Annotated in this window: 49 protein-coding genes and 2 rRNA genes (1 of these 51 cut by a window edge); 31 read left to right on the top strand and 20 right to left on the bottom strand. The window is 63.0% G+C overall.

Translation table 11 applies throughout. The features are described from left to right. Positions 1–112, top strand: a 5S ribosomal RNA gene (gene rrf / locus CSQ92_RS25370). A 179-nt stretch (positions 113–291) separates the two neighbouring features. Then, positions 292–404 (top strand): 5S ribosomal RNA (gene rrf, locus CSQ92_RS25365). 60 nt (positions 405–464) lie between these two features. Here rrf (CSQ92_RS25365) and CSQ92_RS25360 read toward each other — a convergent pair. The 4 genes from CSQ92_RS25360 to CSQ92_RS25345 form a co-directional block, all read right to left on the bottom strand. Then, positions 465–809 (bottom strand): DUF1840 domain-containing protein, encoded by a 345-nt coding sequence (locus tag CSQ92_RS25360; RefSeq protein WP_034749443.1) that lies wholly within the window; start codon positions 807–809, stop codon positions 465–467. A gap of 180 nt (positions 810–989) precedes the next feature. Then, positions 990–1535, bottom strand: a complete 546-nt coding sequence (locus CSQ92_RS25355) for a hypothetical protein (protein WP_099395711.1) — start codon at positions 1533–1535, stop codon at positions 990–992. 64 nt (positions 1536–1599) lie between these two features. Beyond that, positions 1600–3120, bottom strand: a complete 1521-nt coding sequence (locus CSQ92_RS25350) for a YifB family Mg chelatase-like AAA ATPase (protein ID WP_099395710.1) — start codon at positions 3118–3120, stop codon at positions 1600–1602. A 110-nt stretch (positions 3121–3230) separates the two neighbouring features. Next, complete coding sequence (locus CSQ92_RS25345) at positions 3231–3479, bottom strand: accessory factor UbiK family protein (RefSeq protein ID WP_034749434.1); 249 nt, start codon at positions 3477–3479, stop codon at positions 3231–3233. A 270-nt stretch (positions 3480–3749) separates the two neighbouring features. Between CSQ92_RS25345 and CSQ92_RS25340 the strand changes: the two genes are divergently transcribed. The 13 genes from CSQ92_RS25340 to CSQ92_RS25280 all read left to right on the top strand — a co-directional run bounded on the left by CSQ92_RS25340 (position 3750) and on the right by CSQ92_RS25280 (position 16528). Further along, positions 3750–4517: a TorF family putative porin gene (locus tag CSQ92_RS25340; protein ID WP_099395709.1), complete on the top strand. Its 768-nt coding sequence runs from the start codon at positions 3750–3752 to the stop codon at positions 4515–4517. A gap of 11 nt (positions 4518–4528) precedes the next feature. Beyond that, positions 4529–4867 (top strand): P-II family nitrogen regulator, encoded by a 339-nt coding sequence (locus tag CSQ92_RS25335; protein ID WP_010393464.1) that lies wholly within the window; start codon positions 4529–4531, stop codon positions 4865–4867. A gap of 11 nt (positions 4868–4878) precedes the next feature. Then, complete coding sequence (locus tag CSQ92_RS25330; protein ID WP_034784678.1) at positions 4879–6414, top strand: ammonium transporter; 1536 nt, start codon at positions 4879–4881, stop codon at positions 6412–6414. A gap of 204 nt (positions 6415–6618) precedes the next feature. Beyond that, positions 6619–7917, top strand: coding sequence for a glutamate--cysteine ligase (gene gshA / locus CSQ92_RS25325; protein WP_070254361.1), 1299 nt, complete (start codon positions 6619–6621; stop codon positions 7915–7917). Positions 7918–8014: 97 nt separating this feature from the next. After that, positions 8015–8971 (top strand): glutathione synthase, encoded by a 957-nt coding sequence (gene gshB / locus CSQ92_RS25320; protein ID WP_092612705.1) that lies wholly within the window; start codon positions 8015–8017, stop codon positions 8969–8971. A 14-nt stretch (positions 8972–8985) separates the two neighbouring features. Then, positions 8986–9390, top strand: coding sequence for a PTS sugar transporter subunit IIA (locus CSQ92_RS25315; RefSeq protein ID WP_035824452.1), 405 nt, complete (start codon positions 8986–8988; stop codon positions 9388–9390). 92 nt (positions 9391–9482) lie between these two features. Then, positions 9483–9752: an HPr family phosphocarrier protein gene (locus tag CSQ92_RS25310; RefSeq protein WP_070254359.1), complete on the top strand. Its 270-nt coding sequence runs from the start codon at positions 9483–9485 to the stop codon at positions 9750–9752. 44 nt (positions 9753–9796) lie between these two features. Then, positions 9797–11539: a phosphoenolpyruvate--protein phosphotransferase gene (gene ptsP / locus CSQ92_RS25305; protein WP_034785303.1), complete on the top strand. Its 1743-nt coding sequence runs from the start codon at positions 9797–9799 to the stop codon at positions 11537–11539. 135 nt (positions 11540–11674) lie between these two features. Then, positions 11675–12874: a homoserine O-succinyltransferase MetX gene (gene metX / locus CSQ92_RS25300; protein ID WP_080753580.1), complete on the top strand. Its 1200-nt coding sequence runs from the start codon at positions 11675–11677 to the stop codon at positions 12872–12874. Then, the gene (gene metW / locus CSQ92_RS25295) at positions 12871–13482 is read left to right on the top strand and encodes a methionine biosynthesis protein MetW (RefSeq protein ID WP_034784683.1); all 612 of its coding nucleotides are present in this window, start codon (positions 12871–12873) and stop codon (positions 13480–13482) included. The genes metX and metW overlap by 4 nt, the downstream gene beginning before the upstream one ends. Further along, positions 13482–14741 (top strand): AmpG family muropeptide MFS transporter, encoded by a 1260-nt coding sequence (locus CSQ92_RS25290; RefSeq protein WP_070278331.1) that lies wholly within the window; start codon positions 13482–13484, stop codon positions 14739–14741. Before metW ends, CSQ92_RS25290 begins: the two co-directional genes overlap by 1 nt. Further along, positions 14722–15624 (top strand): M48 family metallopeptidase, encoded by a 903-nt coding sequence (locus CSQ92_RS25285; RefSeq protein ID WP_099395708.1) that lies wholly within the window; start codon positions 14722–14724, stop codon positions 15622–15624. Before CSQ92_RS25290 ends, CSQ92_RS25285 begins: the two co-directional genes overlap by 20 nt. A 1-nt stretch (position 15625) precedes the next feature. Then, positions 15626–16528, top strand: coding sequence for a pseudouridine synthase (locus CSQ92_RS25280; RefSeq protein ID WP_099395707.1), 903 nt, complete (start codon positions 15626–15628; stop codon positions 16526–16528). Between the two features lie 112 nt (positions 16529–16640). On the opposite strand, the gene CSQ92_RS25275 is transcribed toward CSQ92_RS25280, so the two are convergent. Further along, complete coding sequence (locus CSQ92_RS25275) at positions 16641–17417, bottom strand: exodeoxyribonuclease III (RefSeq protein WP_034784687.1); 777 nt, start codon at positions 17415–17417, stop codon at positions 16641–16643. Positions 17418–17526: 109 nt separating this feature from the next. Here CSQ92_RS25275 and pyrE point away from each other — a divergent pair, with 109 nt between their 5' ends. Next, positions 17527–18189, top strand: a complete 663-nt coding sequence (gene pyrE / locus CSQ92_RS25270; RefSeq protein WP_034784688.1) for an orotate phosphoribosyltransferase — start codon at positions 17527–17529, stop codon at positions 18187–18189. On the opposite strand, the gene CSQ92_RS25265 is transcribed toward pyrE, so the two are convergent. Both CSQ92_RS25265 and CSQ92_RS25260 read right to left on the bottom strand, forming a co-directional pair. Further along, positions 18186–18428, bottom strand: a complete 243-nt coding sequence (locus tag CSQ92_RS25265) for a GNAT family N-acetyltransferase (protein WP_170846496.1) — start codon at positions 18426–18428, stop codon at positions 18186–18188. The genes pyrE and CSQ92_RS25265 overlap by 4 nt on opposite strands. After that, positions 18428–19174, bottom strand: a complete 747-nt coding sequence (locus tag CSQ92_RS25260; RefSeq protein WP_099395706.1) for a sulfite exporter TauE/SafE family protein — start codon at positions 19172–19174, stop codon at positions 18428–18430. The genes CSQ92_RS25265 and CSQ92_RS25260 overlap by 1 nt, the downstream gene beginning before the upstream one ends. 125 nt (positions 19175–19299) lie before the next feature. On the opposite strand from CSQ92_RS25260, the gene CSQ92_RS25255 reads away from it, so the two are divergent. The 5 genes from CSQ92_RS25255 to CSQ92_RS25235 all read left to right on the top strand — a co-directional run bounded on the left by CSQ92_RS25255 (position 19300) and on the right by CSQ92_RS25235 (position 22221). Further along, complete coding sequence (locus CSQ92_RS25255; protein ID WP_034749390.1) at positions 19300–20193, top strand: LysR substrate-binding domain-containing protein; 894 nt, start codon at positions 19300–19302, stop codon at positions 20191–20193. Between the two features lie 21 nt (positions 20194–20214). Then, complete coding sequence (locus tag CSQ92_RS25250; RefSeq protein ID WP_099395705.1) at positions 20215–21081, top strand: alpha/beta fold hydrolase; 867 nt, start codon at positions 20215–20217, stop codon at positions 21079–21081. Between the two features lie 95 nt (positions 21082–21176). Beyond that, positions 21177–21368 carry a YqaE/Pmp3 family membrane protein gene (locus tag CSQ92_RS25245; RefSeq protein ID WP_034749384.1) on the top strand — a complete coding sequence of 64 codons (192 nt, stop codon included), beginning with the start codon at positions 21177–21179 and terminating at the stop codon, positions 21366–21368. Between the two features lie 59 nt (positions 21369–21427). After that, the gene (locus tag CSQ92_RS25240; RefSeq protein WP_143450430.1) at positions 21428–21892 is read left to right on the top strand and encodes a carboxypeptidase-like regulatory domain-containing protein; all 465 of its coding nucleotides are present in this window, start codon (positions 21428–21430) and stop codon (positions 21890–21892) included. Then, entirely contained in the window at positions 21892–22221 is a 330-nt protein-coding gene (locus CSQ92_RS25235; RefSeq protein WP_052140357.1) for a hypothetical protein, read from the top strand. The genes CSQ92_RS25240 and CSQ92_RS25235 overlap by 1 nt, the downstream gene beginning before the upstream one ends. Here the strand turns inward: CSQ92_RS25235 and CSQ92_RS25230 are convergent. From CSQ92_RS25230 to gatC, 6 genes are all read right to left on the bottom strand, one after another. Beyond that, entirely contained in the window at positions 22214–23251 is a 1038-nt protein-coding gene (locus CSQ92_RS25230) for an oxidoreductase (RefSeq protein ID WP_099395703.1), read from the bottom strand. The two genes, CSQ92_RS25235 and CSQ92_RS25230, sit on opposite strands and share 8 nt — an antisense overlap. Positions 23252–23345: 94 nt before the next feature. Next, positions 23346–24593 carry a M56 family metallopeptidase gene (locus tag CSQ92_RS25225; RefSeq protein ID WP_099395702.1) on the bottom strand — a complete coding sequence of 416 codons (1248 nt, stop codon included), beginning with the start codon at positions 24591–24593 and terminating at the stop codon, positions 23346–23348. Continuing rightward, a complete protein-coding gene (locus CSQ92_RS25220) occupies positions 24590–24973 on the bottom strand; it encodes a BlaI/MecI/CopY family transcriptional regulator (RefSeq protein ID WP_099395701.1) in 384 nt (127 codons plus the stop codon). The genes CSQ92_RS25225 and CSQ92_RS25220 overlap by 4 nt, the downstream gene beginning before the upstream one ends. A gap of 190 nt (positions 24974–25163) precedes the next feature. Continuing rightward, positions 25164–26639 carry an Asp-tRNA(Asn)/Glu-tRNA(Gln) amidotransferase subunit GatB gene (gene gatB / locus CSQ92_RS25215; RefSeq protein ID WP_257219350.1) on the bottom strand — a complete coding sequence of 492 codons (1476 nt, stop codon included), beginning with the start codon at positions 26637–26639 and terminating at the stop codon, positions 25164–25166. Between the two features lie 37 nt (positions 26640–26676). Further along, positions 26677–28161 (bottom strand): Asp-tRNA(Asn)/Glu-tRNA(Gln) amidotransferase subunit GatA, encoded by a 1485-nt coding sequence (gatA, locus tag CSQ92_RS25210; protein WP_099395699.1) that lies wholly within the window; start codon positions 28159–28161, stop codon positions 26677–26679. A 178-nt stretch (positions 28162–28339) separates the two neighbouring features. Further along, positions 28340–28642: an Asp-tRNA(Asn)/Glu-tRNA(Gln) amidotransferase subunit GatC gene (gene gatC / locus CSQ92_RS25205; protein ID WP_034784699.1), complete on the bottom strand. Its 303-nt coding sequence runs from the start codon at positions 28640–28642 to the stop codon at positions 28340–28342. A gap of 350 nt (positions 28643–28992) precedes the next feature. Here gatC and CSQ92_RS25200 point away from each other — a divergent pair, with 350 nt between their 5' ends. The 6 genes from CSQ92_RS25200 to CSQ92_RS25175 all read left to right on the top strand — a co-directional run bounded on the left by CSQ92_RS25200 (position 28993) and on the right by CSQ92_RS25175 (position 35878). Then, positions 28993–30036 carry a rod shape-determining protein gene (locus tag CSQ92_RS25200; RefSeq protein WP_010393186.1) on the top strand — a complete coding sequence of 348 codons (1044 nt, stop codon included), beginning with the start codon at positions 28993–28995 and terminating at the stop codon, positions 30034–30036. A gap of 109 nt (positions 30037–30145) precedes the next feature. Further along, on the top strand, positions 30146–31219 hold the full coding sequence (gene mreC / locus CSQ92_RS25195) for a rod shape-determining protein MreC (protein WP_034784701.1): 1074 nt from the start codon (positions 30146–30148) through the stop codon (positions 31217–31219). Beyond that, positions 31216–31728 carry a rod shape-determining protein MreD gene (gene mreD, locus CSQ92_RS25190; protein ID WP_034749354.1) on the top strand — a complete coding sequence of 171 codons (513 nt, stop codon included), beginning with the start codon at positions 31216–31218 and terminating at the stop codon, positions 31726–31728. Before mreC ends, mreD begins: the two co-directional genes overlap by 4 nt. 12 nt (positions 31729–31740) lie before the next feature. Continuing rightward, complete coding sequence (mrdA, locus tag CSQ92_RS25185; RefSeq protein WP_034784702.1) at positions 31741–33711, top strand: penicillin-binding protein 2; 1971 nt, start codon at positions 31741–31743, stop codon at positions 33709–33711. A gap of 8 nt (positions 33712–33719) precedes the next feature. After that, positions 33720–34835, top strand: a complete 1116-nt coding sequence (rodA, locus tag CSQ92_RS25180; RefSeq protein ID WP_034784703.1) for a rod shape-determining protein RodA — start codon at positions 33720–33722, stop codon at positions 34833–34835. Beyond that, a complete protein-coding gene (locus tag CSQ92_RS25175; protein WP_099395698.1) occupies positions 34835–35878 on the top strand; it encodes a septal ring lytic transglycosylase RlpA family protein in 1044 nt (347 codons plus the stop codon). Before rodA ends, CSQ92_RS25175 begins: the two co-directional genes overlap by 1 nt. Positions 35879–35997: 119 nt before the next feature. Here the strand turns inward: CSQ92_RS25175 and CSQ92_RS25170 are convergent, their stop codons facing one another. From CSQ92_RS25170 to argS, 7 genes are read right to left on the bottom strand one after another with little or no spacing between them, the layout of a single operon-like run. Next, complete coding sequence (locus CSQ92_RS25170) at positions 35998–36684, bottom strand: SPOR domain-containing protein (protein WP_099395697.1); 687 nt, start codon at positions 36682–36684, stop codon at positions 35998–36000. Further along, the gene (locus CSQ92_RS25165) at positions 36678–37436 is read right to left on the bottom strand and encodes a type III pantothenate kinase (protein WP_099390067.1); all 759 of its coding nucleotides are present in this window, start codon (positions 37434–37436) and stop codon (positions 36678–36680) included. The genes CSQ92_RS25170 and CSQ92_RS25165 overlap by 7 nt, the downstream gene beginning before the upstream one ends. 4 nt (positions 37437–37440) lie before the next feature. Next, positions 37441–38235 (bottom strand): biotin--[acetyl-CoA-carboxylase] ligase, encoded by a 795-nt coding sequence (locus CSQ92_RS25160; protein ID WP_099395696.1) that lies wholly within the window; start codon positions 38233–38235, stop codon positions 37441–37443. A 15-nt stretch (positions 38236–38250) separates the two neighbouring features. Then, positions 38251–39033: an SDR family oxidoreductase gene (locus CSQ92_RS25155; protein ID WP_070278298.1), complete on the bottom strand. Its 783-nt coding sequence runs from the start codon at positions 39031–39033 to the stop codon at positions 38251–38253. Positions 39034–39070: 37 nt separating this feature from the next. Further along, entirely contained in the window at positions 39071–39742 is a 672-nt protein-coding gene (locus CSQ92_RS25150) for a thiol:disulfide interchange protein DsbA/DsbL (RefSeq protein WP_070253845.1), read from the bottom strand. 9 nt (positions 39743–39751) lie between these two features. Continuing rightward, on the bottom strand, positions 39752–40462 hold the full coding sequence (locus tag CSQ92_RS25145) for an SPOR domain-containing protein (RefSeq protein WP_099395695.1): 711 nt from the start codon (positions 40460–40462) through the stop codon (positions 39752–39754). A 22-nt stretch (positions 40463–40484) separates the two neighbouring features. Then, entirely contained in the window at positions 40485–42194 is a 1710-nt protein-coding gene (argS, locus tag CSQ92_RS25140; protein ID WP_034784713.1) for an arginine--tRNA ligase, read from the bottom strand. A gap of 376 nt (positions 42195–42570) precedes the next feature. On the opposite strand from argS, the gene rsmB reads away from it, so the two are divergent. From rsmB to CSQ92_RS25120, 4 genes are all read left to right on the top strand, one after another. Further along, positions 42571–43992, top strand: coding sequence for a 16S rRNA (cytosine(967)-C(5))-methyltransferase RsmB (gene rsmB / locus CSQ92_RS25135; protein WP_034784714.1), 1422 nt, complete (start codon positions 42571–42573; stop codon positions 43990–43992). A 97-nt stretch (positions 43993–44089) separates the two neighbouring features. After that, positions 44090–44596, top strand: a complete 507-nt coding sequence (locus CSQ92_RS25130) for a DUF4390 domain-containing protein (protein ID WP_225317180.1) — start codon at positions 44090–44092, stop codon at positions 44594–44596. After that, positions 44596–46893: a sensor histidine kinase gene (locus tag CSQ92_RS25125; protein WP_070253843.1), complete on the top strand. Its 2298-nt coding sequence runs from the start codon at positions 44596–44598 to the stop codon at positions 46891–46893. The genes CSQ92_RS25130 and CSQ92_RS25125 overlap by 1 nt, the downstream gene beginning before the upstream one ends. Positions 46894–46991: 98 nt before the next feature. Then, positions 46992–47442 carry the 5' portion of a response regulator gene (locus CSQ92_RS25120; protein WP_099395694.1) on the top strand. The gene runs 269 nt beyond the window's last position, so 451 of the gene's 720 nt are visible here — the first part of the coding sequence; it begins with the start codon at positions 46992–46994; the stop codon falls past the right edge of the window.

Here is a 47442-nt window from a genome sequence, read left to right as displayed (position 1 = left end):
CTGATGACCATAGCAAGTTGGTCCCACCCCTTCCCATCCCGAACAGGACCGTGAAACAACTTTGCGCCGATGATAGTGCTGCAACCAGTGTGAAAGTAGGTTATCGTCAGGCTTGTTATTCGCAGTAGAGAAAAACCCGATCAGCAATGGTCGGGTTTTTTTTCGTTTGACGCTTTTATCGCTATAAAAGCCCACATTTAGTCCCATCTTCAGGCAAATTGCTATATAATTCGCCTCCTCAGATCAGATGGTTTGCTGCCCCGTTGGGAGCAGGCTGTTGAAAAAGTTATGCCTGATGACCATAGCAAGTTGGTCCCACCCCTTCCCATCCCGAACAGGACCGTGAAACAACTTTGCGCCGATGATAGTGCTGCAACCAGTGTGAAAGTAGGTTATCGTCAGGCTTGTGATATAAAAAAACCCCGCGTGTGCGGGGTTTTTTTTCGTCTGCAGCATTCATCGGATCAGATGCCCCAGGTGATGCTTTCATTTTCCGCCTTGGCCGAGCGCAGCATTTCCATCAACGGATAGGCGCGCTGCGAAAAATGCACTTTTTGCGCGCGCGCATGGGCGCCCGTTTCGCCATCTTCCAGGGTTTCCGGGGTATGTGCATCGTGTTCGATGTCGTTTTCCGGATGCAATTTGCTTTCCGCGACTTCTTTTTCCAGCAGGGCCAGGGCATCGCCCGCTTCAGCTGGCGTGATGACGCCGCGCGTGGGGTTCTTGTGCAGGATGTCGAGGATGCGTTGGGCATGTTCCTGGTACATCAGCACTTCTGGGGAGGATTTGGATTTGAATGAGATCAACATAAGCGCTTTCTGAAACTTGTTGTTAGTGTCGAAACAATATCACGACTTGAAATGTCGCACAGGCCGTCCGATTGCCCGGATTGCACATTTGCAAGCCGGATAGGGCCATCTGTTGGACACCGCACGCATTTACAAGAGCTTGTTTATCGTGAAAACACCCGTTTAAGCGATCGTTAAGTCTCAATCCAGTTTCACGGAGTCCATGAAGGTGTCGATGGTGTCACGCGACAGCTTGCTTTCTTCACCGAGAATGATGACCTGGAAGATGCGTTTGTCCTGCGCCACAAAACGGCCGACCAGCAGGACGGGCTTGCCCTGCTGCGTTCCCGTCGCTTCGATGCTCAGCGAACTGCGTTGATGGTTGCCGGCCGCCGTGCTGCTGGCCGCCGACGCCGATTTTTCGCTGCGCACGGTACCGTTGATATTTTTCAACAGGGCCGTCTGCATGGCGGGCAGGGCCGTTTGTGCCTGTTCCACACTGTCGAGCACGGCGCTGCCAATGGCGAAGGTATTGCCATCGACCTCGCTGGCCGTCATGGTCAGGCTGACTTTCTTGCCATCGAGATCGATCTCGCGCGTCAGCACGGCCGGCTTGCCTGGAAACAGGGCCGTGAACTGGGCATCGGGGCTGCGATAGTCGCGCCAGTCGAATTTCGGACTACAGGCAGACAGGACGCCGGCGGCCGCGAGCGTCGCCAGAAAGAGGGCAATTGATGTTTTTTTCATCAGCAGATGGTAGCAGCGCCGTCCATCACGCGCAATCGCGCACGCGTGGGGCTCATTGGGCGCCTTATATTTCACGCAGTACGCGCCGGTACTGGATCGCTTCGGCAACATGCGGCTGCGCGATGGCCGGGCTGTCCGCCAGGTCCGCGATGCTGCGCGCCACGCGCAGTACCCGGTGGTAGGTGCGCGCGGACCAGTGCAGGCGCGTCATGGCGCCATGCAGCAACTGTTCTCCATGCGTTTCAAGGCGACAATGCTGCTCGATTTCCGTGTTGCTCAGCCGCTGGTTCGATTTTCCCTGGCGCGCCAGCTGCAAGGCATAGGCTGCCGCTACCCGCGTGGCGATCCGCTGCGTGCATTCTCCGGCACCGGCCTGCCGGCCCAGCGCGGCCGGCGGCATGGCGGCCACTTCAATCTGCAGGTCGATACGGTCGAGCAGCGGGCCGGACAGGCGATTGTGATAGCGCAGCACGGCGTCTGGCGTACAGCGGCAACGGCCGGAAGCGTGCCCCAGATAGCCGCACGGGCAGGGATTCATGGCGGCGATCAGTTGAAAGCGGGCAGGAAACTCGGCCTGGCGGGCCGCGCGTGAAATGCTGATCACGCCCGACTCCATGGGCTGGCGCAGCACATCGAGTATCCGGCGCTGGAATTCGGCAATTTCATCGAGAAACAGCACGCCGCAGTGGGCCAGCGAGATTTCTCCCGGGCGCGGCACGTTGCCGCCACCCACCAGTGCCACGCCGGATGCTGTCTGGTGCGGGGAGCGATAGGGCCGCCGTTTCCAGTGTTCCACCTTGAAGTGGCCGCCCAGCGAATGCACGGCAGCCGATTCCAGCGCTTCTTCATCGCTCATGGGCGGCAGCACGCCGGGAAAGCGGCTGGCCAGCATGGTCTTGCCTGCGCCTGGCGGCCCCACCATCAAGACGTTGTGACCGCCCGCTGCCGCCACTTCCAGTGCCCGCCGCGCCTGCTGCTGCCCCTGCACGTCGGCAAAGTCGGGATACGGAAAAGCGTGCGCTGCCAGCACGGGCTGGTGGCGTTGCAGGGCGGTCTGGCTGGTATGCGCGGCAAAATGCGCGCAGACCTCGAGCAGGCTGTGGGCGGGATAGATGCAGGCATCGCCGACGAGAGCGGCCTCGTCCGCGTTTGCCTGCGGCAGGATGAAGGCGCGTGGCGCGCCCGACTGGCTGCGCTGCATGGCAAAGGTCATGGCCAGGGCGCCGCGGATGGGGCGCAACTGGCCTGAGAGCGACAGTTCGCCCGCGAATTCATAGTGATGTAATTGATCGCCCGGCAACTGGCCGGAGGCGGCCAGGATGCCCAGTGCAATGGGCAAGTCGAAGCGGCCCGATTCCTTGGGCAAGTCTGCTGGCGCCAGATTGGCCGTGATGCGCCGGGCCGGCATTTCAAAGCCGCAGTTTTGCAACGCGGCACGAACACGGTCGCGCGACTCCTTCACTTCCGTATCCGGCAAGCCGACAATCGTAAACGAAGGCAAGCCGTTGGCAAGGTGGACTTCGACACTTACCTCGGGCGCCTCCATGCCGGCCAGGGCGCGGCTTTTCAGGACGGCCAGGCTCATCAGACTCCCCTGTAGCGCGGGCGCGGGCAGGATCAGTCTAGCGCTTGAAACGCCGCCAGGCTTGAGGTATGCCAGCAAGGCCGTCAATAACGGGCCCTGCCGGCCGCACTTTACGCCTTGGTGTCGTTCAGGCGCGTTTCCAGTTCGATCAGGCGCAATTCCAGTGCGTCCAGTTTGGCGCGGGTCTTGGCCAGTACTTGCGCCTGGATATCGAATTCCTCGCGCGTGACGAGATCGAGGCGGGCGAAGCCCTGGGTCATCATCGACTTCACGTTTTTCTCGATATCCTTGGCCGGCGAGTTTTCGATGGCTTGATGGATCTTGCCTTGCAAATCGTTAAAGAAGGTATTCATGTCCATGGTCAGTCCTTTTATGGTGCGGCCTGTGCATCGCACCATTGCGGTGCACAGCGGCGTTAATCTGGTGCGAATCTGGGCAAATTCACAATGCTTTAGCAGCCCGTACCCGCATGCCCAGAGGCTTGCAGGGTATGTATGGCCGGAAACGCACCTGTCAAGGTGGCAATGGAGCTGGCACGTATTCTGCTAAAGAAGGTATGAACGCTTTGTGATCTCCAGCCAAGATTTTAAACCTCAACCGCTTTAAAAGTTCAATAAAAGGGAATCGCCATGAAGAATCTGTCCAAGAACATGACTTTAGCTGCAGCGTTGACGCTGGCCATGACCGCCATGTGCGGTAGCGCCATAGCCCAGGATGCAGTGGCGGCGCCTGCTGCGGCCAAAGCCGTGCCTGATAACGTGGTGAGCTATAACGTGGCGCTGACCAGCGACTACCGTTACCGCGGCCTGTCGCAAAGCCGCTTGAAACCGGCCATCAGCGGCGGCGCCGACTATACCCATAACCCGACGGGCCTGTATGTGGGCACCTGGTTGTCGAGTATCAAATGGATCAAGGATGGCGGCGGCGACACCAATCTGGAATGGGATATCTACGGCGGCAAGCGGGGCGAGATCAGCAAGGATTTTACCTATGACGTGGGCGGCCTGTACTATTTCTATCCCTCGAATGGACTGAGCACCAATGCCAACACCTTCGAGCTGTACGGCCAACTCGGCTATGGCCCGATATATGTCAAATACTCGCATTCGACGACGAATCTGTTCGGTGTCGCCGACAGCAAGAACAGCGGCTACCTCGACGTGGGTGCCAACGTCGAGGTGCATGATGGCTACATGCTGAACCTGCATGTCGGACGTCAGAAGGTCGAGCACAACGATTCTCTCAGCTACAGCGATTACAAGATTGGCGTGACCAAGGACTTCGGCGTGGCGACCGTTTCCCTGGCAGCCGTCAAGGCCAATAACGTATCGCTGGCTCCGAACGGCAAGAATCTGGCGAAATCCGGTCTCGTGCTGACCGTGTCCAAAACCTTTTAAGCGAGACTGCCATGAAAATGATTACTGCAATCATTAAACCGTTCAAACTGGACGAAGTACGCGAAGCTTTGTCGGCTATCAATGTGCAAGGCATTACCGTCACGGAAGTCAAGGGCTTCGGCCGCCAGAAAGGCCACACGGAACTCTACCGTGGCGCCGAGTATGTCGTTGATTTCTTGCCAAAGACCAAGATTGAAGCGGCCGTCGATGACGCCATTGTCGACCAGGCCATCGAAGCGATCGAAGGTGCCGCGCGTACCGGTAAAATCGGTGATGGCAAGATTTTCGTCTACAACCTGGAACAGGTCATCCGCATCCGTACCGGTGAAACCGGCAACGAAGCGCTCTAAGGGGAATATTGATGCATAAAAATATAACAAAATTGCTAGCTGGGATAGCCTGCCTGTGTGCGTTTGGCATTGCCACGCCAAGCTTTGCCGATGCGCCCGCCAAGACGGAGGCGGCCACAACCACGGCCGTCGCCGCTCCCGCCGTCACGCCGGTTCCTGACGCAGCGCCTGCCGCCGCCGCTCCGGCCCCGGCGGCTGCCGCGCCAGCCGCCGCGCCTGTCGCCAACAAGGGCGACACCAGTTTCATGATGATCAGCACCTTGCTGGTGATCTTGATGACGATCCCCGGCCTGGCCCTGTTCTACGGCGGGCTGGTGCGCTCGAAAAACATGCTGTCGGTGCTGATGCAGGTGTTCATGGTGTTCGCGCTGGTCATCGTGCTGTGGTGTATCTACGGCTACTCGATCGCCTTCACGGAAAAAACCGCCTTCTTCGGTGGCTTCGACCGCCTGTTCCTGAATGGTATCTGGGATCCGGCCAAGGGTACGTTTGCCGCCGCCGCCACCTTCAGCAAGGGCGTCGTCATTCCCGAGTTCGTCTTCGTTGCTTTCCAGGGCACGTTTGCCGCCATCACCTGCGCACTGATCGTTGGCGCCTTTGCCGAGCGTGCCAAGTTTTCCGCCGTGCTGGCCTTCGTCGTGCTGTGGTTCACGTTCGCCTACCTGCCAGCGGCCCACATGGTGTGGTTCTGGACCGGGCCTGACCTGATCACCAGCGCCGCCACCTCGGCCAGCGAAGCCCTGAAAGCGGGCTGGATCTGGCAAAAAGGCGCGCTGGACTTCGCCGGCGGCACCGTGGTGCACATCAATGCCGCTGTCGCCGGCCTGGTGGGCGCCATCATGATCGGTAAACGCGTCGGCTACGGCCGCGAATCGATGGCACCGCACTCGCTGACGATGACCATGATCGGCGCGTCGCTGCTGTGGGTGGGCTGGTTCGGTTTCAATGCCGGCTCCTCGATGGAAGCGGGCGACGTGGCTGCCCTGGCCTTCGTCAACACCTTGCTGGCAACGGCTGCCGCCACCCTGTCGTGGGTGTTTGGCGAGTGGATCAGCAAAGGCAAGCCTTCCATGCTCGGTGGCGCGTCCGGCGCCGTGGCCGGCCTGGTGGCGATCACCCCGGCGGCCGGCTTTGTCGGCCCGATGGGCGGCCTGGTCATCGGCTTGCTGGCCGGTGTCGTCTGCCTGTGGGGCGTGAATGGCCTGAAACGCCTGATCGGCGCCGACGATTCGCTCGACGTGTTCGGCGTGCATGGCGTGGGCGGTATCCTCGGTGCCTTGCTGACGGGTGTGTTTGCTGCGCCACAACTGGGCGGCCAGGGCGTATTCGACTATGTCACCAACAAGATGTCGGCGGATCCGTACTCGATCGGCCACCAGGTGTGGGTGCAGGCGCAAGCGGTCGGCACCACCATCCTCTGGTCGGCCATCGTCTCCGTCATTGCCTATAAACTGGTCGACATCGTCATCGGCCTGCGCGTACCGGAAGAAGAAGAGCGCGAAGGCCTCGATATCACCAGCCACGGCGAGCAAGCGTATCATGGCTAAATAGTCATTATCTGGCACGCCAGCGCCCCGGCGCGGCATGTCCAGCTGGAAAAGGCACCTCATTGAGGTGCCTTTTTTTCGTTGTGGGAATGTAAAAGGTCTTTAAAACAAGGCTTTTGCCCCGATTTGGGGTACTTACACGGTAATATAGTCGGCAGTTCTGTGTGCTTTTTTGAATACTGCACATAATTTAAGGATGTAACTATGGTTCCCCATCTCGTCACGGCCCTGACCGGACCGCTGCTCGACCTCGAAAAAAAGATTCTGGCCGCGACGCCGGCCATTGAGCGCTGGTTTCGCATGGAGTGGCAAGAACACACGCCGCCCTTCTATTGCTCGGTAGACTTGCGTAACGCCGGCTACAAGCTGGCGCCCGTCGATACCAATCTGTTCCCAGGCGGTTTCCATAACCTGGCCACGGAAATGCTGCCCTTGTCCGTGCAGGCGGCCATGGCCGCCATCGACAAGTATTGCCCGGACGCCCGCAACCTGCTGATCGTGCCGGAATTGCACAACACTACGCCGCAGTACCTGCAAAACGTGGCGCGCCTGATGCAGATCTTCCGCCAGACGGGGCTGCACGTGCGTTTCGGCTCCTGGTCGCCCGACATCACCCAGCCGACACCCTTGGCGTTGCCAGATGGCAACATGCTCGTCATCGAGCCGCTCGTGCGTCTGAACAATGGCCGCCGCCTGGGCTTGAAGGATTTCGACCCGTGCACGATTCTGCTGAATAACGACTTGTCGGACGGCATCCCCGATATCTTGCAAAATATTCATGAGCAAAGCCTGCTGCCGCCCTTGCACGCGGGCTGGGCCTTGCGCCGCAAGAGCAACCACTACACGGCTTACGATGAAGTGGTGAAAAAATTCGGCAAGATGATCGATGTCGATCCGTGGATGCTCAACCCCTTCCACGCCAAGTGCAGCGACGTCAACTTCCAGGAAGGCGAGGGCGAAGATGCGCTGGCCGCCAGCGTCGACGTGCTGCTGGCCAAGATCCGCAAGAAATACAAGGAATACGGCATCAAGGAAAAGCCTTTCGTCATCGTCAAGCCCGATGCGGGCACGTATGGCACGGGCATCATGACGGTGCGCGACGCCAGCGAAGTGCGCGACCTGTCGCGCAAGCAGCGCGACAAGATGTCCATCGTCAAGGATGGCAAAGTCGTCACCGACGTGATCATCCAGGAAGGCGTGCCGACCTTTGAAAGCATCAAGGATGCCGTGGCCGAACCGGTCGTCTACATGATCGACCGCTACGTGGTGGGCGGTTTCTACCGCGTACATGCTGAGCGTGGCGTGGACCAGAACCTGAACGCGCCCGGTTCGCAGTACGTGCCGCTGGCATTTGCCCAGCAGCATGCCGTGCCGGACTTGAAGGCCAAGCCGGGCACGGCCGCGCCGAACCGCTTCTATGTGTATGGCGTGGTGGCGCGCCTGGCCTTGCTGGCCGCGTCGCTGGAAATGGAGCGCACGGACCCGAATCCCGAGGTGTATTGATCCACCAATGAGGCTTGCCGGGCGCGCCGACTACCGCGCCTGGCGATCTCGGCTAGAATCAAGCATTCCTTATCCAGGCTCCCCGATTGGACGCACCATGAAAATTGCATTCCTTGCCGACCCGCTGGCAGGCTTCAAGACTTACAAAGATTCCACTTTCGCCATGATGCGCGAGGCGGCCAAACGCGGCCACGCCGTGTACGCCTTCGAACAGAAAGACATGGCGCTGGAAGAGGGCATCGTCACGGCACGGGTACAGCACATCGAGCTGACGGGCGACGAACACGACTGGTACAAGGTGGTCTCCACCGAGGAAGTACGCCTGTCGGCCCTGGATGCCATCATCGAGCGCAAGGATCCGCCGTTCGACATGGAATACGTGTACGGCACGTATCTGCTGGAGCTGGCGGAAAAGCAGGGCGCTTGCGTCTTCAACAAGCCGTCCGCCATCCGCGACAACAATGAAAAACTGGCCATCGCCCAGTTTTCCGAATTCACCTCGCCGACCCTGGTGACGTCGAACGAAGCGCGCCTGCGCGCCTTCCACGCCAAGCACCAGGACGTCATCTTCAAGCCGCTCGACGGCATGGGCGGCACGGGCATCTTCCGCGTCAAGGCCGATGGCCTGAACCTGGGCGCCATCATCGAGACCCTTAGCGAGAACGGCGCGCAAACCATCATGGCGCAGCGGTTTATCCCCGACATCGACAAGGGCGACAAGCGCATCCTCGTCATCGGCGGCAAGCCGGTGCCATTTTCGCTGGCGCGCATCCCGCAGGCGGGCGAAGTGCGGGGCAACCTGGCCGCCGGCGGCACGGGCGTAGCGCAGCCATTGACGGCGCGCGACCTGGAAATCGCTGAAAAGCTGGGTCCGATCCTGGCCGCGCGCGGCCTGATGCTGGTAGGATTGGACGTGATCGGCGACTATCTGACGGAAGTCAATGTCACCAGCCCGACCTGCTTCCAGGAAATCATGCAGCAGACGGGTTTTGACGTGGCTGCCATGTTTGTCGACGCCGTCGAGCATGGCGTTGCGCAAACGCAGCAGCGCTAGAAAGTGGAATGGCTATGGTAGGGATTTTGCTCATGACACATGCACCGCTGGGACAGGCATTCATCGCCGCTTGCGCGCATGTGTTTCGCGGGCCAACGGAACGTTTTGAAGCCATCGACGTCGTCGCCGACCAGGACCTGGCGGAAGTGCAGAAGCTGGCGTCGGATGCCATCTGCCGCCTCGATGACGGCTCCGGCGTGCTGGTGATTACCGACGTGAAGGGCGGCACGCCGTCGAACTGCTGCAACAAGCTGGCCGATGCGGGTCGAGTGGAAGTCATCGCCGGCATCAGCCTGCCGATGCTGCTGCGCGCCATCACGTATCGCCGCGACACGCTCGACGTGGTGGTGGAGATGGCGCTGGCCGGTGCGCAAAGCGGCGCCGTGCGCGTCGATAACCGCATCCGCGTGGGCGAATAAGGAAGTACATGGCCGCCGCCCTGAAGGCGGCGGGTTTTATAGGCCAAGATTGTCATCAGCGTAGTGCATTCAGGGATAGAGACCATACAAAAATGATTCAAAAAGAACTCGAAATCATCAACAAGCTGGGATTGCACGCACGCGCTTCCGCCAAATTTACCCAGCTCGCCGCCAAGTTCAAGAGCGACGTCTGGCTGACCCGCAACGCGCGCCGCATCAACGCCAAGTCCATCATGGGCGTGATGATGCTGGCCGCCGGCAAGGGCGCGAAAGTGACCCTGGAAGCCGAGGGCGATGATGAGCTGGCATGTGTCGATGCGCTCACCGCCCTGATTAATGACAGGTTTGGCGAAGGCGAGTAATGCCCGCCGAACGCAGCCGCAGCCGCATTCCGACAGGTCACCCCATGGCATCTTTCACGCTCCACGGCATCCCGGTCTCCCGCGGCATCGCCATTGGCCGCGCGCATCTGCTGGCGCCGGCCGCCCTTGACGTCAAACATTACCTGGTCGCCCAGGAACAGATCGAAGCCGAAGTCCAGCGCCTGCAAAGCGCCATCGCCACCGTCCACAAAGAACTGCAAACCCTGTGGAACGAGCTGCCCAAGGATGCGCCCACGGAACTGGGCGCTTTCATCGACGTGCACGCGCTGATCCTGTCCGATCCGATGATTTCCGAAGCGCCGCTCGACATCATCCGCAAGCGCCACTACAACGCCGAATGGGCGCTGCTCACGCAGATCGATGAATTGTCGGCCCAGTTCGACGAAATCGAAGACCCGTACCTGCGCGAACGCAAGGCCGACATCCAGCAGGTTGCCGAACGCGTCTTGAAAGTCTTGCTGGGCACCGAGCAGCTGTTGCCCAAGGCGGCCGCCGAAGATGAATTGATGGCGCAGATGATCGTCGTCGCGCACGATATCTCGCCGGCCGACATGCTGCAGTTCCGCGACCGTTCCTTCATCGGCTTCATCACCGACGTGGGCGGGCAGAACTCGCACACGGCCATCGTCGCGCGCAGCCTGGATATCCCGGCCGCCGTCGGCATGTCGCAGGCGTCGATGCTGATCGAGCAGGACGACTGGCTGATCATCGACGGCGATGCCGGCGTCGTCATCGCCAACCCCAGCGCCCTGGTGCTGGAACAGTACCGCGAGCGCCAGACGGCCATGCAGCGCGCGCGCAAAAAGCTGGGCAAGCTGAAAAAGACGCCGGCCGTGACCAAATGCGGCACGCCCATCACCCTGCTGGCGAATATCGAGTTGCCCGAGGATTGCCCGTTTGCGCTGGAATCGGGCGCCAGCGGCGTGGGCCTGTTCCGCTCCGAATTCCTGTTCATGGGCCGCGCCCACAAGATACCCACCGAGGACGAGCAGTTCGAGGCTTACCGCAACACGGTGCAGTCGATGAAGGGACGCGTGGTGACGATCCGCACCTTGGACATCGGCGCCGACAAGCCGCTCGACCAGGCCGACCATACGGCATTGAATCCCGCCCTGGGCTTGCGCGCCATCCGTTACTGCCTGGCCGAGCCGCAACTGTTCCTGACGCAGCTGCGGGCCATTCTGCGCGCCTCCGCCTTTGGCAAGGTGCGCATCCTGATTCCCATGCTGGCGCATGCGTTCGAGATCGACCAGTCGCTGGCCATGATCGCGCAAGCCAAGGCCAGCCTGCGCGAGGAGGGCGTCAAGTTCGACGACGAGGTCGAAGTGGGCGCCATGATCGAGATCCCGGCCGCGGCGCTGGCCCTGCCCATGTTTGTCAAGCGCATGGATTTCCTGTCGATCGGCACGAATGACTTGATCCAGTACACGCTGGCCATCGACCGCGTCGATTATGAGGTGGCGCATTTGTACAATCCGCTGCACCCGGCCGTGCTGCAACTGATCTCCATGACGATCGCCGCCGGCCACAAGGCGGGCATCGACGTCGCCGTCTGTGGTGAAATGGCGGGCGACGTGAAGCTCACGCGCTTGCTGCTGGGCATGGGGCTGCGCGAGTTTTCCATGCATCCGGCGCAACTATTGGCGGTCAAGCAAGAGATACTCAACAGCGACCTGGGCCTGATTGCGCCACAAATGCGCAAAATTATGCGTTCCATGGAACCAAATGTGATCGCGGAAGCCGTACAACAGTTGCAGCTCATGTAAACTGTCACCCTATCAGCATCAGGACACATCGCGCGCGGCAAGATGTGTCCTGATGCTAAAGTTGCAGCACCTATCATCGCGGTGCTGCATCGACTATGGCCCGTGGGGCCAACCTCCTTTTATAAACCGACACACATGTCATCCATTGGAATCGTTTCGCCGCAAACCATGTATTTTGCGCAACCCTTGCAGCTGCAAAGCGGAGCATCGCTGCAAGACTATATGTTGATGTATGAAACCTACGGCACCCTGAACGCCGACAAATCGAACGCGGTGCTGGTCTGCCACGCCCTGAACGCCTCGCACCACGTGGCCGGCGTCTACGCGGACGAACCGAAAAGCACGGGCTGGTGGGACAATATGGTTGGTCCCGGCAAGCCGCTCGACACCAACAAATTCTTCGTCATCGGCGTCAACAACCTGGGTTCCTGCTTCGGTTCGACGGGCCCCATGCACACCAATCCCGCCACCGGCAAGCCGTATGGCGCCTCCTTCCCCGTCGTCACGGTGGAAGACTGGGTCAGCGCGCAGGCGCGCCTGGCCGATGAACTGGGCGTCAAGCAGTTTGCCGCCGTGATGGGGGGATCCCTGGGCGGCATGCAGGCGCTGGCGTGGAGCATCATGTTCCCAGAGCGCCTGCGCCACTGCGTGGTAATCGCCTCGACGGCCAAGCTGTCGGCGCAGAATATCGCCTTCAATGACGTGGCGCGCCAGGCCATCCTGTCCGATCCCGATTACCATGGCGGCGATTTCTATGCCCATGGCGTGGTGCCGAAGAACGGCTTGCGCGTGGCGCGCATGGTGGGCCACATCACGTATCTGTCGAACGATGACATGGCCGAGAAATTCGGCCGCAAGCTGCGCGACGCGGCGCAGACGGGCGACTACAAATTCGGCTTCGGCATCGACTTCGAGATCGAATCGTATCTGCGCTACCAGGGCGACAAGTTTTCCGAATACTTCGACGCCAACACGTATCTCTTGATCACCAAGGCGCTCGATTATTTCGATCCGGCGCGCGCGCATGGCGGCGACCTGGCCAAGGCCCTGTCGGGCACGAAGGCCAAGTTCTTCCTCGCCTCGTTTTCCACCGACTGGCGCTTTTCGCCCGAGCGCAGCCGGGAGATTGTCGAAGCGCTCGTATGCAACCGCCGCCAGGTCACGTATGCGGAAATCGATGCGCCGCACGGCCACGACGCCTTCCTGCTGGAAGATGCGCGCTACATGAACATGGTGCGCGCCTATTATGGCCAGGTATGGAACGACATCGGGGCGGGCTTGCCCGCTCCTGCACAGCACACCGCCGTCCGCCAGGGCGCGAAGGAGACCGCATGACTTTTGACGAATTGAGCGCGCTGCGCCCCGACCTGGCCTTCATCGCCCACTGGGTGCCGAACAACGCGCATGTGCTGGACGTGGGCTGCGGCGAAGGCGTGATGCTGCAGTATCTGCAAAGCGACAAGGAGTGCAGCGGCTACGGCATCGAGATCGCCGATGACAAGGTACTGGCCAGTACCGTGCGCGGCGTCAACGTGATCCAGCAAGACATGGAGAAGGGCCTGGCCATCTTTGGCGACAACAGCTTCGATACGGTGCTATGCCTGTCGTCCTTGCAGATGATGAAGCAGGTCGAGCCGCTGCTGCGCGACATCGTGCGCGTGGGCGCCGAGGCCATCGTCTCGTTCCCCAACTTCGCCTACTGGCCGCACCGCGTGGCGCTGCTCAAGGGCCGCATGCCCGTGTCGAAATCGCTGCCTTACCAGTGGTATGACACGCCCAACGTACGCTGCGCAACCATCAATGACTTCCGCGAGCTGGCCGAGGAATGCGGCCTGGAAGTGATCGAATGCGTGGCCCTGGCCGAAGGCAAGATGGTCTCCGTGCTGCCGAACCTGCGCGGCGACCTGGCCGTCTTCCGCCTGCGTAAAAAAGCGGTGCATTGATGACCACAAGCCCGGCGCCAGGCTGGCGTTCCTATGCCAATGGCCGCATGCTGGCCGTGCTGGTGCTGGGCTTCAGTTCCGGCTTGCCCCTGTTCATCCTGCTGTACCTGCTGCAGGCATGGCTGGCCAAGTCGGGCTTGAATGTCAAGGCGCTGGGGCTGTTCGCCCTGGTGCAGTTCCCGTACATCTGGAAATTCCTGTGGGCGCCCCTGATGGACCGCTACCGCATCCTGGGACTGGGACGCCGGCGCGGCTGGATGGCCCTGACGCAGGTGGCGCTGTTCTTTTCCATCGGCGGCATGGGCATGCTCGATCCGCTCACGCAGATCGGCCTGATCGCGGCCGCCGCTGGCGGCGTGGCCTTCCTGTCGGCCAGCCAGGATATCGTCATCGACGCCTACCGGCGCGAAATCCTCAGCGATAACGAGCAGGGCCTGGGCGCCGCCGTCATCGTCAACGCGTATAAAGTGGCGGGCATGGTGCCGGGGGCGCTGTCGCTGATCCTGGCCGACCGCATGCCGTGGCAACCCGTTTTCTGGATCACGGCCGCGTTCATGCTGCCAGGCCTCGTGTGCACCTTGCTGATCAGGGAGCCGACCGTGTATGGCTCGCCGCCGAAGACCATGCGCGAAGCGATCATCTTGCCGTTCCAGGAATTCATCGCGCGCGATGGTTGGCGTAACGCAATGTGGATCCTCGCCTTCGTATTACTCTACAAAATCGGCGACAGCATGGCCACGGCGCTGGCGACGAAGTTTTATCTCGACCTGGGTTTTTCCATGACGCAGATCGGCCTGGCCGCCAATACCACGGGTTTCTGGGCCAGCCTGGCCGGCGGCGTGGTGGGCGGCATTTGGATGCTCAAGCTGGGCATCAACCGTGGCCTGTGGGTGTTTGGCGCGCTGCAGGCCATCGCCATCCTCGGATTCGCCTGGCTGGCGCAGGTGGGGCCGAACACCATGCTATTGAGCGCCGTGATCGGCTTCGAAGCTTTCGCCAGCCTGGGCCTGGGTGCGGCCGCCTTTGTCGCGTTCCTGTCGCGCACCACGGACCCGCGCTACACGGCCACGCAATATGCGCTGTTTTCCAGCCTGAGCGCCGTGCCGCGCACCCTGATCAATGCCTCGGTGGGCTTCCTCGTCGCCGAGCTGGGCTGGTTCTCGTTTTTCATCGTTTGCTTCTTCCTGGCCTTCCCGGCCATGATGATGCTGCCTAAAATCGCTCCATGGAGGTCTGCCAATGGCACCAATATCCCTTAAACGTTACACCGTCCTGGCCAGCCTGTGCGCGGCCACCGCGCTGGCGCCCCTGTCCGTCTCCGCCCAGCAGGCGACAGTACAGGATGGCATCAAGGTGCGTCCCTTGTCGACCTCGCGCATCTTTGCCGGCGGCGCCGATTTCAATGCACAGTCGAAGCAGCAATATACGCAGCTGGTCAACGAAGCGAAGGAAAAAAATGCGCTGGTGCCGGACAGCGATCCGCAAGTGAAGCGCCTGCGCGCCATCGCCCAGCGCATCATCCCGTTCGCCACGCGCTGGAACGAGGCGGCGGCCAGCTGGAACTGGCAGATCAACCTGCTCAACTCGGACGAGGTCAACGCCTTTTGCATGCCGGGCGGGCAGATCGCCTTTTACAGCGGCATCATCACCAAGCTGAACTTGACCGACGATGAAGTGGCCGTCGTCATGGGCCATGAAATCTCGCACGCCTTGCGCGAACACTCGCAGGCGCAGGCCGGCAAGGGCAACCTGGCCGCCGTCGGCGCCAAGCTGGCCGGCGCCGGCCTGTCGGCCTGGCTCGGCGTCGACCCGAATCTGACCAGTACCGCCACGAATATGGCGGCCAAGGGTGTGATGCTGAAATTCTCGCGCGACGATGAACGCGAAGCGGACCTGATCGGCATGGACCTGGCCGCGCGCGCCGGCTTCGATCCGCGCGCCGGCGTGGTGCTGTGGCAGAAGATGGCGGCCGTGAGCGCGGGCGCGCCGCCGGAATTCCTCTCGACCCACCCGTCGGGCAAGGACCGCATCTCGCAGATGAACAGCCACATGACGCAAGTGCTGCCCCTGTACGCGCGCAGCAAGGGCGTCAGCGTGGAAGCCTTGCCGCCATACCGCAGCAACGCCATCGCGCAGCGCTAGGATGTCGAACCGCCACACCGCCGCACCCTTGCCCATGCGCGACGGTGTGGCGCCCAGCTACCTGTGGCTGCCGGAAGGGCAGTGGCCCGACATGCTGGCGTTTCTGCTCGAGCGCTATCCGCAGATCAGCGCCGCGCAATGGCGGGACCGCATGGCGCGCGGCGAAGTGGTCAACGGTGACGGCGCCGTGCTGGCGCCCGACAGCGCATACCGGCGCGGCATGCGTATTTTTTACTACCGCGAGCTGGAGCGCGAAACGCCGATCCCGTTCCAGGAAGAGATCCTGTTCCAGGACGAGCATTTGATCGTGGTCGACAAGCCGCACTTCCTGCCCATGACGCCGGCCGGGCGTTTCGTGCAGGAGACCCTGCTGACGCGCCTGAAGAAAAAGCTGGACTGCGCCGAGCTGACGCCGATCCATCGCCTTGACCGCGAGACGGCCGGCGTGGTGATTTTTTCGCGCCAGATCGCCAGCCGCGGCGCGTATCAATCGCTGTTCCAGCGCCGCGAAGTGCGCAAGACGTACGAGGCGCTGGCGCCGCGCCTCGATGGCCGCGATTTTCCATTTGCTTACCGCAGCCGCATGGTCGAAGGCGCGCAGTTTTTCCTCATGCGCGAGGAAGCAGGCGAGCCAAATTCGGAAACCATCATCGACGTGATCGAAGAGCGCGGCGATGTGAGCCTGTACCGGCTGCAGCCGCACACGGGGCGCAAGCACCAGCTGCGCGTGCACCTGGCGTCGCTGGGCATCCCCATCGTCAACGATGCGTTTTACCCGGTGGCCCTGCCGTGCAAGGAGGACGACATGTCGCAGCCCTTGCAGCTGCTGGCGCGGGCCATCGAATTTGTCGACCCGTTGACGGGCGAGATGCGCCATTTCGAAAGCCGGCGCGTGCTCGCGTAACCCACACCACCAAGGACACAGCCAACAATGTTGTCGGATTACGCTCCTGCGGACCTAATCCGACCTACGGCAGATCAGGCGTAAGCCGACACCACCCGCGACGTGTCAAAGATCAGCTCTTGAGCGTGTAATCGATGATCAGCGGCGCATGGTCGGAAAAACGCTCGTCCTTGTAGACGCTGACCGTATGCGCCTGGGCCGCGATGCCGGGCGTGGCGACGTGGTAGTCGATGCGCCAGCCCACGTTCTTCGCGTAGGCTTGTCCCCGGTTGCTCCACCAGGTGTACTGGTCTTCGCGCTTGTCCAGGCCGCGGTGTACGTCGACAAAGCCCACTTCGTCGAAGACGCGCGTCAGCCATGCGCGTTCCTCGGGCAGGAAGCCGGAATTCTTCTTGTTGCCCTTCCAGTTTTTCAGGTCGATTTCATGGTGGGCGATGTTCCAGTCGCCGCAGATGACCACTTCGCGGCCCAGCGCCTTCAATGCCAGCAGGTGCGGCAGGAACAGTTCCATGAAGCGGAACTTGGCTTCCTGGCGTTCCGGGCCGGACGAGCCGGACGGGCAGTACACGGAAATGACGGACAGGTTGCCAAAATCACAGCGCACATAGCGGCCTTCGGCATCGAATTCGGGGCTGCCGAAGCCAATATGCACGGCGTCCGGTTCGACCTTGCTGTACACGCCCGTGCCGGAATAGCCCTTTTTCTCGGCGTAGTGGAAATGGCCATGGTAGCCGTGCGGGTTGAGGAATTCCGGCGTCATGTCGGGCAGTTGCGCCTTCAATTCCTGCACGCAGATGAAATCGGCCGTTTGCGTGCCCATCCAGTTGAAAAAGCCTTTTTTGGCGGCGGAACGGATGCCGTTCAGGTTGGCGGAGATAATTTTTGGCATAGGTCGAGAGTGAAAAGGGCGCTGGACGGGGCCGGCGGGCGCGGCATGGCGATTGTCTCGCCGGTGCGCGCGGATTAAAATACAGGCACTTTTAAAAAATGAGGCTAATGTGAATAATTTACGCCAGCAGTTTATCGCGTTTTCAGTATCCAAGGGAGTCTTGCGGTTTGGCGAGTTCACCACCAAGGCCGGACGCCAGTCGCCGTACTTCTTCAATGCGGGCCTGTTCCACGACGGCGCCACCCTGGCCGAGCTGGCGCAGTTCTACGCGCAGACCCTGCTGGACTCGGGCGTGGAATTCGACATGCTGTTCGGTCCCGCCTACAAGGGCATCACCCTGGCGTCGGCCACCGCCGTGGCGCTGGCCGGCAAGGGCCGCAACACTTCGTTCGCCTTCAACCGCAAGGAAGCCAAGGACCATGGCGAAGGCGGCACCATCGTCGGCGCCAAATTGCATGGCAAAGTCGTCATCATTGACGATGTGATCTCGGCCGGTACCTCGGTGCGCGAATCGGTGGACATGATCCGTGCCGCCGGCGCCGAGCCATGCGCCGTGCTGATCGCCCTGGACCGCATGGAGCGTTCCGGCCCGGACGGCCAGCTGTCGCCAAGTTCGGCGGTGCAGGAAGTATCGAAACAGTACGGCATCCCCGTCATCTCGATCGGCAATCTGGACGACTTGTTCGGCTACCTGAATGGCGCGGGTGCCGATCCGGAACTGCTGAAACATAAAGAGGCTGTTTCCGCCTACCGCACCAAGTATGGCATTTAAGTAGTCTTGTCCAGCAGCGCCCGCAGCCGCGGGTCGCTGCAGGCGGTGGCAGCTTGCGGATGGCATTGCAGTAGCCGCCGCAGCAGCGCGCCGCCGATGCCGCGCCGCCGGAATGGCGGCTTCACGAACAGCATGTTCACCGTCACCCCGTCTGCGCACTTGCTGATGTCGAGCATGGCCACCTGCTGGCCGTCGATCCACGCGCACAGCGCGCTGTCCCCTTGCCAGTCTATCTGCATCACGCCGCCAGCCATGGCTTGAGCGCCGCATGCAAGCCCAGGGCGAACAGCCCGGCAAAAAAACACCGTTTGAATACCTGCTGCGCGATGCGTCCGCGCAGCCATTGACCGGCCAGCATGCCGGCCAGCGCCGGCAGCAGCGCATACGCGGAAGCACCCGCCGCGCCCAGGCTGAAGTCGCCGTGCAGGGCCAGGCTGGCCGCCAGCGCCACGGTCGATGCCGTAAACGCCAGGCCCAGCGCCTGCACCAGCGCATCGCGCGCCAGCCCCAGTCCCTGCAGGTATGGCACGGCGGGGATGACGAACACGCCCGTGGCGGCCGTCACCAGCCCTGTCGCCGCGCCCGCGACGGGCCCCAGCCACGCTTCGTGCCGGGCCGTTACGCGCAACTGCAGCGAGAACAGGCCGGCCAGCGCGTACAGCATCAGCGCCACGCCCAGCGCGACGACGGCCCAGGCCCCGCCGTCGGTCGGCAGCAGGGCGCCGCCCGCCAGGGTGCCCGCCATGACGGCCGCCAGCATGGGCCACAAACGGCGCAGCAGGGCGCGCAGGCCGGGACCCGCCGCCAGTTGCCAGACGTTCGTCACCATCGATGGCACGATCAGCAGGGCAGCCGCCTGCACGGGCGGCATGACAAGGCTGAGCGTGCCCATGGCCACCGTCGGCAAGCCCAGTCCGACTACGCCCTTGACGAAGCCAGCGACGAGGAAGCTGGCGCCGACGGCCAGCAGGAATGACGTCTCCATCTTTTTTATCCAGAGTGATTTTGCGTGGATTCTGCGCTTGCCCGGGGATTTCGCCAAGGTGGATTATTTTGAGTCAGCCTTAGTAAAATACGAAGGCTGATAAGATGGCGAAAAGGAGAGCCGCCATGCGCTTTGATCTGGTCGATTTGCAGCTGTTTGTCAACGTGGTGGAGGCGGGCAGCCTGACGGCGGGCGCCGCGCGCAGCCATCTCGCATTGGCCTCCAGCAGCGCGCGCGTGCGCGGCATGGAAGAGATGCTGGGCATGCCCCTGCTGCTGCGCGGGCGGCGCGGTGTGGAGCCGACGCCCGTGGGCCAGACCTTGCTGCATCATGCCCGCCTGGTGCTGCTGCAAATGGAGAAAATGCGCGGCGAGCTTGGCGAATTTGCGCGCGGCTTGAAAGGGCAGTTGCGGCTGCTGTGCAATACGGCCGCGCTCAGCGAGTTCTTGCCCGAGGCGCTCGGCGCTTTTCTCGACCGCCATCCGAACCTGACCATCGACCTGGAAGAGCGCCTCAGTTACGATATCGTCAAGGCTGTCTCGGAAGGGCTGGCCGACATGGGCATCGTGTCCGACTCGGTCGACATGCGCGGCTTGCAGACGTTCTTGTTCCGCCCCGACCGGCTGGTGGTCATCGCCGCGGCCGACGGCGTGCACCACCGCGCGTTGGGCCAGGATGGCGTCGTCGATTTTGCCAGCGTGCTGGATCACGATTTCATCGGCCTGGCCGACGACAGCGCGATGCAGCAGTACCTGGGCATGCATGCGGCGCGCCTGGGGCGTCCGTTGAAGGTGCGCGTGCGCCTGCGCAGTTTCGATGCCGTCTGCCGCATGGTGGCCAGCGGCGTGGGCATCAGCGTGGTGCCGCTGGCGGCGGCCAGCCGCTGCCAGCAGACGATGGCGCTGCGCTGCCTTGAATTATCCGATCCCTGGTCGGTACGCAATCTGACAATCTGCGTGCGCCAGTTCAGTGAATTACCCCTGTATGCGCGCCAGTTGATCGATCATCTGAAGGCGTGACAGGGCATGACAGGAGCAGCGATGCGTTTTTCAGAAGACAAGATGGCCAGCCTGCGGTGCAGCGACCAGGTCGAGCGGCCAATCCACATCTGGCAGCCGGAGCAGCCACGTGCAGTGATCCTGGCGATCCACGGCGGCATGGCGCATGCGGGCGACTACGTCACGCCGGCGCTGTATTTCCGCCAGCACGGTTTCGCCACCGTCAGCTTCGACATGGTGGGCCACGATGGCAAGCGCAAGGTCGATATCCCTTCGTTCGATGCCTTCCTCGACGACGCGGAGCTGTTCCTCGCCTGGGTCAAGCAGGCGTATCCGGGCTTGCCGGTATTCGTCATGGGCCATTCCATGGGCGGCCTGATCGCCACGCACCTGGGGCTGCGGCGCTTCGCGGGCGACCCGGCGATCAAAGGCTTCATCATCTCATCGCCGTATTACGTGAATGCGATTCCCGTGCCGAAGGTGCTGCAGATGCTGTCGGGCTGGCTGGCGCGGCGCTTCCCCATGATGAAGGTGCCGCTAGGAAATTTGACCATGCTGCTGACGCACGATCAAACCATCACCGCGCGCCATTTCCAGGACGAGCGCGATGGCATACGCGCCAGTGCGGCGTCGGTGCGCTTTGCCCATGCGCTGACGTCGGCGCAAAAGGAATTGGCGGGTGGCTTGTCGGACTGGCGCTTCCCCCTGTTCGCCGTGGTGGCGGGCGACGACAAGCTGGCCAACAGTCGCGCCACGGAGAGCATGCTGCGCAGCGTGCCCGATGGCCTGCTCGACTATCATTACTATCCGGCCAACTACCACGAGAACTTCAATGAAGTGAACCGCGACGTGATCTTCGCGGCCATTCTGGCGTGGATGGAGAAACTGCTGGCACCCGTAGCGCCGTGAGGCGCCAGTATCGTTATAATCGGTTCGACTGAATTCACCGCCGGCGCATGCCGGCCCGGTCCCCGCGGTACAGGGGAATACTCAAGGAACGAACGATGCGCTTGCTGATTGCCCTGTTACTCCCGTGGCTGACCTTTTTCACGATCGGCCGTCCGATCGCCGGCATCATTTGCCTGATCCTGCAAATCACCTTGATCGGCTGGCTGCCAGCGACGATCTGGGCCGTGTATGCGCTGAGCCAGTACAAGACGGACCAGAAGATCGCCGAGGCCATGCGCCGGCGCTAACCTAAGACTGGCCTAAGCTGCGCTTCCTATCTTGATTCAACCGACATGAGGAGAGTGAGATGGCACCAGACAGACGCGGTACCTTGAACCTGGCGGCGGTAATGCTGGCCGCCGGGCTGTTGCTGGGAAGTGCGGCGCAGGCCCAAACCGACAGCGCACTGCCGCCCGTGCAGAAAAGCGGGGCGGTGGAATACCTGAGCGGCGGCATCGGCCTCGATGAATCGACGGCCATCCAGAGCGCCAGCCGGCATTGGCCCCTGAGCCTCGTGTTTTCCGTGCAGGCGGCGGGCAAGGCGGAATTTGCCTCCGACGTGAAGCTGGAGATACGCGACGCCAAGGGTGGCGTGGCGCTGGAAACGACGGCCAGCGGACCGTTCCTGCTGGCAAAGCTGCCGCCAGGCAGCTACAGCCTGCGCGCCACGCTGGCCGGCAAGGCACTGGAACGCAAGGTGCAGGTCAAGGCGGGATCGTCCGCGCGCGTGGAACTGGTCTGGCCGGCGGGAACGAACCAGGGCCGGCCTTGATGCCGGGCGACGGCAAGGCGCCCGAACGGGGCGTGCCGGCGCGGGGTTTGTCTGCCCATATCCTGCCCACGTCGGCGACGATGGTCGGCGTGTGCATGACGGTGCTGTCGATCGGGCACCTGGCACCACGCGGCGAGGTGCGCGTGGCCATCGACAAGCTGCTGGCCATCGATGCCATCGTCTTTCTCGTCAGCGCCGTGCTCTCGTTCATGTCGCTGCGCCCCGGCCAGTCGCGCTTGCGCCACGAATGGTGGGGCGAACTGCTGTTCCTTTGCGGCCTGGCCCTGCTGGCGCTGGGCGCCGTGGTGCTGGCCTTCGTTATCAACTGACCGCGAGCACGCGCCCTTCGGCCGCGCTTTGCAGCGCCAGTTCGATCAGGCGTATCGTCGCTGCCGCATCTTCGGCTGCCACGGGCGCCGCTGCGCCGTGCCGGATGGCGTCGGCCATGCCCTGGTAAAAGTCCTGGTAGCGGCCCGCCTGCATCTCGAGATGTTCGACATGGCCGTCCGGCTGCGTGCCTAGATGCAGCGCGCCGCGCACGGGGTCCACGCCCCAGCCGGGCTGTCCCGGCCTGCCGCCCGCCTTCAGGGCATCTTCCTGCGGATCGAGGCCAAACTTCACGAAACTGCCCTTGTCGCCATGCACGGCGAAGCGCGCCGTCGGCGCCTTCACCAGGCAGCCCGCTTGCAGTACCACGCGCAGCCGGTCGTAGTACAGGACGATGTGCATGTAGTCGACGGCTTGCGCGCCATCGCGCTGCAGGACGATATCGGCGTACAGCTTTTCCGGCTGGCCGAACAGCTGCATGGCCTGGTCCAGCATGTGCGGGCCCAGGTCGTACAGCAAACCGCCGCCCGGCGCGCCGGACTCGCGCCAGCGCTGGCGGATCTCGGGGCGGAAGCGGTCGAAATGCGATTCGACGCTGGCGATACGGCCCAGGGTACCCTGGGCCAGCAGCGCTTTCAGGGTCAGGAAGTCGCCATCCCAGCGGCGGTTGTGATACACGCTGAGCACCAGCTTGCGCTCTTTTGCCAGCGCGATCAGGCTCTGTGCTTCGGTGCTGGAAATGGTGAATGGCTTGTCGACCACCACGTGCTTGCCCGCTTGCAGGGCCGCTTGCGCCAGGCTGAAATGCGCTTCGTTGGGCGCGGCGATGACGACCAGTTCGATGGACGGATCGGCAAATAGTTGCGCGGGCTCCGCATACACGGTCGCGTGCGGCCAATCCTTGTGTACGAGCTCCGGCTTGCTGGAAGCGACGGCCGTCAGTTCCAGGGCTTCGATGGTGGAGAGCACAGGCGCGTGGAAGGTGGAGCCGGCAAAGCCGTAGCCCACCAGGCCGGTTTTGATCTTGTTCATGGCGTGTTCACAGGTGCGTGGAAGAATCCATGATCATACCCGCAAGCGGGCGGCGGCAGCGCTGCTGCAATGTTGCAACGCCGCCGCCGCTGCTTTAGTTCAGGCTCCAGACGTATTGCACCTTGACGCTGGCGCTGACCGGCTTGCCGCCAGCGAGGGCTGGCTTGAACGTGCACTTGGCGATGCCGCTGCGCGCCGCCTCGTCGAGGGCCGGATGGCCGCTGCTTTTGACCACGCTCGATCCCGTTACCTTGCCGGTGGCATTCACGTCGAAGGACATGTTGACCGTGCCCTCTTCCTTTGCCTGCAGCGATGCGGCTGGCCAGACCGGCTTGCCGCAGACGCCAAAGTCGATGACGGGGCGGCGCTCCAGCACGGGCGCGCTGTCGGCGGCCATGGCCTGGCCGTAGATGCCGAGGCAGGCGCCGGCCAGGGCCAGCAGCGGTATGGCCGCTTTCCAGTTCAGGGTTTGTGGTGCGGGGCGCAGCAATCGTTTGATACGTGACATAAGATCTCCTCCGTTGGCCGCCTGGGCCAGGTGGTGGGTTGAGAACTGGAGGCGTTCCAGTTCCGAGAGTGCAAGAGCCAGACGCCGCGGTTCGCCCAGTTGTCTTGCTGCGAAATCATCTGCAATGTGTTCGCGTTCGAGGCGCACGCCGCGTGAAATCCACCAGACGGCCGGGTGGAAGAACAGCAGCGCCTCGATGGCGTTTTGCAGCAGGTTGATCAGATAGTCGTGGCGCCGGATATGCGCCAGTTCGTGCGCCAGCAGCGCGTCGAGCAGGTGCGGCGGCATGCCGGTGACCAGCGAAGCGGGCACCAGCACCATGGGGCGCCAGATGCCGGCCGTGAGCGGGCTGGCGATGCCGTTTAGCACGCGCAGCCGCACGGGCCGCGTCACGCCGGCATCCTGGGCCATGCGCGACAGCCTTGTCTGCAGTTGTCCATGCGTGGCGCCGGTGTTCCTGGCGCTGCGCTCTATCCACAGCATGCCCAGCGCCATGCGTACGGCCAGCACGGCGGCGCACAGCGCCCACACGCCGACGATGGCGCGCAGCAGCAAGTTCAGGTCGGGCAGGCTGTCGGGCGCCAGCAGGGCGGTCGGCAGCAAGGCGCTGGAGTACGGGGCGCCCGTGGCATCGCCGCCGGCCAGGCGCAGATACAAGCCCGCCGCCGGCCATGCCAGGCAGGCCAGCAGGGCGCCGCAACCGACGGCGTAGCGCGCCTCCGCACGCGCATTGCGCAGGGCCGCCCACGCCAGCGCCGTGGCGCAGCCGATCAGCAAGCCTTGCCACAGGAAGTGCAGCAGGGTCCAGCCCAGCGCCGGCACGAAGCCGTTCATGACTGATCGTCCCTGAGCATTTTTTCGATTTCCTCGCGTTCGGCGCGCGACACGCCCGTGCGCAGCGCCGCCAGCACCAGTGCCTTGGCCGAACCGGCAAAGGCTTTCTGCATCAATTCCTTGAGCAGATTCGTCTGAAGGCTGTCCTGCGCCTGGGCCGGCGCATACACGTGCGAACGCTGGCTTGCGTCGCGGATCAGCAAGCCCTTGCCGTGCATGATCTGCATCAGGCGCAACACGGTGCCATACGTGATGGCAGGCTTGGCCAGCGCCATCGCCTCGTGCACCTGCTTGGCCGTGGCGGCGCCCAGCGGCCACAGTGCCTGCAGCAGATCGAGTTCGGCTGCCGTCGGTTTCGGGATGTCGTGCGTCTTGGCCATGCTGTTTTCCTCTTGCCTGAAATTCAATATGGCTAGATTAAACCTTGTAGACAAAAATGTATACTTTAATTTCTGGCGGTCTGAAAACGCCCTTCAGTGCGGAGGGAAAGTCTAGACAAGACTGTTTATAAACGATACGTACAGGCGAAAAAAAAGACGCCGCAGCGTCTTTTTTTTGGGATGGGGAGAGTTAGCTCGCCAGCTTGGCCTTCAGCAGTTCCGTCAGCTGGGCCGGGTTGGCCTTGCCCTTGGACGCCTTCATGGCCTGGCCGATCAGCGCGTTGATGGCCGCTTCCTTGCCGGCGCGGTATTGCTCCACCGACTTGGCGTTGGCCGCCAGTACTTCATCGACGATGGCTTCCAGCGCGCCCGAATCCGAGATCTGCTTCAGACCCTTGGCGTCGATGATGGCGTCGACCAGGTGCTCGTCGCTGGACTTCGCTTCCCACATGCCGGCGAAGACTTCCTTCGCCGCCTTGTTCGAGATCGTGCCGTCGGCGATGCGCTTGAGCATGGCGGCCAGCTGCGCGGCGGAGACGGGCGCGTCATCCAGGTCCACGCCTTCGCGGTTCAGGGTCGACGACACGTCGCCCATCAGCCAGTTGGCGGCGGCCTTGGCGTTTTCCTTGCCGGCCTTGTCGACCACGGCGACGAAATAGGTGGCCATGGCTTTTGATTGCGTCAGCACCAGCGCATCGTAGTCCGGCAGCGCGTATTCGCTGATGAAACGGGCGCGCATGGCGGCCGGCAGTTCCGGCATCGAGGCCTTGACGGTGTCGATCCACGCTTGCGAGATGACCAGTGGCGGCAGGTCAGGATCCGGGAAATAGCGGTAATCCTGGGCGTCTTCCTTGCTGCGCATTTCGCGCGTTTCCTTGCGGTCCGGATCATACAGGCGCGTCGCCTGCACGACCTTGCCGCCATCTTCGATCAGTTCGATCTGGCGGCGCACTTCCACGTGTACGGCTTCCTCGATGAAGCGGAAGGAGTTCAGGTTCTTGATTTCGCAGCGGGTGCCGAATTCCTTCTGGCCGACGGGGCGCACGGAAACGTTGACGTCGCAGCGGAACGAGCCTTCCTGCATGTTGCCGTCGCACACGCCCAACCACATGACCAGCGAGTGCAGCGCCTTGGCGTAGGCCACGGCTTCGGCGGCGCTGCGGATTTCCGGTTCCGAGACGATTTCCAGCAGCGGCGTGCCGGCGCGGTTCAAGTCGATGCCGCTCATGCCTGCGTAATCTTCGTGCAGCGATTTGCCGGCGTCTTCTTCCAGGTGGGCGCGCGTCAGGTTGACCGTCTTGGTGACGAATTCGCCATCCTTTTCATAGCCGAAGGTCAGGGCGCCGCCGATGACGACGGGGTCTTCGAATTGGCTGATCTGGTAGCCCTTCGGCGAATCCGGATAAAAATAGTTTTTGCGCGCGAAGACCGAGTGCGGTGCGACGGTGGCGCCGACGGCCAGGCCGAAGCGGATCGCGCGGTCGACGGCCTGCTTGTTCATCACCGGCAGCACGCCTGGCAGCGCCAGGTCGACTGGGCTCGCTTGCGTGTTGGCTTCGGCGCCGTACTTGATCGGCGAACCGCTGAAAATTTTGGATTCGGTCGTGAGCTGCACGTGGTTCTCAAGACCGATGACGACTTCCCATTGCATAGTGTTCTCGCTTATTTTTTGGTGGCGCCGCTCGGGCGGCGCAAATTTTTTCTTAAATGCCTGCAGGGCTGCGCGTATGCCAGTCCGTCACTTGCTGGAACTGGTGCGCCACGTTCAGCAGTTTGGCTTCGCCGAAGTAATTGCCGATGATTTGCAGTCCGACGGGGCGCTTGCTGTTTTTCTCGCCGTCGCCAAAGCCGCATGGAATCGACATGCCGGGCAGGCCGGCCAGGCTGGTCGACAGGGTGTAGATGTCGGCCAGGTAGTTCGCCACCGGGTCATCCGTCTTGTCGCCCAGGTCCCAGGCGACGGTCGGCGCGACCGGTCCCATGATGACGTCGCAGACGGCGTTCGGGCCATTCAGCACGGCGTCGAAATCCTGCGCGATCAGGCGACGGATCTTTTGCGCCTTCAGGTAGTAGGCGTCGTAGTAGCCGTGGCACAGCACATAGGTGCCGACCATGATGCGGCGCTGTACTTCCGGGCCGAAGCCCTGCGCGCGCGACTTCTTGTACATGTCCTGCAAGTCCTTGTACTCGGTGGCGCGGTGGCCATAGCGCACGCCGTCGTAGCGCGACAGGTTCGACGACGCTTCGGCCGGCGCGATCATGTAGTAGGCGGGAATCGACAGGGCCGTGTTCGGCAGCGAGATATCGACCAGGGTGGCGCCCAGCTTTTCATACTGCGCCAGCGCGCCGCGCACGGCCGCTTCCACGTCCTTGGCCAAGCCCTCGCCAAAGTACTCGCGCGGCACGCCGATGCGCAAGCCCGTGAGCGGCTGCTCAAGATCGCGCGAAAAATCTTCCGCCACGCCGCCCTGTTCCGGCGACAGGCTGGTCGAGTCGCGTTCGTCGAAGCCGGCCATGGCGCTCAAGAGCAGGGCGCAGTCTTCGGCCGAGCGGGCCATCGGGCCGCCCTGGTCCAGCGACGAGGCAAAGGCGATCATGCCGAAGCGCGAGACGCGGCCATACGTGGGCTTGATGCCGGTGATGCCGCAAAAAGCGGCAGGCTGGCGGATCGAGCCGCCCGTGTCGGTGCCGGTGGCTGCCGGCGTCAGGCCAGCCGCGACGGCGGCGGCCGAGCCGCCCGACGAGCCGCCTGGTACCGCATTCTTGTCCCACGGATTCTGCACGGCGCCGAAGGCCGAGTTCTCGTTGCCGGAGCCCATGGCAAATTCATCGCAATTGACCTTGCCCAGGGTGACCATGCCGGCCGCGCGGAATTTCTCCACCACGGTGGCGTCAAACGGGCTGGCGTAGTCGGCCAGCATTTTCGAGCCGGCCGTCGTGCGCCAGCCTTGGGTGACGAACAAGTCCTTGTGCGCGATCGGCACGCCCGTCAATGGCGTGGCCGTGCCTGCGGCGATGCGTGCGTCCGCTTCGGCAGCCTGCGCCAGGGTCAGGGCACGGTCGACGTGCAAAAAGGCGTTCGAGTTGTCCGCTTCGATGCGGTCGAGGAAATGCGTCGCCAGCGCAACGGCGGAAATTTCCTTGTTCTGCAAGAGCGTGGACAGCTGTTTGATGGATTTTGTATGCATGGCGTTTCTATTTTTATCTATTCGGCAAGGTTGGGATTCGTGCACTGAGCCGTTCTAGCGCCTGACAGAAGCGTAGCGAGCGGAAGTGAGTTGTGGCCGAGAAGCGGAGCTGTGCTTTAGCACAGTGAGCATCGCAGGCCGCAAATCGCGACGCGCAGTAGCTTATGTCAGGTGCCAGTTACTCGATGACCTTGGGCACGAGATACAGGCCATCCTGTACCTTCGGCGCCACGGCCTGGTAGGCATCGCGGCGGTTTTGTTCCGTGGCGATGTCCTCGCGCAGACGCAGGGCGATATTGTCCATATGGGCGGCCAGCGGATGGCTCAGGGGCGCCACGCCATCGGTATTGACGGCTTGCATTTGTTCTGCCAGTGCAAAAATCTTGTTCAGTTGGGCCAAAGACGTGACGGCCTGGTCGTCGGCCATTTCAAGTTGGGCCAGGTGGGCGATGCGTTTTACGTCGGAGAGTGTCAGGGACATGGCGAATGGCGCGGAGTGCCGCGCATTAGTATTAAGTTGGCGTTTTGATAAAACGCGGGTATTTACTGCTATTTTGCTCACAAAAATCGAGGAATGCCGCGTAACTCGCGGCTGCAAGAGTCGCACTTTTCCATGGTTTTTGAGCAAATCGCATTCAAATTATAAGGTAGAATGGCGGGTTAATGCGTTGCCGGCGCTGATGGACTGCTGCCGCAGCATAGAAAAGATTGCGCAAGCGCCAAGCGAAACCCGGAAAAATCGCCTTTTGGATTTTCAGGGTGCCTGAAAGCGCCCGCTTTGAAACTCCCCATAAACAGCTTTTGCGCAGCTCGATGCGCTACAGGACACTCATGTTTGGTTTTTTACGCAGGTATATCTCCACCGATCTGGCCATTGACTTGGGCACGGCCAACACCCTTATTTATGTACGCGGCCTCGGTATCGTCCTGGACGAGCCATCCGTTGTCGCCATCCGCCAGGAAGGCGGTCCGAATGGCAAGAAGACCATTCAGGCAGTCGGCAAGGAAGCCAAGCAGATGCTGGGCAAAGTGCCGGGCAATATCGAAGCGATTCGTCCGATGAAAGATGGCGTGATCGCCGACTTCACCGTGACCGAGCAGATGCTCAAGCAATTCATCCGCATGGTGCACGACTCGAAATTCTTCCGTCCATCGCCGCGCATCATCATTTGCGTGCCGTGCGGTTCGACCCAGGTTGAGCGCCGCGCGATCCGCGAATCGGCCCTGGGCGCCGGCGCCTCGCAGGTGTACCTGATCGAAGAACCGATGGCTGCGGCCATCGGCGCGGGCTTGCCCGTGTCCGAAGCGACCGGCTCGATGGTGGTCGACATCGGCGGCGGCACCACCGAAGTGGGCATCATTTCGCTGGGCGGCATGGTCTACAAGGGTTCCGTGCGCGTCGGCGGCGACAAATTCGATGAAGCCATCGTCAACTACATCCGCCGCAACTACGGCATGCTGATCGGCGAACAGACGGCTGAAGCCATCAAGAAGGCCATCGGTTCGGCCTTCCCTGGCTCGGAAGTGAAGGAAATGGAAGTCAAGGGCCGCAACCTGTCCGAAGGCATCCCGCGTTCGTTCACCATCTCCAGCAACGAAATCCTCGAAGCGCTGACCGACCCGCTGAACAACATCGTCTCGGCCGTGAAAAACGCGCTGGAACAGACGCCGCCGGAACTGGGTGCCGACATCGCCGAAAAAGGCATGATGCTGACGGGCGGCGGCGCACTGCTGCGCGACCTGGACCGCCTGCTGATGGAGGAAACCGGCCTGCCGGTGCTGGTGGCCGAGGATCCGCTCACCTGCGTGGTGCGCGGTTCCGGGATGGCCCTGGAACGTATGGACAAGCTCGGCTCGATCTTTTCCTACGAATAATCTGACAGAAGGGCCGGAAACCAACTCCGGCCTTTTTTTGGTTTTGGCGCCGGCGTTTGACCGGGGCCTGCACGTTGGCGCACTGCGCCTGGCCTGATTATTGGAAGTCATGGAATACAGTCCTCCGCCACTTTTCAAACAAGGCGCCTCCGCCCGCGTCAAGATGATGGTGTTCGCCGGCATTTCAATCGCCCTGCTGCTGGTCGATTCGCGCATGCACGCGCTGACGGCCGTGCGCCAGGCCGTCGGCACCGTGCTGTATCCGGTGCAGATGGCAGCCCTGGTGCCGCGCGATGTGGCGGTTGGTGTCGGCAACTACTTCTCTTCGCTGTCCGCCCTGGAAAAACAGGTGCGCGACCTGAAACACGAACAGATCGCCTCGGCGCAGATCCTGCAGCAGGCGCAGCTCAACATCGTTGAAAACAACCACCTGCGCAAGTTGATGGAAGCGCGCGAGCGCGTGCCCGTCAAGACCATGATGGCCGAAGTGCTGTACGACACGCGCGATTCGGCTACGCGCAAGATCGTGCTCGACCGGGGCATCCAGCATGGCGTGGAACTGGGCCGCCCCGTGATCGACAACCTGGGCGTGGTGGGACAAGTCACGCGCGTGTTCCCGTTCACCTCCGAAGTGACGCTCCTGACCGATGAAGAGCAGGCCATTCCCGTGCAGCTGCTGCGCAATGGCGTGCGCAGCGTGGCCATCGGGCGCGGCAAGTCCGGCACCATGGAGCTGCGCTTCACGGCCCCCAGCGCCGACATCCAGATCGGCGACATCGTCATTACCTCGGGCCTCGACGGCCTGTATCCGGCCGGCCTGGCCGTGGCGCGCGTGACCCTGGTCGAGCGCAATGCGCATGGCCCGTTCGGCCGCGTCGTGTGCCAGCCGCTGGCCGGCATTGAACGCAACACCCAGCTGCTCATCCTGATGACGTCGCCGGAAATTCCGCCGCGTCCGCCCGCTGAAGAAGTCAAGACGGGGCGCAAGATCGCCGGCAAGATGGCGCCGATCAAGGATCCCGCCAAGGAGCCTGCCGCTGCGGCACCAGCGGCCGCCAATGCGGCGACCGCGCCGGCCGCGAAACCGCCTGCCAGCCCGGCGCCGAAACCGGCGGCGCCTGCCGCAACACCAGCAGCAACGCCAACACCTGCCGCCGTGCCACCGAAGGAAGCGACACGATGAACCGCCCGCATTACATCCTGCTGCCGGTCAGCCCCCTGTTCATCGGGTTTTCCCTGCTGTGCGCTTTCCTGCTGAACCTGCTTCCATGGGGGCAGTTCGTCGGCGTGCCCGATTTCGTCGCCCTGGTGCTGGTCTTCTGGGGCATCCACCAGCCGCGCAAGGTCGGTATCGGCGTGGCGTTTTTCATGGGCCTGATGATGGACGTGCACGACTCGACCCTGCTGGGCGAGAATGCGCTGGCCTATACCTTGCTGTCGTACTTCGCCATCATGATGCACCGCCGCGTGCTGTGGTTCCCCATCATGACGCAGGCGCTGCACGTGCTGCCGCTGCTGCTGCTGACGCAGGCGCTGCAATTGCTGACGCGTCTGATCGTCTCGGGCCGCTTCCCCGGCTGGCTCAATTTCATCGAGAGCTTCGTCGCCGTCGCCCTGTGGCCCATCGTCACGTGGATCTTGCTGGCACCGCAGCGCCGCGCTGTGGACCGCGACCATAACCGGCCGATTTGACGGGCGCCTGCAATGACTGAACTTAAGAACACCGAGCGCGAACTGCATTTTTTCCGCATGCGCCTGACCATCCTGGGCGCGCTCGTCTTCGTCTGCTTTTCGCTGCTGCTGGCGCGCTTCATCTGGCTGCAGGTGATCAAGCACGAGGACTACGCGACCAAGGCCGAGGACAACCGTATCGCCGTGGTGCCCATCGTGCCCACGCGCGGCCTGATCCTCGACCGCAACGGCGTGGTCCTGGCGCGCAATTACTCGGCCTATACGCTGGAAATCACGCCATCGAAATTGAGCGCCAGCCTCGATTCCGTGATCGACGAGCTGTCGACCCTGGTGCAGATCGACATCAAGGACCGCCGCCGCTTCAAGAAACTGCTGGAAGAATCCAAGAACTTCGTCAGCGTGCCGCTGCGCACGCGATTGACGGACGAGGAAGTGGCGCGCTTCACGGCGCAGCGTTTCCGCTTCCCTGGCGTCGAGGTGCAGGCGCGCCTGTTCCGCCAGTATCCGATGGGCGAGGTGGCGTCGCATGTGGTGGGCTTCATCGGCCGCATCAACCGCAATGAAGCGAAGGCGCTGGAAGAGGGCGAGGACGCGGCCAATTACAACGGCACCGACCATATCGGCAAGGAAGGCCTGGAAAAAAGCTACGAAAAGCAGCTGCATGGCACCACCGGCTATGAAGAGGTGGAAGTGTCGGCCGGCGGGCGCGCCATGCGCACCCTGTCGCGCACGGCCGCCACTCCTGGCAACAATCTGATCCTGTCGATCGACATCGAGCTGCAGAAGGTGGTCGAGGAAGCGTTCGGCGAATGGCGCGGCGCGGCCGTGGCCATCGACCCGGCCACGGGTGACATCCTCGCTTACGTGTCCAAGCCAGGCTACGATCCGAACCTGTTCGTCGACGGCATCGACCAGCAAAGCTGGAACGAACTCAATACCTCGCTGGACCGGCCGATGGTCAACCGTCCCCTGTCCGGCACCTACGCGCCCGGCTCGACCTTCAAGCCCTTCATGGCGCTGGCCGCACTCGAATTGGGCAAGCGCACGCCGAGCCAGTCAATTTCCGATCCCGGTTTCTTCATCCTCGGCGGCCACACCTTCCGCGATGACAAGGTGGGCGGCCATGGCACGGTGGACATGCACAAGTCCATCGTCGTTTCGTGCAACACCTATTACTACCAGCTGGGCCGCGACATGGGCATCGATGCCATCCACGACTTCATGAAACCGTTCGGTTTCGGCCAGCTGACGGGCATCGACCTGAATAACGAAAAGACGGGCGTGCTGCCGTCGACGGAATGGAAGCGTAACCGCTTCAAGACGCCGCAGCAGAAAAAATGGGTGGGCGGCGACACGATTTCGGTGAGTAACGGCTCCGGCTACAATTCGTATACGCCGCTGCAGATCGCCCACGCGACGGCCAACCTGGCCAATAACGGCGTGGTGATGAAGCCGCATCTGGTGAAGATCATCGAGGACGCGGCTACGCGCGCGCGCACCCTGACGGTGCCGAAGGAAAGCTACCGCATCGCGCTCAAGCAGGAAAACATCGACGTCATCAAGCGCGCCATGGTGGGCGTGACCAGCGAGCAGGGTGGCACGGCCGCGCGTATCTTCACCGGCGTGCAGTACACGGTGGGCGGCAAGACGGGTACGGCGCAGGTGGTGGGTATCAAGAAAAACGAGAAGTACAATGCCAAGCTGCTGGCCGAACGCTTGCGCGACAACGCCCTGTTTACGGCCTTTGCGCCGGCCGACAAGCCGCGCATCGCGATCGCCATCGTGGTGGAAAACGCGGGCTTCGGCGCCGGCGTGGCCGCGCCGATCGCGCGCAAGGCGCTCGACTACTACCTGCTGGGCAAGCGCCCGAGCGACAAGGAAAAGGACACCACCAAGGTGCCCAAGGAAGATGTCGACGAAGTGCGCACCCTGGAAGAAATCACTGACGAGCAGGCCGCCCCGGCGGTACCTGCCAGGCAATAAGGAAGCACATGCCCATTAACGAGAGGCGCTCGCTGTGGCGGCGCGCCAAACCCTATCTGGCGGTGTTCGATCCGCCGCTGATGATCATCATCCTGATGCTGCTCAGTACCAGCTTGCTGACCCTGTATTCGGCCAGCATCGGCATTCCGGGCAAGATCGAAGACCACCTGCGCAATATTTTGCTGTGCTTTTTCGTCATGTGGGTGGCGGCCAACGTCACGCCGCAGATGATGATGCGCATCGCCGTGCCGGCGTACACGATATCGGTGATCTTGCTGGTGGCCGTGGCGCTGTTCGGCACCATCAAGCTCGGTGCGCGGCGCTGGCTGCATATCGGCGTGATCGACATCCAGCCGTCCGAATTCCTGAAGATCGCCACGCCGCTGATGCTGGCCTGGTTCTTCCAGCACAATGCGGGCGCCCTGCGCTGGAAATCGTTCCTGATGGCGGCGATACTGTTGCTGGTGCCCGTCTACCTGATTGCGCGCCAGCCCGACCTGGGCACGGCGCTGCTGGTGGTGGCGGCCGGCTTTACCGTCATCTTCCTGGCCGGTTTGTCGTGGAAGGTGCTGGCCGGCTTGCTGATCACCTTTGTTTCATGCCTGCCGATCGCCTGGTCGCACCTGCATGATTATCAGCGCGACCGCGTGATGATGCTGATCGACCCGACCAAGGACCCGCTGGGCAAGGGCTTCCATATCATCCAGTCCATCATCGCCATCGGTTCCGGCGGCATGACGGGCAAGGGCTGGACGCACGGCACGCAAGCCCACCTGGAATTTGTTCCCGAGCGCACGACCGATTTTATTTTTGCCGTATATTCCGAGGAATTCGGCCTGGTCGGTAACTTGATCCTGATGCTGATGTATTTGCTGCTGGTGGGACGGGGGCTGATGATCGCCGCCAACGCCCCCAGTTTTTTCACTCGCCTGCTGGCAGGAGCGATCACTATGATTTTCTTTACTTACGCCTTTGTAAACATGGGCATGGTCAGCGGCATCGTGCCGGTGGTCGGCGTTCCCTTGCCATTCCTTAGCTATGGTGGCACCGCGCTGCTGACCCTGGGCGTGGCCACCGGTATCCTGATGAGCATTCAGCGCCACCGCAAGCTGGTGCAGACCTGATGCGCGCGCCTTTCGATACTCTCGCCATGCGCGGGCTGAGCCTGACGGTCTTGCTGACCCTGGCCGCTTGCGGCACGACGCCGCAAAAGCCCGCATCGAATAACGTGCCGCTGCCGTCCGGCGGCAAGGTCAAGGTGCCCGTGCGCCAGGATCCCACCTTGCCGGCATTGCCGGCGGCCGGCTCCGGGCGCGGCGGCTACTACAAGGATGACGGCCCGGGCGACAATCCGCCGGCCAACCTGCGCGACGTGCCCGATGCGGAAGTGCGCAACGAGCCGTATTCGACGCGCTCGAACCGTCCGTATGTCGTCTTCGGCAAGACCTACACGCCGATCACCGACAATGAGCCCTTCAAGCAAAAGGGCACGGGCACCTGGTATGGCAAGAAATTCCATGGCCAGCGCACCTCGTCGGGTGAGATCTACGATATGTACAAGATGACGGCGGCCCATCCGACCTTGCCGATTCCGTCGTATGCGCGCGTGACGAGCATCGACAGCGGCGAGCAGGTGATCGTGCGCATCAACGACCGCGGCCCCTTCCATGCCACGCGCGTCATCGACGTGTCGTACACGGCGGCGCTGAAACTGGGCTTCCTCGGCAAGGGCAGTCACCAGGTGGTGGTCGAACGGCTGCTGCCTGCCGATATCGACGCCATCCTGGCCGCCCGTGCGGCACCGAAGCCGGTGCCGTCCGTGGTGGCCATCTCCATCGATACGCCGGTGGAAACGGGCGCCGTGGTGCAGCCGGAAGTGTCGTCGCAAATGCTGCCCGTCGACGCGACGGTCGCCGCACCGGCACCGGCGGCGCTGGCCAGCGGTTTCTATCTGCAGCTGGGCGCCTACTCGCGCGCCGACAATGCGGAAACGGGCCGCTCGCGCCTGGAACCCTACGCGGCAGCCCTGGGGACCCTGGGCGTGGTGCAGGCCGGGAATCTGTTCCGCCTGTACGGTGGCCCATTCTCGAGTCGCGCCGATGCGGCGCGGGCGGCGGCCAGCCTGCCTGAATCGACAGGCATCAAGCCCATCGTCATCCAACGATAAAGCACCTGACAAAACCGTAGCGAGCGGAAGGGAGAGGCGGCCGAGAAGCGGAACTGTGCTCAAGCACAGCGAGCATCGCAGGCCGCAAAGCGCGACGCGCAGCAGGTTTGGTCAGGTGCTTATTTGCAGCTGCGCAGTTCCTGGTCAGGGAATTGCGTTTTGATCTTCTCGAGACGCGCGCGTGTTGCGGCGTCGAGGTCGCGGAACTGGTAGGCCAGCTGCTTGCCAGCGCTGTAGCGCGGCGCGACGCGGGCGCTGTGCACGCCCTGTTTGTTGAGCGATGCCAGCTGGCTTTGCGCGCTGGTTTCCGACTTGAACACGCCCAGTGAAATGCCCCAGCGCAGCGGACTGCTTTCATTCATGATGAAGTAATTCGTCACGCCCAGCTGCTTCAATTCACCGGCCTTGCGGTCGGCGCCTTCCTTGCTGCCCTGCGGCGGGATATACACCATGTAGCTGGAAATCTCCTGGCCGGCCACGTTGCGGCGCGACTGGCGGTCGCCCAGGTCCAATGCCGCCACTTGCGCTTCGAAGCGGCGCCCATCGGCCAGGAGGAAATTGCCCACTTCCGTGCAGGCATACGATGTCGGCGGTGCCGGTGCCGGTGCCGTCGGCGTCGCGCCCTCTTCGGCGGCAGGCGCCGTGGCCTGCTCCTGCGTCAGCAAGGTGAGCTTGCCCGCCTGCAGCTGGTTTTTCAGGCGCGCCGGTTCGCGCGTCTCGGTGCGAAAACTGCCCAGATAACCCTGGCCGATGGCCAGCACCAGCAGGTTGACGCCGGCCAGCAGCCAGAAGACGAATTTCAGCATACGTGGTTTCCTTGTGTTCCTGCGGTCCCGGCGCGCGCGGCCGCCTGCAGGCCGAGCATGACGATATTGTCCACCAGATGCAGCGGCACGGCCAGCGCCAGGGCCGGTGCGATGCGCGGTGCGGCGCCGCCCGACAGCAAACAGGCGCTGGCGCCATGCATGCGCACGGCCCGTTCGATGGCGCCCGCCTGTGCCGCCAGGCAGCCGGAAAGGATGGCGTCGTCCGTGTTGTCGGCAAAGCCGGCCGGCAGCAGGGCGTCGCTGGCGATTTGCGGCAGCTGCGCCGTGTTGCGCGCCAGCGAGCTGGCCATCAATCCCAGTCCCGGCAAGATCATCCCGCCGAGGAAAACGCCATCGGCCGTGATGGCGTCGATGGTGGTGGCGGTGCCGCAATTGGCGACGATGACGGCCTGGCCAGGCGCCAGCGCCTGCGCGCCGATGGCGGCGGCAAAGCGGTCGCAACCCAGCTGCGACGGCGCGCGGTAGCCATTCGTGAGGCCCGCCAGCTGCGGCAGCGATACAAAGTCGCGGGCGGCGACCGGCAGCATGGCGCGCAGGCGCGTGCCGATGGCGGCGCCTGCCACGTTCGACAGCAGCGCTTCGCTGATGCCGAGTGTCTCCCACTGCGCGGCCAGGGTGTCGATCTGCGCATGCGCGACGGCGCCGCTGGCCAGCCAGCCGCCGGTGGGACTGCCAGCGGCCACGAGCGCCCATTTGATGCGCGTATTGCCGGCGTCGATCAGTAGTAGCATGCGCTTACTCCCCCGTCAGGCGCAAGGACACGTCGCCGGACATGATTTCCTGCAGGCCGCCATCGGTGCGCAGCAGCAGGCGGCCAAGGTGGTCCACGCCTGCCGCCACGCCTTGCTGCAGCAATTGACCGTTGTCGAGGATTTTCACGTGCTGGCCTTGCCAGGCGTGCAGCGCGTTCCAGCGTTCGGTAAACGGTGCAAAGCCCGTGTCGTCGAATTCGGCCAGCACGCCGGCCAGGCGGCTGAGCAGGGCGGCCACCAGGGTATTGCGTTCCATCTGCGCCAGCCAGGGCACGGCCGAGACGCTGCGCCCGATCTGCCGTTCCAGCGCATCGGGCATCAGCAGATTGATGCCGCAGCCGATGACGGCCCACACGCCGCCGTCTGCTGCCTGCTGGGTCTCGACGAGGATGCCGGCCAGCTTGTGGCCATCCTTGAGCATATCGTTTGGCCACTTCAGCTGCACCGGCACGCCCAGCGATGTCATGGTCTCGGCCAGCGCCACGCCGACGGCCAGCGGCAAGCCGACCAGCTGATGCAGCGGCCCCTTGAAGCGCCAGGCCAGCGAAAACATCAGGCTGGCGTCCGGCTGCGACACCCACGGCCGCCCGGCGCGCCCCCGTCCGGCCGTCTGCTGGCCGGCGATGCGCAGGGTGGGGCCGGCCAGGGTGGCGCAGCGCGCCAGCAGGTCGGCGTTGGTCGATCCCGTTTCGTCGACCACCTCGATGGCCACGTGGGAGGCGCCCGTGGCGCAATGGGCGGCGATGGCCGCGCTGTTCAGGTCTGAGTGCTTCGTCATGGGGAGAGGTTGATTTTACTGGCTGCCGCCGGATGGCTTGCTGCGCGCCTTGTGCGGCGCGTTGGCGAAGGCCATGTCGTAGACGGCATTGGGCAGCGCGCGCAGCAGCTTGGCGACGACGCCCATCTGCCACGGGATCACGCGGTAGCTGTCGCCGTCGGCGATGGCGCGCGCGGCGCGCACGGCGAATTTTTCGGCCGGCATCAGGAATGGCATGCGGTAGGCATTATGGCGCGTCATCGGCGTGTCGATGTAGCCGGGCGTGATGGTGACGACCTTGACGCCCGCCGGTTTCAATTCCAGGCGCAGCGATTCGCAGTAGCTGATGACGGCCGCCTTCGAGGCGCTGTAGGCTTCGGCGCCGGGCAGGCCGCGGATGCCGGCGACGCTGCCGATGCCTACCAGGCGCCCGCTGCCCTGGCTTTTCATGGCGGCGATGAAGGGCGCGAAGGTGGCGACGGTAGCCGTGACGTTGATGGCGATGAGGCGCGCGAAGGCGTCGAGGTCTTCCGCGTGTTCGCTCAAGGTACCGTAGGACACGCCGGCGCTGGCGATGACGACGTCGATGCCGCCCGCATGGGCGATGAAGTCACCGGCTGCGCTTTTCAGGGCGGCGTGGTCGCACACATCGACGGCGTAGGCGCGGTGGCGTTCAGGGTGGGGCAGGGAGGCGATCAGTTGCTGCAGGGTGTCGCCACGGCGCGCCAGCAAGCCCAAATGGGCGCCCTGGCGCGCGTACTGCAGCGCCAGGGCGGCGCCCAATCCGCTCGACGCGCCCGTGATGAAAACGCGATGCATCAGGCGATGCCCGGGCGCGCCAAGGAGGTGGCCATGCTTATTTCTTTTCCGCTTTGGCTTTCGCGACCAGCACGTCCATCACGCTGAGCGCCTGGGCGTTCAGCTGCTCTTCGTTCCTGGCCGACTTGCTGCCCTGATCGGCCTGCGAAGGCGAGGTGATGTAGCGGCCGTCGATGGCGATCATGGGCCAGAACGTCACGTTATAGCCCTGCATCATGGCGTCAGCGCGGCGCACGCGGGCCGAGACGCCCATCGAACGGTAGGTGTCGATGAATTTCTGGCGGTCCACGCCCTGCTTGGCGACGAAATCGAATACGGCGTCGTCCGTGTTCAGGCGGTTGCGTTCCACGTGCATGGCGTGGAATACGCTGGTGTGCAGCTTGTCGACCAGGCCCATGGCTTGCAGGGTGAAGAACAAACGCTGCTGCGGCGCCACGCTGTCATCGCGCGACACGTGCACGCGCTTGAAGACGATGTTGTCGCCCTGTTTCTTGACCCAGGCCGCCAGCTGCGGTTCAAGCACGTTGCAATGCGGGCAGTAATAGGCGAAGAATTCCGTCACTTCGATTTTCTTGCCCGATTCCGTCGCCTGCGGCGTGGGCAGGGTTTCGTATTCGACGCCGTTTTTCGGCTCGGCCGGCGAGGCAGATGCGCCCATGGCGGCGGTGCACAGGGCGGCGGCGAACAGGATTTTCTTCAGAAAACGCATGCTGGTTCCTTATTTTTGGTTGCGGACGACGGCGACATCGATGCCGTTTTCAGACAGTTTGGTGCGTGCGCGGTTCATCGCTTCGAGCTGGTTGAACGGCCCGATACGCACGCGGTGCAGCACGCCGGCGTCGGTGCTGCGGTCGCTGATGGCCGCTTCGAAGCCGAGCAGCGCCAGTTTGCCGCGCGTGCTTTCTGCGTCCGACATGTCATGGAAGGCGCCGGCCTGCAGATAATAAATCCATTTGTCGCTGGCTGCATCGGCCTTGGCCTCTTTTGCGTCGGCCTTGGCTTGCGGCGCGGGCGCCGCTGCCGCTGCCGCCGGCGTTTTCGGCGCCGGCTTGTCCTTCAATGTACCGATCAATTCCTGCAGCGCGTCCGGCTGCTGCGCCTTCGGCTGCTGCGCGGGAGCGGGTGCTGGCGCTGCTGGCTGCGTCGGCGTGACGATCTCGCGCGGTTCCTTGGAGAAGTCGCGCGCCGCTTCCTTGGCCGCTTCCTTGTTGCCGTACATCGGCTTGTTCGGGTCGGCGATCTGGCCGGCCGTCGGTTCGGTCGATTTGCCGGCCTTGCCCGACTTGTCGGTGAAAGGCGAGGCGCCCTTGGTGATCACCAGGGCGACCACCACGGCGATGCCCAGGCCGATGACCAGGCCGATGATGATGCCGACCAGGGTATTGCCTTGCTGGCGCCGGGTCGAAGAGAAGCGGGAAGCGTGATTCATTTTGACGGTTAGACCTTCGCGATTACATTTTGTTTGGCGCGGACACGCCGATCAGTGCCAGGCCGTTGCGCAGTACCTGGCGCGCGGCGATGACGAGGGCCAGGCGGGCCATCTTGACGGCTTCGTCCTCGACCAGCACTTTTTCGGCGAAGTAGAAGCTGTGCAGGTTGGCGGCCAGGTCGCGCAGGTAGAAGGCGACCTGGTGCGGGCCCAGTTCCGCTTGCGCGCGCGCCAGCATTTCCGGGTAGGCGGCCAGGGTCGCCAGCAGGGTCGCTTCAGTCGGCGCTGTCAGGGGAGACAAGTCGACGCCGGCGACCGTGCTGGCATCGCCGCCCCAGTTTTCCAGGATGCGGCAGATGCGCGCATGCGCGTACTGCACGTAATAGACCGGGTTTTCATCGGTGGTTTTCAGCGCCACGTCGACGTCGAAGACGAATTCCGTGTCGGCCTTGCGCGAGATCAGGAAGAAGCGCACGGCGTCGCGGCCCTTGGCGATGTCGCCGCCGCCCGACCATTCGATCAGGTCGCGCACGGTCACGTAGGAGCCGGCGCGCTTGGAAATCTTGACTTCTTCGCCGTCCTTCATGACGGTGACCATCTTGTGCAGCACGTAGTCGGGGTAGCCTTGCGGGATGCCCATGTCGACGGCTTGCAGGCCGGCGCGCACGCGCGCGATGGTGCCGTGGTGGTCGCTGCCCTGGATATTGATGGCCTGCACGAAGCCGCGCTGCCATTTCACCAGGTGATAGGCCACGTCCGGCACGAAATACGTGTAGGTGCCGTCCGTCTTGCGCATCACGCGATCCTTGTCGTCGCCGAAGTCGGTGGTGCGCAGCCACAGCGCGCCATCCTGCTCGTACGTGTGGCCCGCCTTGATCAGGGTTTCCACGGCGCTGTTGACCTTGCCGTCCGCGTACAGCGACGATTCCAGGTAGTAATTGTCGAACTTCACGCCAAACGCCTGCAAGTCGATGTCCTGCTCGTTGCGCAGGTAGGTGACGGCGAACGGGCGGATCGAATCGATGTCTTCCACGTTGCCATTGGCCGTAGCAGGCTGGCCATCGCTGGCCGAGACGGTCTTGCCGGCCTTGAAGTCGCTGGCGATATCGGCAATGTAGTCGCCGTTGTAGGCGGACTCGGGCCATTCTGCGTCGCCCGGCTTGAAGCCGCGCGCGCGCGCCTGCACGGAGTTGGCCAGGGTCTGGATCTGCACGCCGGCGTCGTTATAGTAGAACTCGCGCGTCACTTGGTAGCCTTGCGCGTCGAACAGCGAGGACAGGGCGTCGCCCAGGGCTGCCTGGCGGCCGTGGCCCACGTGCAGCGGACCGGTCGGGTTGGCCGAGACGAATTCCAGGATGACCTGCTTGCCGGCGCCTGCCGTGCTGCGGCCATAGCTGTCGGCCTCGCTCAGGATGGTTTTCACCACGGCTTGCTTGGCGGCGGCGGAGACGCGCACGTTGATGAAGCCGGGGCCGGCGATTTCCACTGCCTCGACCAGGCCCTTGCCGGCCGGATTGGCCAGCACGGCCGCAACGATGGTTTGCGCCAGTTCGCGGGGATTCTGTTTCAGCTGCTTGGCCAGTTGCATGGCGATATTGCAGGCGACGTCGCCATGCGATGCATCGCGTGGTCGCTCGAGCACTACGCTAGGCGCAAGCGAAGTGCCGGCCAGGACGGGAGCGAGGGCGGCCTGGAACAGGGCGATGATTTCTTGTTTCTGTTGGGCGAGCATGAGCAGGATGGCGGTGGAACCGCGTTAAGAATGAATAGAATGAATCAAAAAGCAAAACGGACGGCAAGTACCCAAGCCGCCCAGACTGCGTTAATTATACTGGTTTGCTGCCGGGAACAATACGCCAGCCGGCAGTGTCCCCGCGCCGGCGCGTTTCACGATATTATCAGGACAGCATGCCCATGTTGGTGCACGAAAACATCAGCATGGGACATTCTGCTTGTATATATGCAGTTTTTTGCCGCAATTTACATGTATCGCTGCAATCGCTTGGGTCAGAGGGCGCCACAAACGCTACAATCGACCCTTTATTGATGACGCGCGGCCGCGACTTTGCCACCATGCAGCCCGCCGCGCGCAGCCACACCGGATAACTATGAACAAGCGCCCCACGCTGAAATTGAAAACCAAGCCGGCGCCAGGCCAGGCTCCTGCCGCACCGAAACTGCGTCCCAGCTACCATCCCGACCTGAAACCGGTCTTGCAGCCAGGCTTCCAACCCGATTTGCGTGCTGACTCGCTGGCGTTTTGCCTGCTGGGCGCGGCCAATGCCGTGGCGCAAGTGCGCACGGGCACGGCCCTGCCGCAGGCGCTGGCCAAGGTGTTTGCGCAATCGAATGCCAGCCCGCAGGCGCGCGGCGCCATCCAGGATATTTCCTACCGTACCATGCGCCAGCTGGGCCGCAGCGAAACCCTGGTCGGCCTGATGACGTCGAAGGCGCCCGAGCCGCCGATGCTGGCCGCCCTGCTGTGCTGCGCGCTGTCGCTGATGTCCGCCGAGCCGGGCGAACAGCCGTACGAAGAATTCACGGTGGTCGACCAGGCCGTCACGGTCGCCACTTCGCACCCTGACCTGGCGCATGCCAAGGGCATGGTGAATGCCGTCTTGCGCCGTTTCTTGCGCGAGCGCAAGTCCTTGCTGGAAGCGGCCCTGCAGCAACCTTTGGCGCAATGGAATTATCCGCAGTGGTGGATCGACTCGCTGCGCCTGGCCTATCCGCGCGACTGGCAAGCCATTCTGACGGCCGGCAATGCCGTGCCGCCATTGACCTTGCGCGTGAATCGCCGCAAGAGCACGGTCGAAGCGTATCTGGCCGTGCTGGCCGAGGCGGGCATTGCCGCGCGCCAGGTGGGGCCGTTCGCCGTGCGCCTGGACAAGCCGATCGGCGTGGCCTTGATCCCCGGCTTCGAGCAGGGCGTCGTTTCCGTGCAGGATGCTGGCGCGCAATTGGCCGCGCCGCTGCTGGATTTGCAGGATGGCATGCGCGTGCTGGACGCCTGCGCGGCGCCGGGCGGCAAGACGTGCCATATCCTTGAGCTGGCCGACGTGCAGGTGACCGCCATCGATGCGGACGCCAAGCGCCTGCCGCGCATCGCGGAAAACCTCGAGCGCCTGGGCCTGGACGCCACCTTGAAGGCGCAGGATGCGCAATCGAGCGCGTGGTGGGACGGCCAGCAGTTCGACCGCATCCTGGCCGACGTGCCGTGCACGGCTTCGGGCATCGTGCGCCGCCATCCTGATATCCGCTGGTTGCGCCGCAAGGGCGATGCGTTCCAACTTGCAACACTTTCATCCAAAATTCTGGACAACCTGTGGCAGATGCTGCGCCCCGATGGTAAATTGCTGTTCGTGACATGTTCATTGTGGCCGCAAGAGTCCGAGGCACAGGCGGCGGCATTTGCGGTACGCAATAATGCAACCCGATTGACAGCGCCTGGCCAGCTGTTGCCGACTGGCAGCGCGGAGCAGGACCACGACGGTTTGTTCTATGCGCTATTCCAAAAAAATGCGGCTTGAGCGATTCGTCGATACTTATCCTACGGACTACACCGGCACACTTGTGACAACACGACTCTTCCGACTCCTGGCCCTGCTGCTGATGCTGGCATGTACCATGCCACGCGCGCATGCCGCCGATATGGTCGAGATCACCCGTGCCTACATCGAGTCGAGCGAAGAGGGCTACAAGCTGGCCGCCACGTACTCCTTCGAGCTCAATCACGACCTCGATGATGCGGTACAGCATGGCGTGCCGCTGTATTTCACGACCGAAATCGAACTGACCCGGCCCCGCTGGTACTGGTTCGATGAAAAAGCCATCGTGGCGCGCCAGACCAGCAAGCTGTCCTACAACGTGCTGACGCGCCAGTATCACGTGTCGGGCGTGGGCTTGCAGCAAAGTTTCCCCACCCTCGACGATGCGCTGTTCCTGATCCGCCGTCCCAGCCGCTGGCTGGTGGCGCGGCGCGGCGAGCTGAAAGTGGGGCAGACATATAACGTCACCTTGCGCATGGGCATGGACCGCGACTACCTGCCCAAGCCGATACAGGTCAATGCCTTCAATAACAGCGACTGGCGCCTGGCTTCGAATAAAAAAACCTTCTTGTATACGGCGGAGTAGTGAGTCAAGCATTGCGCTATCTGCTGGTGGTGGGCGGCGGCATCGTCAGTATCCTGCTGTTCCTGCTGGCGTCGGCTTCCGATAATTCCGGCTTTTTCGACCGCTACTACACCTGGCTGCTGGGCTTGAACGCGGCCGTGGCCGTGTCTCTGCTGGCGCTGGTAGGCATTTCCCTGGCGCGCCTGTACGCGCGCTACAAGAGCGGCAAGTTCGGCTCCAAGCTGATGACGCGCCTGGTGATGCTGTTCGCCGCCGTCGGCATTCTGCCGGGCCTGGTGATTTTCCTTGTTTCCGTGCAATTCGTCTCCCATTCCATCGAATCCTGGTTCAACGTCAAGATCGAAGCGGCGCTGGAATCGGGGATTGAGCTGGGCCGTGCCGGCCTCGATGCGGCCTTGGTCGAGCTCGACCACCGGGGCCGCAAGGCCGTCGAAGAACTGGGCGCCGACCCGGTGGCCGGCCCGGCCGTGCTGACCAGCCTGCTGCGCGAAGAGGGCATGCAAAATGTCATGCTTGTCAGCGGCGACGGCGTGCTGCTGGCCAGCGCGGGGCCGCATAGCGCAGCCGACTTGCCTACGCCGGCCATGCTGGTGCAGGCGGCCTTGCCGGCCGGCTATGCCTCCGCCGAGGGCGGGCTGGAGCTGCACGACGATGGCACGGAGTCGGGCGGCGGGGGTTTCCGCTCGGGCTTGCCGGCGTCGGTGGAAACGGCGGCCAGCCTGCGCCTGCGCGTGCTGGTGGCCGTGCCGGGGCCTTCCGTCTCGCCCCGCTACCTGCAATTGCTGCAATCGGTGCCGCCCAAGTTGGCGACGAATGGCGAAGTGCTGCGCGCCGCCTACAGCGAATACAAGGAACGTTTCGTCGCGCGCGTGGGACTGCGCAAGATGTATATGGAAATCCTCACCTTGACCTTGCTGCTGGCCATCTTTGGCGCCATCGGCAGCGCTTTCCTGATCGCGGGCAACCTGGCCCAGCCCCTGCTGCTGCTGGCTGAAGGCACGCGCGCCGTGGCCGAGGGCGACCTGTCGCCGCGCCCCATCGTCGCCACCAAGGATGAACTGGGTACCCTGACGCAATCGTTCAACATCATGACGCGCCAGCTGCTCGATGCGCGCACGGCCGTGGAAAGCAACCGCGCCGCCCTGCAAAACGCCAAGGCCCACCTGGAATCGGTGCTGGCGAACATGTCGGCCGGCGTGATGGTGCTCGACGGCGATTTCAAGCTGGTGACCTGCAACGAGTCGGTCGAGCGCATCCTGCAGCATTCGGGCATGAGCATGGTGGGCCAGCCGCTGGCGCATATTGCTGGAATGGAAGAATTTGGCGGCGCCATCATCAGCGCCTTCACGGCGCAAAGCGCGCAATCGGCATCGGGCCGCAACCAGCAGCGCCTGCACTGGCAGCGCCAGATCGAGATTCCCCGCCGCCTGGGCAGCAGTGCCGATGAGCATGACATCACCTTGCTGGCGCGGGGCTCGCGCCTGCCGCTGGAGTCCGGCAGCGGCTACATCGTCGTGTTCGATGATATTTCCGACGTGATTTCCGCGCAGCGCTCGATCGCCTGGGGCGAAGTGGCGCGTCGCCTGGCGCATGAAATCAAGAATCCGCTCACGCCCATCCAGCTGTCGGCCGAGCGCCTGCAGATGAAGCTCGAAGGCAAGCTGGAGCAGCCGGACGCCGACCTGCTCAGCCGCGCCACTACCACCATCGTCAAGCAGGTCGATGCGATGAAGCGCATGGTCGACGACTTCCGCGACTATGCGCGCACGCCGCCGGCCGTGCTCACGCCGCTGCGCTTGAACGAGCTGATCGAAGAGATACTGAACCTGTACCTGCGCGGCGACGATGGCGACATCATCCACCCGCTGCTGGCGCCGAATCTGCCGATGGTGATGGGCGATCCGACCCAGTTGCGCCAGGTGATCCACAACTTGCTACAGAACGCGCAGGACGCGATGACCGACTTGCCGCCGGACTCGCCGCATCCGCGGATTGACGTAAGGACGGAAGCAATTCATTATCGCAGTGCGGACGGCGGCGTGAATATCGCCGTGCGGCTGGCCATCAGCGACAATGGCCCTGGTTTCGCGCCAAAAATCCTGGCGCGGGCTTTCGAGCCGTATGTGACCTCGAAGGCGCGCGGCACGGGATTGGGCCTGGCGATGGTCAAGAAAATTATCGATGAACACGGCGGACGCATCGATATCGAGAACCGGGTCGACGGCAATGGCGCTTCGGTGGTCATTTTGCTGTTAAAGTTAGCTCCCGACACTCCTGCCCAGGAATTCCTGGCGTGAGGGTCTGGTTTAGTATTTAAAACACTAATAAAATCATAGTTGTCCGCCGCGTGCATCTTGTGCGCGACGGCCGGCGAAATGAGGAAGGCAAGACACGAATGGCAAACATACTCGTAGTGGATGATGAAATGGGTATCCGTGAGTTGCTCTCGGAAATTTTGGGCGACGAAGGACATGCTATCCAGCTGGCCGAAAATGCGCAGCAGGCGCGCGAAGCGCGTGCCGCCGGTGCGCCGGATCTGGTATTGCTGGATATCTGGATGCCCGACACCGACGGCGTCACCCTGCTCAAGGAGTGGCAGCGCGACGGCTTGCTGACCATGCCGGTAATCATGATGTCGGGCCATGCCACCATCGATACGGCGGTCGAGGCGACGCGCATCGGCGCCATGAACTTCCTGGAGAAACCGATTGCCCTGCAAAAACTGCTGAAGGCGGTCCAGCAAGGCTTGACGCGGGCACAGGAAACCGTGCGCGCGCCGAGCGTGGCGCCGCGTCCCGTGGCACCCGTGGTGGCCGAGGAAAGCAGCTATCCCGTGCCCAGCTTTG

The organism is Janthinobacterium sp. BJB446 (genome assembly GCF_002735655.1).
GTDB lineage: Bacteria > Pseudomonadota > Gammaproteobacteria > Burkholderiales > Burkholderiaceae_D > Janthinobacterium > Janthinobacterium lividum.
This window is presented reverse-complemented; position numbering and strand designations above follow the sequence as displayed.

What these genes read in the sequence shown, in the direction of transcription:
- CSQ92_RS25170 (WP_099395697.1), bottom strand. Translation starts at nt 36,684, where the DNA reads ATGCTGAAATTCGTCTTCTGGCTGCTGGCCGGCGTCAACCTGCTGGTG.
- CSQ92_RS25355 (WP_099395711.1), bottom strand. Translation starts at nt 1,535, where the DNA reads ATGAAAAAAACATCAATTGCCCTCTTTCTGGCGACGCTCGCGGCCGCC.
- ptsP (WP_034785303.1), top strand. Translation starts at nt 9,797, where the DNA reads ATGGCATCTTTCACGCTCCACGGCATCCCGGTCTCCCGCGGCATCGCC.
- mrdA (WP_034784702.1), top strand. Translation starts at nt 31,741, where the DNA reads ATGACTGAACTTAAGAACACCGAGCGCGAACTGCATTTTTTCCGCATG.
- gshA (WP_070254361.1), top strand. Translation starts at nt 6,619, where the DNA reads ATGGTTCCCCATCTCGTCACGGCCCTGACCGGACCGCTGCTCGACCTC.
- CSQ92_RS25235 (WP_052140357.1), top strand. Translation starts at nt 21,892, where the DNA reads ATGCCGGGCGACGGCAAGGCGCCCGAACGGGGCGTGCCGGCGCGGGGT.
- metW (WP_034784683.1), top strand. Translation starts at nt 12,871, where the DNA reads ATGACTTTTGACGAATTGAGCGCGCTGCGCCCCGACCTGGCCTTCATC.
- CSQ92_RS25245 (WP_034749384.1), top strand. Translation starts at nt 21,177, where the DNA reads ATGCGCTTGCTGATTGCCCTGTTACTCCCGTGGCTGACCTTTTTCACG.
- CSQ92_RS25265 (WP_170846496.1), bottom strand. Translation starts at nt 18,428, where the DNA reads ATGCAGATAGACTGGCAAGGGGACAGCGCGCTGTGCGCGTGGATCGAC.
- CSQ92_RS25285 (WP_099395708.1), top strand. Translation starts at nt 14,722, where the DNA reads ATGGCACCAATATCCCTTAAACGTTACACCGTCCTGGCCAGCCTGTGC.
- CSQ92_RS25240 (WP_143450430.1), top strand. Translation starts at nt 21,428, where the DNA reads ATGGCACCAGACAGACGCGGTACCTTGAACCTGGCGGCGGTAATGCTG.
- CSQ92_RS25360 (WP_034749443.1), bottom strand. Translation starts at nt 809, where the DNA reads ATGTTGATCTCATTCAAATCCAAATCCTCCCCAGAAGTGCTGATGTAC.
- metX (WP_080753580.1), top strand. Translation starts at nt 11,675, where the DNA reads ATGTCATCCATTGGAATCGTTTCGCCGCAAACCATGTATTTTGCGCAA.
- argS (WP_034784713.1), bottom strand. Translation starts at nt 42,194, where the DNA reads ATGCTCGCCCAACAGAAACAAGAAATCATCGCCCTGTTCCAGGCCGCC.
- CSQ92_RS25275 (WP_034784687.1), bottom strand. Translation starts at nt 17,417, where the DNA reads ATGCCAAAAATTATCTCCGCCAACCTGAACGGCATCCGTTCCGCCGCC.
- CSQ92_RS25130 (WP_225317180.1), top strand. Translation starts at nt 44,090, where the DNA reads ATGCCACGCGCGCATGCCGCCGATATGGTCGAGATCACCCGTGCCTAC.
- gatA (WP_099395699.1), bottom strand. Translation starts at nt 28,161, where the DNA reads ATGCATACAAAATCCATCAAACAGCTGTCCACGCTCTTGCAGAACAAG.
- CSQ92_RS25175 (WP_099395698.1), top strand. Translation starts at nt 34,835, where the DNA reads ATGCGCGCGCCTTTCGATACTCTCGCCATGCGCGGGCTGAGCCTGACG.
- CSQ92_RS25345 (WP_034749434.1), bottom strand. Translation starts at nt 3,479, where the DNA reads ATGGACATGAATACCTTCTTTAACGATTTGCAAGGCAAGATCCATCAA.
- CSQ92_RS25155 (WP_070278298.1), bottom strand. Translation starts at nt 39,033, where the DNA reads ATGCATCGCGTTTTCATCACGGGCGCGTCGAGCGGATTGGGCGCCGCC.
- rsmB (WP_034784714.1), top strand. Translation starts at nt 42,571, where the DNA reads ATGAACAAGCGCCCCACGCTGAAATTGAAAACCAAGCCGGCGCCAGGC.
- CSQ92_RS25290 (WP_070278331.1), top strand. Translation starts at nt 13,482, where the DNA reads ATGACCACAAGCCCGGCGCCAGGCTGGCGTTCCTATGCCAATGGCCGC.
- gatC (WP_034784699.1), bottom strand. Translation starts at nt 28,642, where the DNA reads ATGTCCCTGACACTCTCCGACGTAAAACGCATCGCCCACCTGGCCCAA.
- CSQ92_RS25220 (WP_099395701.1), bottom strand. Translation starts at nt 24,973, where the DNA reads ATGGCCAAGACGCACGACATCCCGAAACCGACGGCAGCCGAACTCGAT.
- mreC (WP_034784701.1), top strand. Translation starts at nt 30,146, where the DNA reads ATGGAATACAGTCCTCCGCCACTTTTCAAACAAGGCGCCTCCGCCCGC.
- CSQ92_RS25330 (WP_034784678.1), top strand. Translation starts at nt 4,879, where the DNA reads ATGCATAAAAATATAACAAAATTGCTAGCTGGGATAGCCTGCCTGTGT.
- gshB (WP_092612705.1), top strand. Translation starts at nt 8,015, where the DNA reads ATGAAAATTGCATTCCTTGCCGACCCGCTGGCAGGCTTCAAGACTTAC.
- mreD (WP_034749354.1), top strand. Translation starts at nt 31,216, where the DNA reads ATGAACCGCCCGCATTACATCCTGCTGCCGGTCAGCCCCCTGTTCATC.
- CSQ92_RS25225 (WP_099395702.1), bottom strand. Translation starts at nt 24,593, where the DNA reads ATGAACGGCTTCGTGCCGGCGCTGGGCTGGACCCTGCTGCACTTCCTG.
- CSQ92_RS25150 (WP_070253845.1), bottom strand. Translation starts at nt 39,742, where the DNA reads ATGCGTTTTCTGAAGAAAATCCTGTTCGCCGCCGCCCTGTGCACCGCC.
- CSQ92_RS25230 (WP_099395703.1), bottom strand. Translation starts at nt 23,251, where the DNA reads ATGAACAAGATCAAAACCGGCCTGGTGGGCTACGGCTTTGCCGGCTCC.
- CSQ92_RS25310 (WP_070254359.1), top strand. Translation starts at nt 9,483, where the DNA reads ATGATTCAAAAAGAACTCGAAATCATCAACAAGCTGGGATTGCACGCA.
- CSQ92_RS25200 (WP_010393186.1), top strand. Translation starts at nt 28,993, where the DNA reads ATGTTTGGTTTTTTACGCAGGTATATCTCCACCGATCTGGCCATTGAC.
- CSQ92_RS25315 (WP_035824452.1), top strand. Translation starts at nt 8,986, where the DNA reads ATGGTAGGGATTTTGCTCATGACACATGCACCGCTGGGACAGGCATTC.
- CSQ92_RS25165 (WP_099390067.1), bottom strand. Translation starts at nt 37,436, where the DNA reads ATGCTACTACTGATCGACGCCGGCAATACGCGCATCAAATGGGCGCTC.
- CSQ92_RS25350 (WP_099395710.1), bottom strand. Translation starts at nt 3,120, where the DNA reads ATGAGCCTGGCCGTCCTGAAAAGCCGCGCCCTGGCCGGCATGGAGGCG.
- CSQ92_RS25255 (WP_034749390.1), top strand. Translation starts at nt 19,300, where the DNA reads ATGCGCTTTGATCTGGTCGATTTGCAGCTGTTTGTCAACGTGGTGGAG.
- CSQ92_RS25145 (WP_099395695.1), bottom strand. Translation starts at nt 40,462, where the DNA reads ATGAATCACGCTTCCCGCTTCTCTTCGACCCGGCGCCAGCAAGGCAAT.
- rodA (WP_034784703.1), top strand. Translation starts at nt 33,720, where the DNA reads ATGCCCATTAACGAGAGGCGCTCGCTGTGGCGGCGCGCCAAACCCTAT.
- CSQ92_RS25340 (WP_099395709.1), top strand. Translation starts at nt 3,750, where the DNA reads ATGAAGAATCTGTCCAAGAACATGACTTTAGCTGCAGCGTTGACGCTG.
- CSQ92_RS25335 (WP_010393464.1), top strand. Translation starts at nt 4,529, where the DNA reads ATGAAAATGATTACTGCAATCATTAAACCGTTCAAACTGGACGAAGTA.
- CSQ92_RS25250 (WP_099395705.1), top strand. Translation starts at nt 20,215, where the DNA reads ATGCGTTTTTCAGAAGACAAGATGGCCAGCCTGCGGTGCAGCGACCAG.
- CSQ92_RS25280 (WP_099395707.1), top strand. Translation starts at nt 15,626, where the DNA reads ATGTCGAACCGCCACACCGCCGCACCCTTGCCCATGCGCGACGGTGTG.
- CSQ92_RS25260 (WP_099395706.1), bottom strand. Translation starts at nt 19,174, where the DNA reads ATGGAGACGTCATTCCTGCTGGCCGTCGGCGCCAGCTTCCTCGTCGCT.
- CSQ92_RS25160 (WP_099395696.1), bottom strand. Translation starts at nt 38,235, where the DNA reads ATGACGAAGCACTCAGACCTGAACAGCGCGGCCATCGCCGCCCATTGC.